Source organism: Paraburkholderia ferrariae NBRC 106233, assembly GCF_000685035.1.
Lineage (GTDB): Bacteria > Pseudomonadota > Gammaproteobacteria > Burkholderiales > Burkholderiaceae > Paraburkholderia > Paraburkholderia ferrariae.
Genome location: NZ_BAYB01000002.1, coordinates 115,344 through 172,237, shown reverse-complemented (window position 1 = coordinate 172,237; position 56,894 = coordinate 115,344). Strand labels below are relative to the sequence as shown.

The window sequence follows — 56,894 nt, the reverse complement described above, 5'->3', positions numbered from 1 at the left end:
TGGGCACGGGCGAATTGATCTATCGTTTCCTCACCGAGCGCGGCACGCAGGTGCCCTCCGCGAAAAAGCCGCGCTCTCCGTCTTCCCGCTCACGGAGCTGATCCGCCGATGAAGCCTCTCGCATCAACCACCGAATCTCCCGCCGGCGCCCCCCGCTCGTGGACCACGCGCCGCGACGAGAAAGCGCGCCGCCTCGCCGCCATTGCCGGCTGGCTCGAAGACGGCGTGCTACCCAACGAGCGCATGACCGAAGCGCTCGAACTGCTGATCCGTCCCGGCGACCGCGTGGCGCTCGAAGGCGACAACCAGAAGCAGGCCGACTTTCTCTCGCGCTCGCTCGCCAAGGCCGATCCCGGCAAGCTCAACAACATCCATCTGCTGATTTCGAGCATCAGCCGGCCCGAGCACCTCGCGCTCTTCGAGCGCGGCATCGCGCACCGCGTCGATTTCGCATTCGCGGGCCCGCAAAGCCTGCGCGTCGCGCAACTGCTCGAAGACGGTCAGCTTGAGGTGGGCGCGATTCATACGTACGTCGAACTTTATGCCCGCATGTTCGTCGACCTGATCCCGCAGGTCGCGCTGCTGTGCGCCGAAAAAGCCGACCGCCACGGCAACCTCTACACAGGACCGAACACCGAGGACACGCCCACGATTGCCGAAGCCGCCGCGTTCAGCCAGGGCATCGTGATCGTTCAGGTAAACGAAATTGTCGATGAGCTGCCGCGCGTCGATATTCCCGGCTCGTGGGTCGATGTGGTGGTGCAAGCCGACCGGCCCTTCGCGGTCGAGCCGCTCTTCACGCGCGATCCGCGCCATATCGGCGACCTGCAGGTGCTCACCGCGATGATGGTGATCAAGGGCATCTACGCGCCTTACGGCATCGCGGCGCTCAATCACGGCATTGGCTTCGACACGGCCGCCATCGAGTTGCTGCTGCCCACCTACGGCGAATCGCTGGGCCTCAAAGGCAAGATCTGCCGCAACTGGACACTCAACCCGCATCCCACGCTGATCCCCGCCATCGAGTCGGGCTGGGTGGAAAGCGTGCATTGCTTCGGCAGCGAAGTGGGCATGGAGGCGTACATCGCCGCGCGCCCCGACGTGTTCTTCACCGGCAGCGACGGCAGCCTGCGCTCGAACCGCGTGCTGTGCCAGCTTGCGGGCCAATACGCGGTCGATCTCTTCATCGGCTCGACGCTGCAGATCGACGCCGACGCGAACTCCTCCACCGTCACGCGCGGGCGCCTCGCGGGCTTCGGCGGCGCGCCGAACATGGGCCACGACCCGCGCGGCCGCCGCCATGCGAGCGAAGCGTGGCTCAAGCTGCTCAAGGACACGGGGCCGGTTTCGCGCGGCCACAAGCTCGTCGTGCAGCTTGCCGAAACCTGGAAGAAAGGCGGCGAGCCGACCTTCGTCGACGAACTCGACGCCATCGCCGTGGGCGAGAAGAGCGGCATGCCGGTCGCGCCCGTGATGATCTATGGCGACGACGTGAGCCACGTCGTGACCGAAGAAGGCATCGCCCACCTGCACCGCGCGGAAGGCATCGACGAGCGGCGCGCGGCGCTCGCCGCCGTGGCGGGCGTGACGCCGATCGGCCTGCGCGCGCAACGGCAGAAGACCGGGGAACTGCGCCGCCGCGGCATCGTGCAGTTCCCCGAGGATCTCGGCATTCGCCGCGGCGACGCCAGGCGATCGCTGCTCGCGGCGCGCAGCATCGACGATCTCGTGACGTGGTCGGGCGGTCTTTATACCCCGCCCGCACGCTTTCGCAGTTGGTGAGCACGATGGCCGCGCTCACCTTCGACACGCCGGCCAGCGGCGCAGCCGCACCGTTTGCGCACGCTCGCGCGGAATTCGATGCGGCCGCAACCGAATACCGCGCGACCTGCCCCGATGGGCAGCTCGCCCGCTTCGCGCGCGACGCGCTGATCGACGAAGCCCGGCTCACGCCCAAGCCCGGGCTCGTCGATGCGCGCGGCAGCGGCGCGCACAGCGACCTCGATCTCGATACCATGCTGCGCTCCGCGCATGCACTCGAACCCACCTTCCACGCGCTCGCGCGCGCCTCGCGCGGCGCCCTGCCCGGCGTCGCGCTGCGCACCGACCTGGCGCGCATCGGCCGTGCCGGCGAAGCCGCGATGATGCGCGCGACGCGCGGCAGCAATGCGCACCGCGGCGCGATCTGGATCGTCGGCCTGCTCGTGGCCGGCGCGGCGATCGCGCATACGCCGTTCGCGGACGCAGCGCGCGGCTGGGCGCATGCCGAACACATCTGCGAGACCGGCGCGCAGATCGCGCGCTTCGACGATCTGCTTGGCAGGCCCGCCACGCTCAGCAACGGCGAGCGCGTGCGCCAGCAGTACAACGTGGGCGGCGCGCGGCGCGAGGCACAGGAAGGCTTTCCGCACGTGATGCATGCGGGTCTGCCCGCGCTGCACGCCGCGCGCGCGAACGGACACGAGGAAGGCGCGGCACGCGTGGATGCGCTGCTCGCCATCATGGCCTCGCTCGACGACACCTGCGTGCTGCATCGCGCGGGCCTTGCCGGCCGCGAAGCAGCCCAGGCAGGCGCGCTGCGCGTGCGCGCGGCAGGCGGCATCGCCACGCCCGCGGGCCGCGCCGCGTTCGACGCGCTCGAACGCTCGCTCCTCGCCCTCAATGCTTCGCCTGGCGGTGCGGCCGATCTGCTCGCCGCCACGCTCTTCATCGACCGACTCGTTCAGCACCGCATTGGCGGAGGAACCTCATGGAACAACTGACATTCGACTACCCGGCGCAGCGCGCCGTGACGACGCGCGCGCACGTGGGCGTGGTGGGCTCGGGCGATCTCGAAGTGCTGCTGCAGCCCACCGGCGCCATGCACGCGCGCGTGACCGTGCATACGAGCGTGGATGGCTACGGCCATATCTGGAAGAGCGTGCTCGACCGCTTCTTCACGCGCTACGACGGTGCCGCCGAGATCGAGATCAACGACTTCGGCGCGACGCCGGGCGTCGTGGCGCTGCGGCTCGCGGAGGCCGTCGAGGCAGCCGACGACGCCGCGCAAGGAGCCCGGTCATGAGCGCCGTCCCGCAAGCCGTTCCCGGCGCGCTGCTGCGCGACAGCTTCATCGAACTCACCGCGCGCGAACGCGCGCGCGCCCTCCTCGACGCCGGCTCGTTCCGCGAGTTGCTCGGCCCGTTCGACCGTATCGAATCGCCGTGGCTGCCGCTGCAAGGCATCGTCTGCCAGGCCGACGACGGCGCCGTTATTGCGCGCGGCACCATCGACGGCGAGCCCGCCGTGGTCGCCGCCATCGAATCGGCCTTCCAGGGCGGCAGTATCGGCGAGGTGTCCGGCAGCAAGATCGCCGCGGCGCTCGAACTCGCGCTGGCCGACTGCGAGCGCGGCAAGATCGTGCGCCCCGTCGTGCTGTTCGAAACCGGCGGCGTGCGCCTGCAGGAAGCGAACCTCGGCCTTGCGGTCATCTCCGAGATCCAGGCCGCGATCGTTGCGCTGCGTCGCCATGTCCCCGTGGTCGGCGTGATCGCCGGCATGGTGGGATGTTTCGGCGGCATGTCGCTCGCGGCGGCACTGTGCTCGTATCTCGTCATGACGAAGCAGGGCCGGCTGGGCATGAACGGTCCCGAAGTGATCGAGCAGGAAGCCGGCATCGACGAACTCGATGCGAGCGATCGCCGCCGCGTGTGGCAGTTGATCGGCGGCGAGCAGCGTGTAAAGACCGGCTTTGCCGATGCGCTCGTGGAAGACGCCGTGGACGACGTGCGTAGTGCCGTGCGCGCGGCGTTTGCGAGCGGTGTGCCGGCGATCCACCGCAGCGAAGACGTGCAGGCGTACCTTGCGAAGCTCGCGGAGATCGACCCGGCCGCCGTCACCCCCGAAACGATGCGCGAGGTGTTTCGCGCGAGCCCCCTCGCTGTGCGCGGAGAGAGCGGAGAAAAGGCATGAACGACACGACTTCCAGCCGCGGAGCAAGCTGGCTTCGCGCGCTTGCCGGCAACGACATCGAGCCGGCCAACGGCGGCCCGATCCGCTATGCCGACGCGCCGCTCGGCGGAGAAACCGCACGCTTCATCGCCGTCGTGCCCGACCCGGAGAACCGCTTCGTGCGCGCCCGCGATAACGTGGTGGGACTCGAACAGGGCTGGCGCCTCGCGCAAGCGGTGCGCGAAACGATTGCCGCCGATGCCGGAGGCAGCACGCGCCGGCCTGTTATCGCCGTCGTCGATGTGAAGAGCCAGGCCTACGGCTATCGCGAGGAAATGCTCGGCATCCATCTGGCGTGCGCGGCCGCCGTCGATGCCTATGCGGCGGCGCGGCTCGCCGGCCATCCCGTGGTCGCGCTGATCGTGGGGCCGGCGATGTCGGGAGCATTCCTCGCGCACGGCTATCAGGCCAACCGCATCGTCGCGCTGGACGCCGCGGGCACGATGGTGCACGCCATGGGCAAGGAAGCCGCTGCGCGGGTCACGCGCCGCAGCGTGGAAGAGCTCGACGCGCTCGGCGAAACCATCGTGCCGATGTCGTATTCGCTGGCCTCCTTCGGCAAGCTCGGGCTGCTCGACGAACTGATCGAAGGCGTGAATGCCGATGCGCCGAGCGCGGAGCAGGCGGCCCGCGTGCGCGACGTGCTCGCGCGCATGGTGCGCGAGGCACGGGCCGATCCTGCGCGCAATCTCTCGCACCGGCTGGCAGGCGACGCCGCGAAGCACACGCGCGCGGCCTCGATCGAGGTACGCAAGCGCCTCGCGCAACAATGGGACGCCAGTTGATGCGCGTCTGCGCCACGCCGCCGTTCCCCATCGCGGCTGCCGATGCTGCCGGCGCCGCGTGCACCGAAAGCACACGCTGGCGCGCGCACGACTTGCTGCATATGCAGCGTCTGCCACACACGCACGAAGAACCGGACTGGGTGCGTGCCGCGTTCGCGCGTGCGCCGTGGGCCGTCGTGAGGCGTGCCCGCGGGGCAGACGGTTTCATCGCCGTGGGCGTGCGGGGCAGAGAACGCGGCCAGCGATTCGGAACGTGGCTGCATCATCAGGATATCGAATCATCCTGCTCGCCCGAAACGCTGCTGCACCGGCAACCCCAGGCGGGGCGCACCGCGCTGCCCGCACTCGCGGCGCTTGCGCTGCTGCGCGACATGCCCTCGCCTCTGCTTGACCTGACTTGGGGCCCCACCGGCAGCGCAGGCTTCGAACTCGCCACCGGGTTGCCCACGCTCTCGGCAACGAGCGATCTCGACCTGCTGATACGGCTGCCCGAGCGTTGCGAGCCGGCCGTGATTCGCGCGCTCGCCGATACGCTCGCTCATGCCGCCACGCGCGCCAGCACGCGCGTGGACGCACAGGTGGAAACGCCAGCGGGCGGCGTCGCGCTCGCGGAACTCGCAGCAGGAAAGCCGCGCGTACTCGTGCGCGCAAACGACGGTCCGCAGTTCCTCGCCGATCCGTGGCAACCCTCATGACGCTCGCCTTGATGTTTCCCGGCCAGGGCGCGCAAAGCCCAGACTTTCTGCACCGGCTGCCGCAGCACGACGCGGTTCGGCGCACGCTGGACGAAGCCTCCGCGGCGCTCGGCCTCGACGTGCTGTCACTCGACAGCGCCGATGCGCTGCGCTCCACCGTCGCGGTGCAAGTTGGCCTCGCGGTGGCCGGCGTGGCCTTCGCGCGCGCGCTCGCAGATGAGGGTCTCGTGCCGCAGTTCAGCGCCGGCCTTTCGGTGGGCGCGTATCCCGCCGCGGTAAGTTGTGGCGCCGTGACGTTCGGCGACGCCCTGCACATGGTCCGCAAACGCGCCGAACTCATGGAAGCCGCGTGGCCCAGCGGATACGGCCTCACCGCCATCTCGGGACTCAGCGAAACGCAGATCGAAACGCTCGCGCAGGTGCAGTCAAGAGAAGGCGGCGAACCCGTGTATGTGGGCAACGTGAACGCCCCGCGCCAGATCGTGGTGGCAGGCGCCGATACGGCGCTCGCGGCTTTCGCGACCCGTGCGCTCGCGGCGGGTGCACGCAAGGCACAGCGCCTCGCCGTATCCGTTCCTTCGCATTGCGAACTATTGGCCGATGCTGCCGAGGAACTCGCGGCGTGGTCTCGCGACATCGTTTTTCGCGCACCGCAAGGCCTCTATATCGACAACCGGGGCGGCCGCCCGCTCCACACCGGCGAAGCGATTCGCGCGGATCTTGCCACCAACATGCGTTACACGGTGCGCTGGTTCGACGCTCTCACGGTGATGGTGGAATCGGGTGCAACGGTGTTGGTGGAAGCGCCACCCGCACAGGTGCTCACCGACATTGCGCGCGAGCAGTTCCCGGACGTGGCGGCGCTGAGCGCCTCGAGCCTGCCGTTCGACCGGCTGGTTCCTATCGTGCGGCGGCGTCTGGACGAAGACGGATGAGTGACGCGTATATGACGTTTATGCGCATAAAATTTTATTCGACTTCCTCCCTCTCGCCACGCCCCAGCCACGCCCCTCCAACTCTCAAGAATCACCACCTATCTTCAGCCAACTTCTAGCTTCTCCGCAATTCCGGCATCACAACCCGAAACGTGAGATTCAGCCGTTCGCCGCTCACCGTCGGCTCTTTCGGCACGCGGTGACGCCATTGCGCCTGAGTCTGGCCGCGCATCACCAGCAAGCTGCCGCCCGTCAACGGGAACGAGCGCGTCACGCCGGTTGCGTTGTGCCGCAGATCGAAGCGACGCGTCGCGCCCAGGCTCACCGAGGCGATCACCGGCTCCCGGCCCAATTCCGGCTCATGGTCGGCGTGCCAGCCCATGCTGTCGGCACCCCCGCGGTAACGGTTGAGCAGCACGCTATTGAAACGCACGCCGCAGAGCGCCGATACGGCGTCGCGCAATTGCGCCACTGCGGGCGTCCACGGCTGCGGCACATTGCGGATTCCCGAATAGATATACACGGCGTCCGGCTCGCCGAGCCACGCCGTCAAGCGGGGCTGATCCACCCAGCCGCCCGGGGTGCGAATGCGCTCCTGGCGCCACGGCGCTTCGGCGGCGATGCGCTCGAAAAACGCCGCGGCCTGCTCCGGCGCGAGCCAGGCGGGATGCCATTCGACGTCGGGTTGCGGCGTGTCGTCGAAGAGATCGAACATGGGAAAAATCGACGCATACGAAATGATAGAGAGACAGCCAGTTTCGCACGGCAAGTCTCGAAGGGCACGTCATCGGCCTGCACGTGCCGCACCGCTCGCACGGCACGTGTCCGTGCTCCCTTCTCAGCGCCCGCCGGTCAGGCGAAAAGCGCGATATAGAAAACAACGGCGCCGATGAGCGCACCGACAAAGCAAAAGCCTTCGGGCGCGGCATCGGTGGTACGAGAACGCAGCCACCCGCCTGCTACGCCAAAGAGCCCCGCAATGCCGAGCGTGACGAACACCATCACGACATAGAACAGTGCGCTGCGCCCGAGATCGGAAATGTCGATGTGTCTGACGAACAGGTAAAGTGCCAGCGCCATGATCGACAACACCACGAGCGGCAGCATGACGTGACTGCCTTCGTAACCGACATGGCGACCATGATGTTCCTGGCCTGCAGGCTTGATTGCTTTCATGACCTGCCTCCCCCTGAGCCCCCCAACCACCCTACGATGCGGGCCTCGATTCGAGCATAGTCCATGGAATGGCCATGTTCAATGGACGTTTAATTAGCCCGTCGTGCACCGCAAAACCAGAATGCGACGAAGCAGGTGACGCTGTAAATCCGGGGACTTGCCCTGGTCGTGGAGACCCGAAGATGCTGCACCGCAAGCCGCGTTCTGGAAGCTGTGGCGGTGCGATGCCTTTCTGCTTGGCTAGGCTGACCGGGGTTGGCAGTTAGTTGCATTTCATGACGACATGCGCGCTAACCGCAGGCCATATAAATTGCTCGCCAATTAATCAGGAATCCAATGCAAATACTCACAACCAGATGATTCGACCGCCACTTCCGTCCCTTCACCCGGATTACTTTCAATAACATTTCAAAGAAGCAAATCAGAAGCCCTCGCACACCCATTCGACGCACCGCCACGCGCGGCTCGTTGCCCGCGCACCGGATTCGGGCAGACACGCCGGCTGTTCCGGCGACTCGATCCGCGATGTCTCGGAAACCCAACGAGAGAATTCCGGAGTCACACAAGTGACATTCGTCACGCATAGAATTCGCGCGGCCTGAAATCGTTTTCGGCATCTTCCGCCGCCGCGTTCGGGCGGTGACGACGCCGGGCCGGCCGGCGTTCGCGCCCAGGACCGCAGCGGGGACACACGGTGTTGCGGAAGCGGGCAGGAATGGCCGCCGCGGGCTTTTCGAAAGTGCAGCGTCACACACCCCTCCATAACCAGAGCAATAAATCAAACAGATGAAGATCAACAAGACCACCGCGGCGGCCCTCGTGCTCGGCACGATTGCTGGCGCAGCACACGCTCAGAGCAGCGTTACGCTCTACGGCCTCGTCGATGCCGGCATCCTGTACAACAACAACGTGAAGGGCAGCGCAGCGTGGAGCCTCTCCACCGCGACCTCCTCGCGTTGGGGCCTGCTCGGCTCGGAAGACCTGGGCGGCGGCACGAAGGCTATCTTCGACCTCGAAAACGGCTTCACGGTCAGCACCGGCGCGCTTTCGCAAGGCGGCCTGCTGTTCGGCCGCAAGGCGTTCGTCGGTATCGGCAACTCGAACTGGGGCACCGTCACGGCCGGCCGCCAGTACTCGGCCAGCAACGACGCCACGAGCCCGTTCGCCTCGGGCGCCGACTGGGCTGCTTCAGGCCTCGGCTACGGCACGCGTGCCGCCGACGTGGACAACGTCGATACGTCGAACCGCATCCAGAACTCGATCAAGTACACGAGCCCGAACATCAGCGGTGCAACGCTCGGCGTGCTGTACAGCCTCGGCGGCGTGGCAGGCAACTTCGCCCAGAATTCGGTGAAGGACGTGGGCCTCGCCTATGCGAACGGCCCCGTCAAGCTGGGTGCAAGCTATATGTTCACGAAGGATCCGTACTATGCGACCTTCGGCGACCAGGGCAACTCGTCCACCTCGGCCACCGGCACGAACAACAACATGCCGAGCCGCATCTTCGGCGGCTACGCTTCGGCAGGTTCGCAGCAGATCGTGACGGCCGGCGGATCGTACGCACTCGGCCCGGTGACGCTCGCGGCCCTGTACTCGAACACGCAGTTCCAGAACCTCGGTGAAGTGACCGCGGGCGGCAGCTACGGCACGAAGTACAACGGCGGCACGGCCACGTTCAACTCGGGCGAACTGAACGTGAAGTACCAGGTGACGCCGGCTCTGCTGGTCGCAGCCGCATACATCTACACGCACAACAGCGGCGCCGGCAGCGACGACAGCGCGCACTACAATCAGATCAACCTGGGCGTGACGTACGCCCTGTCCAAGCGCACGTCCCTCTACGCGGACGGCTTCTATGAAGCCGCGGCCGGTACGGACTCGACAGGCAAGGCAGCCGTGGCCAACTTCAGCGGCTCGACCTACTCGGCCACGAACCACGCCGTAGCCGCCATCGTCGGCATGACGCAACGCTTCTAATCGCGTTCCGGCATGGCGGCTCGCGTTCCTCGCGGAACGCGAAAGCACCACGCATGCGCCGGCCCACCCCTCGCGGGGTGGGCCGGCGCACTTGCTTTATGGCGCGTTCAGATCGTCACGCCAGGGCGCGGCGAAACGACAGCGCCCCGCGCACCGTCCAGCGGCGCAGCCACCCCGCAGAGGCGAGCGGCGGCGCGGCCGGCCAGCCGCTTTTAGGCGGATCGGGCTCCGTACGCGTGGAAACATAGACGTCCGCTCCGCTTTCGTTGTGCGGCACGTGCGCCCAGTACTCGTAAGGATGAAAGATCCGCGTGAGCGGCAAAGGCGCAGCGGCATGCGAAGCGTACGCATCGCAGTTCGCCGGTGCAGTACGACGGCCTGAGGGGATCCACGCATCGCGTGCGTGGCTGCGGTCGAACGAGGGCAGACTCTTCTTCATTTTTTATCTCCGTTAGTGATGCCGGTAACGGAGAGGCCCGCAAAACAAAAAGGCCTCGTCCGCATGTCCGGCGAGGCCTGTTGATCTCAACTTCAGCGCAATCTAACGCAAACAGGCCTCCGATGGCACACCCGCGCGGGCGCCCATAGGACGTTGCTTGACAATAGAGCCGAGGTTTCGGGTCAACATGAGTGCGAGTTTCGTTGTATTCGCATCGTTTGTCAACGTGGGCTGTGCCGTTCGAAGACGACAGCAATTCAGGAAGACTTCGCTTCGTCCGCTTTCTTCACCGCATCGAGTGCATGCAGATCGAAAGGCGTCTCGCGCAGCCGCGTGCCGGTGAGGTTGAAGACGGCATTGGCAATCGCGGGGGCGACCGATGGGCTCGACAGTTCGCCCACGCCGCCAGGTTTGGCCAGATTGCCCTGCACGATGGCGATGTCGATGTCCGGCATGTCGCTCATGCGCATGACGCGGTAGGTGTCGAAGTTGGTCTGCTGCACCCGGCCATTGCGGATATCGATGCGATCGGCGGTGGCGTGGCCGAGGCCCCACATCAGCCCGCCGTATAGCTGCTCCTCCACGCCGGCAGGCGACACGGCCAGGCCGCAATCGGCCACGCAGGTGAGCTTTTCGACCACCACCGCGCCGTCCTTGCGCGTCACGCGTGCAACCACCGCGACGTAACTGTCGTAGGCCTGGTTCGTCGCTACGCCGAGAGCCGTATCCGCGGGCAGCGGCGTGCCCCACCCCGCGCGCTTCGCGGCCTCGCTCAGCACCGCCACATGGCGCGGCCGGTCCTGCATGTGGGCAATGCGGAATGCCACGGGATCGCGGCCCGCGGCATGCGCGCTCTCGTCCATCACCGACTCCACCGCGAACACGTTCGGGATATAGCTCACCGCGCGATACCAGCCCGTCGGCACGCCGGTTTCGTGGCGCACCCAGCCGATGTCCCGATGCGGCACGGCATACGCGAACTCCCACTTCGTGATCGCCTCTGTCGTGCTGTAGTCCATACGATCCGGGCGTTCCAGATAGCCAGGCTCCCACTGCTCCGGCGACGCCGGCATCACCGCGCGCAACTGCAGCGACGCAAGCCGGCCCTGATGGTCCAGCACGGCCTTCGCGCGATGGTGGCTCGCGGCGTGATAAAAGAGCGCGCGCATCTCGTCCTCGCGGCTGTTCATGAGCTTCACGGGCTTGCCGGTCTTCAGCGCAAGCCACGTCACTTCGAACAGCCAGTACTTCGATTCGCGCGCGCCGAAGCTGCCGCCGGAAACGAGTTCGTGCAGGGTCACGCGATGCTCAGGAATGCTACCGATTACTCCAGCAGCCTCCAGCGCCGTGGAGGGCACCTGCAGTCCCCCCCAATATTCGATGCCGCCGTTTCTGGCCCACGCCGTCACGTTGACCGGTTCGAGTGGATTGGCGGACTTGTACGGCATCGAGTACGACGCCTCCACGGTCCGCGCGCCGGCTTTGGCTGCGAGCCCCGCGTCGCCGTCCTGGATCGTCGGCACCGCGCGCGCGGCCGGCTCGTCGAGCCATGCCGCCTGCCGCGCGGCGAGCGTGCTGCTGTCGAACGACTCGAAGAGACTGTCTTCCCACTCGATGTGCAGCGCGGCCTGGCCGCGATGAGCCGACCAGTAGTCGTCCGCGAGCACCGCCACGCCCGCCTGATTGCCGCCGAGCACGTCGGGGCGGGCGGGAATCGTCAGCACCTCGCGCACGCCGGGAATGGCGAGCGCCTCTTTCGCATCGACGCTGCGCACGCGTGCGTCGATCATCGGCGCACGCGTGACGACCGCGACAAGCATGCCGGGCAGCGAAACGTCGATGCTGTACGGAAACGTTCCGTTGGTCTTGGGCGCCGCGTCGCGCTTCTTGCCCAGCTTGCCGACATAGCGGAACTGCGCGGGATCTTTCAGCACCACCTCGCGCGGCGCCGGCAGCTTCGCCGCGCGCGAAGCGAGCGAGCCGTAGCTCGCGCGCCGGCCGCTTGCGGAATCGATTACCGTGCCGTTGTCGGTCGTGCAGCGGGAAGCCGGTACGTTCCACTGCTGCGCGGCGGCTTCGATCAGCATGGCGCGTGCCGTCGCGCCCGCGCGGCGCAGCCGGTCGTACTCCAGCGCGACGCTCGTGCTGCCGCCGGTAGAAAACACCTTCCAGAGCGGATGGAGGTATTGCGGGTAGAACGGATCTTCGGGCGTCACCACCTCCACGCGGAACGGATCGACGTCCAGTTCCTCCGCGACGACGGCGGCCAGCGCGGTACGCGTGCCCGTGCCGGAGTCGTGCTTGTGGACGACGAGCTTGATCGTGTCGTCGGGGAGCACCCTCACCCAGGCGTTGGGTTCGAACTCGCCGGGCTGCGGGTGCGGATCGCCGCTGCCCATCGCCATGGCGGCTTCGGCGCCTGCCGCCATCGCGTCGGGAAGCCGAAAGCCCACCGCGAGCCCCGAGGCCACCAGCGCCGACCCCTGCTTCAAAAACCGGCGGCGCGCCGTGCCATGCGCAGCAAAACGTTCGTGGCGCATTCAGGTCTCCTTCGCGACGGCAGGCACGGCGCCCAGCGTCGGGTCGCCCGACGCGGCGCGCTTGATCGCGCGGTGAATGCGGCCGTACGTACCGCAGCGGCACACGTTGCCCGACATGGTCGCGACGATGGTTTCGTCGTCGGGCGTGCCGCCGTGCGCGAGCAGCGCCGCCGCCTGCATCAGCTGCCCGGACTGGCAGTAGCCGCATTGCGGCACGTCCTCGGCGATCCACGCGAGTTGCAGCGGATGCCGGCCATCGGGCGAAAGTCCCTCGACGGTGGTGATGCGCCGTCCGTCCACCGCCACGGCCGGCAACAGGCACGAGCGCACGGCCTCGCCCTCCAGATGCACCGTACATGCGCCGCACAGCCCCTTGCCGCAGCCGAACTTCGTGCCCGTGAGCTTGAGCCGGTCGCGCAGCACCCAGAGCAGCGGCATGTCCGCCGGCACATCGTCGATCGTATGCCGGGTATCGTTCACCACAATCGTCATCACGCGCTGTCTCCCGTATCGTGCTGTTGCGACGCGCACCGCCGCGCTCGCGATCCGACTGAATTATTGAAAGCGGCCCGGCGCCGCGCCAGCGATGATTTCGTCGAATCCTTGTAAGCCGGACTAACAGCCACCGAAGCAGAGACTCACGCCGATGCTCAAGCGCTATCCTTCGATCCAGTCGATGCAGGCCTTCCTGCAGGCCGCACGAGTCGGCAGCTTTTCGAGCGCCGCGCGGCAGCTCGCGCTCACGCACAGCGCGATCAGCCAGCAAATACGCTCGATCGAGGAGTTCATCGGGCAGCCGCTCTTTGCGCGCGTGGGCGGGCGCGTCACGCTCACGGATGCGGGCACGCTCTTCGCCAATCAGCTTTCCGACGGGCTCGAGCAGATCGATCGCGCGCTCTCCTCGGTGAAGGGGCGCCCCGCAGTGCCGACGCTCACGCTCGACGTCGATCCGGAACTCATGCAGGGCTGGTTGCCTGCGCGCCTGCCCGCGCTCCTCGGCGGGCTCGAAGGCGTTTCGCTCACCGTGCTTTCCGCGCCGCGCTACGACCGCTATGCGTTTGAGCACGTCGATCTCGCGCTGCGCTACGGGTATGGGGAATGGGAGGGCGTGGACAGCACGCTCGTCTGCCGCGACCGGCTCACCGCCATGGCCTCGCCCGCGCTGCTGGCCGCCAACGGGCTATCGCTGCCGCTCGCGCCCGGGCAGGTGCTCGCGTTGCCGCTGCTCGGCTATACCAAACGTTCGTGGATACCCTGGCTGGAGGCGGCCGGCCTGCCGGGCGCGGAGCCGGACACGATCGCGGTGCTCGACAACGCCGCGGGCCTCGTCGCCGCGCTCGCATCGGGACTCGGCGCGGGGCTCGTGCGAGGGCTCCTTGCCGCCGATGCGCGCCGCGACGGCCGCATCGTGGAGCTCAACGCCGTCGAGTTGCCCACCCACTACAACCTGTACGCCATCTGGCCGCGCGAGCGCGCAGCGCGGGTGGCGCCGCTCGTCGAGATCATCGCGGAACTGGTCGCGCAGACGCTGGACTGAAGCGCGGCGATCTACGCACGTGCAGCCGCTTCGCGCACGGTGTCGAGAAAGGCGGCAAGCACCGGCGAGGTATCGTCCGCGCGGTAGCGCGCGTGCAGCGAGACTTCGAGATCGGGCGCGGCAAGCCGCACGAACACCACGCCGCCCGTGCAAATCTGCCGCGAAGAGTCCGGCAGAAGCGCCACGCCCAGCCCCACCCTCACGAGCGAGAGCAGCGTGTGCACCTCCACCACCTCGTACTCGATGTTGGGCGTAAAGCGCGCTTCGACGCAGCAGTCCTGGAAGAAACGCGCAAGCTGCGACTGCCGCAGGCCGAACGAAATGAAGCGCTCCGCGGCCAGCTCGCGCAGCGCGATCTCCTCGCGCGCCGCCAGCGGATGATCGGGCGGTAGCGCCACGACCGCCGTTTCGCGCACCACCACTTCGCTGCGAATGGCAGCGTCCTCCTGCGCGATGCGAAAGAAGCACACGTCGAGCCGCCGTTCCTTCAACGCCGCGATCTGCTGGGCAGGCGTCATCTCGTGCAGCGTCCAGCGCACCTGCGGGTGGCGGCTTGCGAAGGTGCGCAGCGCTTGCGGAATGGGCTCGACCATCGCCGAACTGATGATCCCCACCGCGAGGTTGCCCATCTCGCCGCGCCCCGCGCAGCGCGTGAGGTCGATCGCGCGCTCGAACTGCGAAAAGATCAGCGGGACCTGGTCCTTCAGTGTTTTCCCTGCCTCGGTCAGCTCGACGCGGTGTTGCGCACGAATGAAGAGCGCGGTGCCGAGCTCCTCTTCGAGCAGGCGGATCTGCTGGCTCAGCGGCGGCTGCGAAATGTGCAGGCGCGCGGCTGCGCGGCCGAAATGCAGTTCGTCGGCAAGCACGGCGAAGTACCGCAACAGGCGCAGATCCATGGCGTATCCATATCGCAAACGTATCAAGGTCGAGGTCAAAAAATATTGTACAGACCGATTCCGGCTTGTGAAACTGGGCCGCAAGCAGCAGTGCACGTCACGGTGTGTCACTCGATGCCGGCGAGGGGAAGGTGCCACATGGCGCCTTGTAAAGGGCCGCATGAATCCGACCGGATCGGTTGCGTTCATCGACGTGCCTGCCCGCGATCCGGCAACTGGGTTCCCCCAGTTCCTCACAAGGAGATCGAGTCCATGATCATCGACACCAGCTGTTATCCGACGAACCTCGTCGACCTCGCATGGCGCCACGACGGGCCGCCCTTCACCGGCGAGCGCCTCATCGAGACGATGAACGGTCCGTTCCTCGTCAACGGCAAGCCGCGCCGCATCGACAAGGCCTTCATCCAGCCCCCGCAGGGCAACACCATCTATACGTGGACCGACGGCGAGAAGTCGGGCACCGAATCGATCGACGCCTATATGGCCTACACGGTCGAAATGGTGCAGAAATACCCGGAGCGCTTCATCGGCTGCTTCGTGTACAACCCGCGCTGCGGCGTGCAGAACGGCGTCAACGCCATCGACCACTACGTGCGGCGCCTCGGCTTCAAGATGGTGCAGTTCCAGGCGAACATGCACGCCTACCGGCCGGACCGCGCGCTCGACTGGCTGCGTCCCGCGCTGCAGAAGTGCGCCGAACTGGGCGTGCTCGTCAAGCTCCATACGGGCGACGGCCCGTACAGCATCCCCACCGAGTGGGTGCCGATGATCAAGGAGTTTCCCACCGTCAATTTCATCATGGCTCATTTCGGAGTGCAAACGGGTGGCGTGTACTGCTTCGAGCCGTTCCAGCTCGCCATGGACCTGCCCAACGTGTATTGCGAATCGGGATGGTGCCTGCAGTCGCGCATCGTGGAGTTCGCCAAGGTGCTGCCGAAGCACAAGATCCTGTTCGGCTCGGACACGCCGCCGAACGAACCCGGCATGTGGCTGCGCCTGCTGGAAGTGCTCTGCTTCGATCCGCCCCAGGGGCTGAACCTGGACGAAGACACGCTCGAGGACTATCTGGGCAACAACACCGCCCGCATGATCGGCCTCGAACCCACGCCCGCGCCGCGCAGCGTCGCAGAAGCGCAAGCGCTGCTCGCCGCATGAGCGCCATGAGCCCTATGCGCCGCAAACGAGCCGCGAGCTTCCCGAGCGCCCCGACATTCCGAACCCGGAGCACCGCATGATTATCGATACGCACCTGCACCCCACGAATCTCGTGGACGAAGCCTGGCGCCACACCGGCACGCCGTTCACGGGCGAGCGCCTGCTCGAAATGATGGATGGCCCCTACATCATCAACGGCAAGCCCCGCCGCATCGACATGGGCTTCATCCAGCCGCCGCCGGGCAACACCGGCTACCGCGACGGCAACCGGCGCGGCCGCGAAGGCGTGCGCGACTATATGGCGTACATCGCCGAGCTCACGCAGAAGTACCCGGACCGCTTCATCGGCAACTTCACCTATAACCCGCGCTGGGGCCCGGAAAACGGCGCCGCGGAGCTGGAATTCCACATCCGGGAATATGGCTTCAAGATGGTGAAGCTGCACGCCAACATGCACGGCTACCGGCCCGACCGCGCGCTCGACTGGCTGCGCCCGGCCATGAAGGTCTGCGCCAAATACAACACCGTGGTGCTGATCCACACGGGCGACGGCCCGTACACGATTCCCACCATGTTCTATCCGATCATCCGCGAGTTTCCGATGGTGAACTTCATCATCGGACACTTCGGAATCCAGACGGGCGGCAACTACTCGTTCGAGGCGTTCTGGATGGCGATGGACACACCCAACGTCTATTGCGAATCGGGCTGGTGCTACCAGGCGCGCATTGTCGAATTCGCGCGCCAGTTGCCGCGCGACAAGATCGTGTTCGGCACCGATTCGCCGCCCAACGAGCCCGGCATGTGGCTGCGCGAGCTGGAGATGCTGTGCGGTCCCGCACCGCAGGGCATGGATCTCGACGAGGACGGTCTGGAAGACTACATGGGCAACAACATCGCCCGGCTGGTGGGCATCGAGCCGACGCGTCCGCCGAAAGATCAGGCGGAAGCCGAAAAACGCCTGAAGGCCACCTACGTGTGACGCCGCGGCGCCCCCAGGGCGCCGCTCACCCGACGCGGGGACCGTGCGGCATCCACGGTTCTCGCCTGCGACGGAGTGCATCATGACTGCCCGCTCTCTTTCCGAGACCCAGGACTTTCACGCGTTCGCCGCGGCCTACCGCGAGCGCTACCCCGAGGACGTGTTCGCACCCGCGCAAGCGTTGTCGGCCGATCAGGACGTCACGGCCCTCGTGGCGGCGCTCGCCGCGCGCGGGCGCCACGAAATGCTGGTTTGCGAGCGCGTAAACGGGCTCGCCACGCCGCTCGTCACCAATGTCTTCGCTTCGCGCACGCGCATCGGGCGGCTTTTCGGCGTGGAAGCGGCCGGCCTCTTCGATGCCTGGCAGCAGCGCGCGAACGCCCCGCTCGCCCCCGCTTACGTAGCGCGCGGCCCGGTGCTCGATCACGTCGACGAAGGGGACGCGGTCGATCTTGCCCGCCTGCCCATGATCCGCCACTTCGAAACGGATCGCGGCCCCTACGTCACGAATGCCGTGATCGTCGCCGAAGACCCGGTCACCGGCATCGCCAACATGAGCTATCACCGCTCGATGCCGCACGCGAAAAACGCGCTCGCAACGAGCCTGCATTCGCGCGGCCATCTCTGGCGCATGCTGCAAACCGCGAAGACGCGCGGCGACACGCTGAAGGTCGCAATGGTGATCGGCGCGCATCCGCTCTTCATGCTGGCCGCCGCCGCGCGCCTGCCCTACGGTGCCGACGAACGCGCGCTTGCAGGCGGCCTTTTCGGCGCACCGCTGGAACTCGTGCGCACGCCGCGCTACGGCATTGGCGTGCCGGCCGCAGCCGAGTTCGTGCTGGAAGGCACGATCGACGCGAGCGAGCACGCTGAAGAAGGCCCTTTCGGCGAATTCACGGGCTATTCGTCGGACCGCTCGACCAACAACGTGCTGCGCGTGGAAGCGATGATGCGGCGCGACGAGGCGTGGCTCGTCGACGTGGTGGGCGGCCCCTACGCGGAGCACCTCACGCTCGCCCGGCTGCCGCGCGAGGCCGAGATGAGCGAGAAGCTCAAGGCACGCTTTCCGTCCGTCACCGCGATTCACTACCCGAACTCGGGCACGCACTTTCACTGCTACGTGGCGTTGAACCAGGCGCGCGACGGCGAGGCGCGTCAGATCATGCTCGCGCTGCTGGGCTGGGATCCGTATCTGAAGAACGTGGTCGCCGTGGATGCCGACATCGACATCACCGACGACGCCCAGGTCCTCTGGGCCATCGCCACGCACTTCCAGCCGCATCGCGACCTGTTCGTCGTGGACGGGTTGCCGGGCAGTCCGCTCGACCCTTCATCGTCGGCGGACGGCACGACCTCGCGCATGGGTATCGACGCAACGCGCGGCTCCCGCTTCGACGGCATCCGCGCACGCGTGAGCGACGAAGCGCTGCAGCGCGCGCAACAGTGGCTGGCAACGGGCGCGGGAGCCGTGCGATGAGTGCGCGGCGCCTCGTCGTCGGCATCAGCGGGGCCTCGGGCTTCGTCTACGGGATGCGCCTGCTCGAACTGCTGCGCGGCCTCGACGTCGAAACGCACGTCGTGGTCTCGCGCGGCGCCATGCTGACGATGGCGCACGAAACCGCGTACAAGCTCGCCGACGTGGCCGCGCTCGCCGGCGCGCTCTATCGCTGCGACGATCTCGCGGCACCCATTTCGAGCGGCTCGTTTCGCACGCTCGGCATGATCGTGGCGCCCTGCTCGATGAAGACGCTCGCCGAGGTCGCAACCGGCCTCTCCTCCGGCCTGATCGCGCGCGCCGCCGACGTCACGCTCAAGGAACGCCGCCGCCTCGTGCTGCTTGCACGCGAAACGCCTTACACGCTCACGCATCTGCGCAACATGGCTGCCGTCACGGAAATGGGTGCAATTATCGCGCCTCCGGTGCCGGCCTTCTACGCGCAGCCCGCCTCGCTCGACGACATGATCGCCCACACGCTCGGGCGCGTGCTCGATCTCTTCGATCTGGACAGCCGCACCGTGCGGCGCTGGAAAGAGCACACGGAAGCAACGGATCGCACCACCTGCCTCACTCTCAACGGAGACGCACCATGACTCACATTCACACGACCCATCACGACGTCGAGAAGATCCCCGTCACCGTGCTCACCGGCTTTCTCGGTGCAGGCAAGACCACGCTGCTCAACTACATCCTGCGCGAAAAGCACGGCCGCAAGATCGCCGTAATCGAGAACGAGTTCGGCGAAGTGGGCATCGACGGCGGCCTCGTGCTCGAATCGACCGAAGAGATCTACGAGATGACCAACGGCTGCGTGTGCTGCGTGGGCGCCGTGCGCGAGGATCTGGTGCGCATCGTTCGCATGCTCGTCGAGCGACCTGAACGGCTCGATCACATCATCGTCGAAACGAGCGGACTGGCCGATCCCTACCCGGTCGCGCAAACCTTCTTTCTCGACGATCCAATTGCGAAACAGGTCACGCTCGACGCCGTGGTCACGATGGTCGATGCGAAGCATATCGGCGCTCATCTCGACGACCTCGTGCTGGACGGCAGCGACAATCAGGCCGTCGATCAGATCGTCTGTGCAGACCGCATCGTCATCAACAAGGTCGATCTCGTGGATGAAGCCGCCATTGCTTCGCTTACGCAGCGGCTGCGCAGCCTGAACGAAACCGCGGAAGTGGTGACGTCGAGCTACGCGCAGATCGATCTGGACCGGATCCTCGGCGTGGGCGCAAACGAGTTCGCGCAGATTCTGGTCGAAAGCGACGGGCTGCACGAACACGAGGAAGAGCACGACCACGGTCACGAGAGCCATGAGAGCCACGCCGGCCACGAAGACCACGGCCTTCACTCCCATGACGACCATCAGCATGACGAAACAGTTTCGTCGGTGGGCATCGAAGTGGACGCCGAAGTCGATCTCGCCACCCTGGAGTCCTGGCTTGCCGAACTGCGCGAGAGCGCTTCGGAAAAGCTCTTCCGCATGAAAGGCATTCTCGCCGTGCAGGGCCGTGCGCAGCGCTACGTATTGCAGGGCGTGCACGACGTGATCGAACTGAGCGCCGCCCAGGCATGGGGCAGCGAACCGCGCTCTTCACGCATCGTTTTCATCGGCCGCGATCTGGACCGCGCCGCGCTGACCGACCGCTTCCACGCCTGTCTCTGCACTCCCGTCGCAGCCTGACAGGCCCATCGGCCGGCATGACGCCGGCCGAAAACGACAATCAGGAGACGCCTCATGAACACCGCCTTACACCCGGTCGATCAGGTGCTGCCCAAGCGCCAGATGCTCACGCTGGGACTTCAGCACATGCTGGTGGCCTATATCGGCGCGATCGCCGTGCCGTTGATCGTTGCTTCCGCACTCAAGATGTCGCCGGCCGATACCACCGTGCTCATCAGCACGGCACTCTTCTGCTCGGGCATCTCCACCCTTTTGCAGACCGTCGGCATCTGGAAACTCGGCGTGCGGCTGCCGATCCTGCAAGGCGTGGCGTTCAGCAGCGTCGGCCCCGTGATCGCCATCGGGCTCGCGCCCGGCATCGGCTTCACCGGCGTCTGCGGCGCCGTGATCGGCGCGGGCATCTTCACCGCGTTTGCGGCGCCGCTGGTGGGCCGGTTGCGCCGCTTCTTCCCGCCCGTGGTCACGGGCTGCATCGTGACCGTGATCGGGCTACAGCTCTTTCCCGTGGCGTATCAGTGGGCAGGCGGCGGGAATGTCGGCAAGCACGAGTTCGGCTCGCTGCCTTTTCTTGGCGTCACGCTCCTTGTCGCGGTCGTGATCCTGTGCATCAACCGTTTCGGCACACCGTTCGTGCGCAACCTCGCGGTGCTCATCGGGCTCGTGGTGGGCGGCGTGCTGGCCTGTGCGCTCGGCATGGGCAACTTTGCCAACGTCGCCAACACGCCCTGGTTCACGCTGCCCGTGCCGTTCCATTTCGGCATGCCAGTGTTCTCGATCGTGCCCATTGCCACGATGGCCGTCGTGATGATCGTACAGATGGTCGAATCGATGGGCCTGTTCGTCGCCATCGGCGACATCGTGGGCAAGGACGTGAGCGAGGACGACGTGATCCGCGGCCTGCGCGCCAACGGCGTGGCCAGCGCGATTGCGGGCATGTTCGCGGCTTTCCCGTTCATCGCGTTCATGGAGAACGTGGGGCTCGTGATCCTCACCGGCGTGCGCAGCCGCTGGATCGTCGCCATCAGCGGCGTGCTGATGTGCGCCGTGGCGGTGGTGCCGAAGTTCGGCGCGATCGTGGCCTCCACGCCCTCGGCGGCGCTGGGCGGCGCGGGTATCGCGATGTTCGGCGTGGTGGTCGCGGCTGGCGTGCAGACGCTCTCGAAGGTGGATTTCGAAGGCAACCGCTACAACGTGCTGATTGTCGGCTTCACCATGGCCATGGCGCTGATTCCCGTAATGGCGCCGCGGGTGTTCGAACACATGCCTGACTGGACGCAGCCCTTCCTGCATAGCGGCGTCGTGCTGGCCTGCCTCGTCTCCGTCTTGCTCAATGCACTGCTGAACGGCGTGCAGCCCGCGGCGCGCGCGAGCGAGGACGAACACGCTCACGCCCACTGCGAGCAGATGGCGCGCGACTGAAGGCATCTGCGCACCTGTCGGCAAGCCTCCTCTCACGAGACATGATAAGGAATCCCTAACGTGAACAAGCAATCTCCGTCGCTCCTGATCCGCAATCCTGCCGCGGTCATGAGCGGTCGCGCGGAACCTGCCGCGCGTCTGGGCAAGGTCGATCTCCGTATCGAGGGCGGCCGGATCGAATCGATCGCCCCCCATCTCGCGCCGCGCCCCGGCGAACGCGTGATTGACGCGAGCGATTGTGTCGTCTATCCCGGCTGGGTCAACACGCACCACCACCTGTTCCAGAACCTGCTCAAGGCGGTGCCCTCGGGCATCAATGCCGATCTGCAGGAGTGGCTCGCCGCCGTGCCGTATCCGCGGCTCGCGCGCTTCACGCCGGAACTCGCCCGCACGGCCGCACGGCTCGGCCTCGCCGAACTGCTGCTTTCCGGCGTGACCACTTGCGCCGACCATCACTACCTGTACCACGCAAACGGTTCGACCGAAACGGGCGACCTGCTGTTCGAAGAAGCTGAATCGTTCGGCATGCGCTTCGTGCTCTGTCGCGGCGGTGCGTTGCAGGCGGCGGGCGATCACCCGGGCTTCTCGAAGACGGCATTGCAACCGGAAACGCTGGACCAGATGCTAGCCGACATCGAACGCCTCAAGTCGCGCTATCACGACGGCAGCGCTGCTTCGATGCGGCGCGTGGTGGTGGCGCCCACCACGCCCACCTTCTCGCTGCCGCCCGGCATGCTGCCCGAAGTGGCGCGCGCGGCGCGCCGCATGGGTCTGCGCCTGCATACGCATCTTTCGGAGACCAAACGTTATGTCGACTTCTGCCGCGAGCGCTATGGGCAGTTGCCGGTGGAATTCGTGGCCGACCACGAGTGGCTCGGGCCGGACGTCTGGTTCGCGCATCTCGTCCATCTCGAGCCCGTGGAAATCGCCATGCTGGCCGATACGGGCACCGGCTGCGCTCACTGCCCCGTGAGCAACGCGCGCCTCGGTAGCGGCATCGCCCGTGCTCCGCAGATGGCGGCGGCGGGCGTACCGGTTTCGCTCGCTGTCGACGGCGTGGCGTCGAACGAATCGGGAAGCATGACGAACGAAGCGCACTTTGCGTGGCTCGTGCATCGCGCGGCGCAGGGCGCCTCGGCCACCACCATCGAAGAGATCGTCCACTGGGGCAGCGCGGGCGGCGCCCGCGTGCTGGGCCTCGACGCCGTGGCCACGCTCGCGCCGGGCCAGGCCGCCGATCTCGTGCTCTACGACGTGAATGCACCGCGCTTCGAGGGTTTCCACGACCTTGCCGTCGCGCCCGTTGCGGCAGGGGAACCGGTGCGCGTGCGCTACAGCATCGTCAATGGGCGCGTGGTGGTGGAGAACGGCGAGATTCCCGGGCTCGATCTCGAAGCGCTACGCCGCGATGCGGCGCGCGGCGTGAGAGAGCTTATCGACGATTGAGGCGCTGCCTTCACGGCCCACGCGCTTTCGCAGCGCGTGGGCCCGAAGCCTTAAATACCCAGGTCGGCAATGACCTGCTCGCCAAGCGCAAAACCCGTCGATGCCCCCGTGCCGCCCGTCACCATGACGATGCGAACGTGATCCGCCGGCCGGTCAACGAGCACCCGCCGCTCGCTCGACGACACATAGCAGCCGATCCAGCGATTGACCACCTCGCGCGCGGGCAAGTCGAACACACGGTCGAATTCGTCGAGGATCAGCTCGTCGAAACGCGCCTGCGCGAACGGCGCCTGAGCGTCGCCATACACGTGGCTGTCGCCCACCACGAGCGATCCGTCCGCGGACTGCACCGCGATCAGATGAATGCCCGCGGCGCGATATTCGCTTTCCTCCACGTCGAGCTTGCGAATCAGCGCCTGTGCTTCCGGCAGCGCTGCGAAGCCCTCGTAGCGCGCGATGCTCTGGTCGGACATCACTGCCGCACCGAACGCCGGCCGGGCGTCCCGCACAGCCAGCCGCAGCATCTGCAGCGTGCAGATGCGCAAGCCGTAAGGGGCAATGCGCTCCGGAAACAGCGTGGAAAGATCGTCGCCGGGGCAAACGACCACGGCATCCGCATGAACCGGACCGCGGCTCGTTTCGACGCGGTGGCCGTCCACCGCGAGCACCGCCGTGTTCCAGTGAAACACCACGCCGTGCCGTTGCGCGAGCCACGCGGCGATCTTCGGCAGCGCCTCGGCCGATTCCACGCGCAGTTCGTGCGGGCTATAAAGAATTTCCGTGACCTTGTCGAGCCGCAACGCCGGAACGATGGCAGCAGCCTCGTCGCGCGAGATCAGCTTGCAGCCCTCGGCCATGTCGGTCGAGAGAAAGGCGTGCAGCACGTCGGCAGCCTCGCGGCGCCGCGCGGGAATCACCACGCCACGGTGCTGGACGGCAATACCGGCTTCCCGAGCGACTTCCTGCCAGACCTCCCGGCTGCGCATGGCGCGAGCCCAGTGGTCGCCGGCCTCCTGCCCCGTCACCGTGACGAAGCCGAAATTGCGAATCGAAGCGCCGGTGGCCCGCGCGCTGCGGTCCAGCACCGCGACACGCTTGCCCTTGCGCGCCGCGGCCAGCGCGACGGCAAGACCTACGATGCCGCCCCCGACTACCGCGATATCGAAACGCTCACTCATGCCTGCCTCCGGAAAGCAGGCGTGGCGGACAGACTAAGGCAGCGAGGGAGGAAGAAAACAAGGGCAATGCTGGACGGCAAGGCGCCGCTGTAAGTCAGAGTAAGCATGGAATACAGGTTCGAGATGGCTTTCCAGCCCGCACTATACCCGGTCCAGAAGACACCCATATGGCAGTGTCCACACGTATCCGGCTTCATTCGATCCTCTATCTCCACTCCCCGATAAATCAGTATTCCGAACAATTTATTGAACGCGCTCCAGGCAAGATAACTTACACCCTGTACACACAAGCACCCAAGGCATGCGCCCCCATCAGCGAAAACGGCTGGCAATATGCTCCGGAATATTCTCCGGCGTGACAACCACCACAGACGAGGACGGCGACACCGCCGCCGCCGGCAGCAGCTTGTGAAAGCTCATCACACGCTGGCAGGCCGAACGCATATCCTGGCGCAAGTCGTGATGCAGCACCGCCTGAATCCTCCCTTCGCGCAGCAGTCGCACGTTGTCCCGGTCCAGATCGTGGCCGATGAAGCACACCGGGTGCCGCCGCCCGCCTAGCGCCCGCAGGATCGCGGGATTGCCGCCGCCCATCGAATACACGGCGGCGATATCGGCATGCTTCGCCAATACACTGCGCACCCGCGCCTCGGTGGCCGCGTCCAGTCCATGCCCGCCACTCGCATCGATCAACGCAAGCTGGGGAAAGCGCTGGCGCAGTGCGCGCCGAAAGCCGATCTCGCGTTCCTCCTCGCCGCGAAAGCGCTCGTCGCTCAGGGTAATCAACACGCTGCCGCGCCGTTTTCCGAGCCATTGGCCCACGAGCCACGCCGCCGTGGCACCCGCCACGCGATTGTCCAGACCCGCGTAGGCGAGACGGCCGGACAACGAGATATCCGTAAAGATCGTCACCACCGGAATACCGCGCCGTTGCAGTTCGCCGATCGCATCGGCAATCCCGGGCACGTCGCGCGCCTTCAGGAAGATGCCGTGGCTGCCGCGCCGGCCTATCGCGTGCAGCGTCTCGACCACCTCTTCGGTCGTCATCGTCTCGCGCATCAGAAAACGCGGCCGGAACACGGCCGGATGCAGGCCCGGCAACTCCGCTTCGAGCGCTTCGCGCACTTCGTCCGCAAACCTCGACGGCGCTTCCACCACCACATCGACAATGAGCTTGCGCCCCGCCGTAGCCAGTTGCAGTTCCTGCTTCTCGAGTTCCCGAATGGCCTGCTCGACCCGCTTGCGCGTGTGCTCGCGCACGTGCGCGCGCCCGTTGAGCACGCGATCGACCGTAGCCAGGCCCACGCCGGCCTGCAACGCGATCTCCTTCACGAGAAACCGGCGAGCCACGTTCGCCACCTCGGTCTTGATGTGTTTTTGATGGCTTTATGATAGCCCGATCCCGACTTCGGCCGCTATGCTGGATCCAGAAACGCAAGGAGACGCGATGGATCGCAACGACGAGCAGTGGGGACAAGGCAGCAAGGTCTGGTACGCCGAACGCGAATGTTCGCTGGAGGCATTTTCGGAGCAGGTCGAGCGCCGCGAGAATGCGCCACTGGCATTTGCGGACGACGTCTGCGAAAGCATTCCCGTGTACGACTGCCGAAAACTGGCGCACGCGGTGGCCGATGCCAGGCAGCAGCGCGCGGCCCTCCAGGGCGAGTGGGTCCGTGTGCTGCGCGACGGCGCGGGCGTGCTGGTGCTCAAGCAGGCATTCACGGACACCACGCCCATCGACGAAGCGACCGCGGTGTTCGAATCCATCATCCGCAGCGAACGGGCAAGCGGGGCCGGTGCAGGCGACCACTTCGCGCAAGCCGGCGCCAACGACCGCATCTGGAACGCGCAGGAAAAGCTCTGCGTGCAGGCACCCGAAGTCTTCGCACGTTACTTCGCCAACCCCATGCTCGCCGCAGCGGCGCAGGCGTGGCTCGGGCCCGCCTGGCAGATGACCTCGCAGGTCAACGTCGTGAGGCCGGGCGGCGCGGCGCAACTCGCGCACCGCGACTACCACCTGGGCTTCCAGACCGTGGAAGAAGCGCAGCGCTATCCGGCCCACGTGCATCGCATGTCGGCGTTTCTCACGCTGCAGGGTGCCGTCGCGCACAGCGACATGCCGGTGGAAAGCGGCCCGACCAAGCTCCTGCCGTACTCGCAGCGCTATGCCGAGGGCTACCTCGCATGGCGCCGGCCGGAGTTTCGCGAGTACTTCGAAGCGCATTGCGTGCAATTGCCGCTCGCGAAGGGCGACGCGCTGTTTTTCAATCCCGCGCTGTTTCATGCCGCCGGCGCAAACCGCACGCATCCCGTCACGGGCGTTCAGCGCATGGCCAATCTGCTGCAGGTGTCGTCCGCGTTCGGACGTGCGATGGAGACGCTGGACCGGCGGCGCATGTGCGAGGCGGTGTTCCCCGTATTGAAGGCAAGCCATGCCGCTCGCCGGATGAGTGCCTGCGAGATCGATGCGGTCATCGCCTCGTGTGCCGAAGGCTATCCCTTCCCCACCAACCTCGACCGCGATCCGCCCTCAGGCGGACTCGCGCCGCGAAGCCAGCAAACCCTCCTGCGCCAGGCAATCGACGAAGACTGGGCGGACACCGCGCTTCGCGACGCCTTGCAGAATTACGACTGGCGACGCAGGACCACCCGGGATTTTACTTAGCATTACTGAAGTAATCTCGATGTCGCTCCATGAGCGACTGAACCTTGCCGGCGTCGTCCGCCGTCACCGGATTGAAAATCACGAGGTGAAGATCGGAGCGGCCATCGACCGAGAAAACCGAAATTTCGAGCGTAAGGAGCCCCAGTTCCGGATGGCGCAGGCGCTTGACAGGCTCGCCGCGCGGGCTCTCCACGAGGTTGTCCCGCCACATGGCCTCGAACTCCGGACTCTCGCGGCAAAGCTCTTCGACGAGCGGCTCCACCGCCTCCCCCGCCCCGGCCCGCGCGGCGTCCATCCTGAATGCGCCCAGTGTGAAGCGCGCCGTCTTCTCCCAGTCGTAATGCATGATGCGGGCGCGCGGGTCGAGAAAGAGAAAGCGCAGCACATTGTGCGACGCATGCAGCACCGACCCGAAGCCCAGCAGCAACGCCGTCGAAGCCCGGTTCCAGCCCACGATGTCCCACGTGGCCGTCCTGATGATGGCGGGACCGGGATCGAGCGCATCGAGCACCCGCTGGTGCCGCGGCTCGACACCGTCGTGCTTGCGGTAGCGCACCTCCGGCGGCCGGCCGAGCCCCAGCAGGAAGAGATGCTCGCGCTCCACTTCGCTCAGCATCAGCGCGTGCGCAAGCCGGTCGAGCGCGTCGGCCGAGGGCGCTCCGCCGCGCCCCTGCTCGAGGCAGGTGTACCAGGTCGGGCTGATGTTGGCGAGCTGCGCCACTTCCTCGCGCCGCAAGCCGCGCGTGCGGCGGCGCTGGGAGGAAAAGCCCAGGGAGGCGGGATCGAGCCGCGCGCGGCGCTCGCGCAGATAGGTGCCAAGCAGGTTTTCAGAAGCCAGAGGGGCGCTCATCCTGTTAGTGCTCTTACTACCATAACCTCACTACTTTACCCGGACGCCTGGCGCCGCGATACTTCGACTCCGTCGCACCCCCAGGACGCGAGCAATGCATCGCAATCACCGGCCCGGTTGATGAAAGGAAATTGTTGGCATGGTTGACCGGTATCGGCAACCCGCACCACGCTCGCGGGCCGGCAGCCGGGCTTCGCGATGCAGTGCGCGCCTGTTGCCCGGTCAGTGCAAACGGCGGGGCCTCACGCCTTTTTCGTCCCCCGGCCAGGTTCGGCCCGCATGACCGCCCCAGATTCTGCGCACAAATATGAAAAGCGCTAGGATGGGCTCCCATCGGCCCCGAACTGACTGCAAACGTCGAACGGCTCCCCATGCCGGATCGTAAGGACAAGTAAGGTGAGCGTCCTGCATCGTCGATGCGCGCACCGCCCTCCTGGTAAGTGGGAAGTCACGACAGGCGAGGCCGCGCAATTGCCGGGGCATACGTACAAAATCCCGGCTCCGATGCCGTTTGTGCAAAAACCCTGAACAGTTCGTTGTCCTGCTTTCCTGACATGACACGCGGGCGGGAAGGCAGGACAAGGCTCCTTCGATCGGGGGCGGCCGCGACAGAATCGTGGCGATGCCCCATGGCGGCGCACCACCCGGAGTCGCCCAGGCTGCCCCGTTCGAAGCCCGCACCTCTATAACAGGTTAGTGAATGAACACATCCGGTAGCGTAAGGTCATCCCCGGAGCGCGCAGGTCTGCGCGCCCTGCGATACGGCTCCATGGTCGCGGCGGCGCTCGTCGCGGCAGGCTGCGCGGTCGGGCCGGACTACCAGAAACCCGCGGTCCAGATTCCGGCCACGTTCAAGGAAGGGGTGGACTGGCAACGGGCCGAAGCCAATCCGCAGGCCTCCTTGTCCAGCACCTGGTGGCTCGACTATCACGACGACAAGCTCACCGACCTGATCGACCAGTCGCTCAAGGCCAACCAGTCGATTGCCCAGGCCGAAGCGGCCTACCGGCTTGCGCGCGCCACCGTCGAGGCCAATACGGCAAGCCTCTTCCCGACCATCACGGCGGGCGCCTCGGGCGCGCGCTCGGGCTACGGCAGCGGCGCCGCCGCCGCGGCAACGAACTCCACCAGCACCGCCGTGCCGGGCGTCAACAACTCCGTGGGCGTGAACGCGGCGGCAAGCTGGGAGATCGACCTGTGGGGGCAAATACGGCGCGAGATCGAATCGAGCAAGGCCAGCGCGCAGTCCAGCGACGCCCAGCTCGCCGGCGAGCGCCTCTCCATTGCCGCGAGCGTTGCCGTCGATTACTTCGAACTGCGCCAGGCCGACGTGGACATCGACCTGCTCAAGCAGCAGCAGCAGATCGACGCGCGCATCCTGGACATGACGCGCGAAAGCTACAAGCAAGGCATCTCCTCGGCCGACGACGTGCTCAACGCGCAGGACAACCTCGAACTCGTGATCGCGGAACTGCAGACCACGCAGATCACGCGCGAGCAGGACGAACACGCGATCGCGGTGCTGATCGGCGTGCCGCCCGGCGGGTTTTCGATCGAAGCCGATCCGCATTACGCGTTCGCCACGCCGGCCGTGCCGCTCGCGCTGCCCTCGCAACTGCTCGAACGCCGCTACGACGTGGTGAGCGCCGAGCGCACGGCGGCCTCGGCCAACGCGAAGATCGGCGTGGCCGAAGCGGCCTTCTTCCCCACGCTGACCCTTTCGGCCGAAGGCGGCTTCCAGCACAACATGCTCGCCAATCTCTTCTCGGTGCCCAACCGCTTCTGGACGCTCGGCCCGGATCTCGCGGCGACGATCTTCGACGGCGGCGCGCGCACGGCGGCCGTGCACGAAGCGCGGGCGACTTACGACGAAGACGTCGCAAGCTATCGGCAAACCGTGCTGAGCGCGTTCCAGAGCGTGGAGGACAGTCTCTCGTCGTGGAATCACCTCCAGCAGCAAGCGGACTCCTACACGAATATCTACCAGCGCAACCGGCAGTTGTTCGACAGCGAGCACGCGCAGTACACCATCGGCACCGCCAGCGAACAGGACCTGCTCAACCAGCAGCTCACGCTGCTCACGGCCCGGCAGAACCTGTCCGATACGCATGCGCTCCTGACCGAAAGCAGCGTCACGCTGATCAAGAACCTCGGCGGCGGCTGGCAGTGGGACGACACAAAAGAGCACGCAGTCGATGCGGTAGCGTCGGCCGGCGCCTCCGCTTCAGCCACGTCGGCCACCTCGGCCCCTCCGGTGCGGTGAAGCGTGCGCAGATCCCACGCCTCCTCCGCCCGTCCTTTGCAGGCTTTTTCCCTTTCCACGATCATGCAAGCATGGTGTCCTATGACGTTACTGCCTGTGCGCGCGTCGCTGCTGTCCATCGGTTTCATTGCCCTCGCGGCCTGTAGCAAAAGCGAGCCTCCAGCCCCGCCGCCGCCTCAGGTGAGCGTCGTGAAGGCGGAGCCGCAGAACGTGCCGCTGCAGCGCGACCTGGTGGGCCGGCTCTCGGCCTACTACAGCGCCAACGTGACGGCGCGCGTGTCCGGCGTGCTGGTGAAGCGCGCCTATACGGAAGGCGCCACCGTGAAGGCAGGACAGACGCTCTTCGAAATCGATCCGGCTTACTATCAGTCGGTACTCAATAACGATCTCGCAACGCTGGCCGAAGACCAGGCCACCTACGTGAACGACCGCATCACCGCCGGACGCTATCACAAGCTGCTGCCGGTGGGCTCGGTCTCGCAACAGACCGTGGACAACGCCGATGCGGCCGAACGCAGCGCCGAAGCCAAGGTCAAGGCGGACCAGGCCGCGGTGGACGGCGCGCGCCTGAACCTCGGCTATACCAAGGTCACGTCGCCCATTGCCGGCATCGCCGGACAGCAGCAGGTGACGGTAGGCGCCGTGGTGGGCTCCAGCACGGCCGACGCCGGCTCGGGCGGCACGCTCCTCACGACCGTGCAGCAGATCGATCCGCTCTACGTGAACTTCACGATCAGCGCCGCCGATCTCGTTACGCTGAAGCAGGCGCAGAGCAAGGGCAACATTGCGCTCGCGCCGCAAAACGCCACCAGCGTGCAGGTTACGTTGCCCAACGGCACCCCGTACGACCAGCAGGGCACGCTCGACTTCTCGGATGTCACCGTGAACCCGGCCACCGGCGCGGTCAATCTGCGTGCGCTGATTCCCAATGCGCAGCATCAGCTGCTGCCCGGCATGTACGTGTCGCTGATGGTCGATCTGGGCCAGCGCAACGGCGCCTTCCTGATTCCGCAGCAGGCCATCCAGCGCGACACCGTGGGCGCCTTTGCGCTGGTGGTGGACGCGAACGGCAAGGTCGCGCGCAAGGACGTCACCACGAGCGAGAGCTACCAGAACAACTGGATCATCACGAGCGGACTCGCCGAGGGCGACCAGGTGATCGTGACCGGACTGCAGAGCGTGCACGAGGGCGTGTCCGTGAAGGCAAGTCCGTGGCAGCAAGGCGCAAGCGGGGCCCAGGCGGCCACCGCCCCGGCATCGGGCGCCCAGGCCGTTGCCGACAAGTCGTAAGGAGTCCGCCTCATGCCACGTTTCTTTATCGACCGCCCGGTTTTTGCCTGGGTGATCCCTATTCTGATCTGCCTGATTGGCGTGATTTCGCTATCGCGCATGGGGATCGACTCGTACCCGGATATCGCGCCGCCGCAGGTGACGGTGACGGCGACCTATCCGGGCGCCAACGCCGCCACCATGGAATCGACGGTCACGCAGGTGATCGAGCAGCAGCTCACCGGCATCGACAACCTGCTGTACTTCAGCTCGACCTCGAACAGCAACGGCACGGCCACCATCACGCTGAGCTTCGCCACGGGCACCGACCCCGACATTGCCGAAGTCCAGGTGCAGAACAAGGTCCAGCTCGCGCAGCCGCTCCTGCCCGCCGAAGTGACGCAACAGGGTGTGGTGGTCGCCAAGGCGAGCCCGGACATCCTGATGTTCATCGGCTTGCAGTCGGATAACCCCGCCATCGACGCGGACCGCCTCTCCGACCTCGTCGCCTCGCAGATCCAGCCGGTGATCGCGCGGATCAACGGGGTGGGCAACACCTTCATGCTCGGCTCGGAATACGCCATCCGCATCTGGCTCGATCCGGACAAGCTGCAGGGCTATGGCCTTTCCACCACCCAGGTGCTCAACGCCGTGAACGCGCAGAATGCGCAGTTCGCCACCGGCGCCGTGGGCGCGGACCCGGCGGTGAAGGGGCAGGTGTTCACGGCCACGGTGTCCGGCGACACGCTGTTTTCTTCGCTGGAGCAGTTCAAGAACATCATTCTCGTCACGACCAACGACGGTACGGTCGTGCACCTGAGCGACGTTGCGCGCATCACCTTCGGCGCGCAGAGCTACGGTTCTTCGGCGGCGTACAACGGCAAGGCGGCGGGCGGCATGGGCGTGTACCTGCTGCCGGGCTCCAACGCGCTTGCCGTGGCCAATGCGGTGAAGGCCGAAATGGCGGTGCTCGCGAAAGACCTGCCTTCCGGCGTCACGTGGAACGTGCCTTACGACACGACGCCGTTCATCACGGCGTCGATCACGGACGTGGTGCGCACGCTGGTCGAGGCCATCATCCTCGTTTTCTTCGTGATGCTGATCTTCCTGCAGAACATCCGCGCGACGATCATCCCCACGCTCGTCATTCCGGTGGCGCTGCTCGGTACGTTCATCGGCCTGAAGGCCTTGCACTTCTCGCTCAACCAGTTGACGCTCTTCGGCATGGTGCTCGCAATCGGCATCGTGGTGGACGATGCGATCGTGGTGATCGAGAACGTCGAGCGCATCATGTCCGAGGAGAAGCTCAGTCCGAAGAAAGCCACGCGCAAGGCGATGGGGCAGATCACGGGCGCCATTGTCGCCATTACGGTGGTGCTGGCCGCGGTGTTCGTGCCCTCCGCGTTCCAGCCGGGCGCCACCGGCATCATCTATGCGCAGTTCGCCATGACCATCGCCATTTCGATGGGCTTCTCGGCGTTCCTCGCGATGTCGTTCACGCCCTCGCTGTGCGCGACCATCCTCAAGCCCGATCACCACGGCGACTCGCATTTCGTGTTCCGCTGGTTCAACAAGGGCTTTAACCGCATCAGCAACACGTACTTCGGCCAGGTGGGCCGCGCGGTGCGCCATGCGCCGCGCTGGATGATGCTGTTCGTGCTCCTCGCCGCACTGGCCGGGTTCCTCTACGCGCGCATGCCGACCTCGTTCGTCCCCGACGAAGACCAGGGCTTCATGCTCGCGCTCGTCAACCTGCCTTCCGGTTCGACGCTGGAGCGCAACAGCAACGTGATGGCGGAGATCGGCGACAAGCTCTCGCACAGCCCGATCGGCAAGGACATCGTGGGGGTCTTCGACGTCAAGGGCTTCAGCTTCGTCGGCAACAGCGAAAACGTCGGCATGGTCTTCATCAAGCTGGCCGACTGGGGCAAGCGCTCGAAGTCGGCCATGCAGTTGATCCCGCAGGCCAACCAGATCCTGCACAGCATTAACGACGCGCAGATCTTCGTGGTGAACCTGCCGACCATCCGCGGGCTGAGCCAGTTCGGCGGCGTGGACATGTTCCTGCAGGCGCGCGCCGGACAATCGCGGGCCCAGCTCGGGCAGGCCGAAATGAAGCTGCTGGCCGAAGCGGGCAAGAGCCCCGAGCTTTACGGCGTCCGCCCGAACTCGCTGCCAGCGGCGCCGCAGTTGCAGGTGACGGTGGACCGCGTGCAGGCGGCGTCGATGGGGCTCTCGCTCACCGACGTCTACAACTCGCTGCAAATGCAGCTCGCGCCGTACTACATCGACCAGTTCACCTACGGCGGCCGCGTGAAGCGCGTGTATCTGCAAGCCGATGCGCCCTACCGCATGGGGCTCGACGCGCTCCAGCACATCTACACGCCGTCCAACGTCAGCAGCAGTTCGTCGGGCACGACCGCCTCCGGCAGCACGAGCACGAGCACGGCGGTCAATGCCAGCGGCTACGAGACGCCGGCCAACCCCTCGGTCAGCAACGCCGCGATCAGCCCGTACAACATGGTGCCGCTCTCGAGTGTCGTGAAGGCGAACTGGAGCGTCGGGCCGCAGGCGCTGCCGCGCTATAACGGCTACTCGGCCATCGAGATCGTCGGCAACTCGGCGCCCGGCTATTCCACCGGCCAGGCAATGCAGGTGATCACGAACATCATCAACAAGTCGCTGCCGCCGGGTTTCGCGGCGGACTGGACTGGTCAGTCCTACCAGGAAATTCTTGCGGGGAATGCAGCAACCCTGCTGATGATTCTCTCGGTGGTGGTGGTGTTCCTCTGTCTCGCCGCGCTCTACGAGAGCTGGTCGATTCCGGTGGCGGTGCTGCTGGTGGTGCCGCTGGGCCTCCTCGGCATGGTGACGTTCTGCCGCCTGAGCGGCGTGCCTAACGACATCTACTTCAAGATCGGCATGGTCACGGTGATCGGGCTGGCCGCGAAGAACGCGATCCTGATCGTCGAATTCGCGGTGGAAGGCCAGGCGAACGGCATGACACTCTTCGAGGCCACGGTGCAGGCTGCGAAGCTGCGGCTGCGCCCGATCCTGATGACCTCGATGGCGTTCATCCTGGGGGTGCTGCCGCTGGTGCTCTCCACGGGCGCCGGCGCCTCGTCGCGGCACGAGATCGGCACGGGCGTGATCGGCGGCATGATGTTCGCCACGTTCTTCGGCCTCCTGCTGATTCCGGTGTTCTACGTCACGGTGCGACGCGCGCTGGGCGACAAGCTCGACGAAGTCTCGCGCAAGATCCATCATGCGGGCGACGACGACGAGGACGACGAACCCAGCGCGGGACCCGCACCGGCCCCGAAACCCAGCGAATAACCGATACGTCCCGGTCTCGAACGGCAGCACGCGTGCTACGCGTGCTGCCGTTTTTCTTTGTGGCTGAAGGGGCTAATTGCTTCGAGGGAGCAAGCCAGGCGGCCCGGCACGCGCGATGCGCAGCAGGGGTAGGCGAACAGGCAACCCAGACAGGAGACCGATATGCCCCGTCCCCCCCGCAACTCAGCACAAGCCCAGCGAGCCGAAATGGCCACCCGCAAGCCCGCGATGGTGCCGGGCCCGGCCGCCGGCCCGGACCCGCTGGCCCGCGCAAGCCGCCGCATCATGACCGTCGAGATGGCCGGCACGGTATCGAGCGGCACAAGCGTCGATGCCGACGGCAAGACCAGCGAGGCGAGGCGCGATGCGTCCCCGCTCCAGGACAACGTGGTCACGTCCAACGCCACGCCGGAAAATCACGTGCCCGTGCCGTCTGAGGGTCTGGGCGGGTTCGATAGCCGCGTGGTCGGCGCGCTGCCGCCCATCGGCACCCGGAGCGGCTTTCACGTGCAGATAGAGGGCTACGTGAGCGTGCCGGGCTACAACGGCGAACACCGTACGGAACGCGTATTCAGCATCGCGCCCGACGACGACTGATCGCGCATTGCCAAGCGCGGCGCTCTAGTTGGCGGGTATCGTGACCACCGGCGCCTTCGCGCTCGTATCCGATTCGGCGAGCGCCATCAGATTCTGCAGCACCGTGAACGCATATTTCGAATCGAAGTCGTCGCGTTCGACCCAATACTGCGTGCCGTCGTAGTCCACCGCAACGTAGGCATGATTGCCCGCCTTCGCCCCAGCATGGACGATGATGGTGGGCCGCGTTTCGCCGCCGATCAGGCCCACGGTCGGCTTGGTCGCACCGCTGCTGACGTCCGCATCCGGCACCTGCACCTGCGCGCCAAGATCGGTAAGGATGCCGAGCACCGAACGCGTCACCATGGGAATGCGATCGCCGCGCTGCGCGGAAGGGCCGTACACCACTTCATAAGTCCGCGTCTTGGCCGAGAGATGCAAAAGCGCACGCACGCGTGCGAGGTCGGCCGCGACTTCGGGCGGCTTGGCCCCTTCCGTCGCCCCGATTGCAAAATACACGCTGCTCTTGCCCTTCTCGTTGCGAGACTCCACATTGAGTTCGCCGGCCAGTTGCAGGCGCCGCAGCGCCTGCAGAAGTTCGAAGAAGCCCGACGCCCCGGCAGCGTTCTCGCCGCCGAGCGCGCTGCCGTTCTGCAAGCCGCCGATCGACTGGGCCGTCATGCGCAGCAACAAGTCGATCGGTATCCCGCCTTCGGCGAGCGGCAACACGAGTTCCGGCGCGAGCGGGCGAATGTAGGCCGTGGCATAGGCTTCGCCTGTGGTTGGCGCGAAGGTGAAGGTGGGGTGGTTGCCGTACGACACCGTGCCGGTGGCAAGGGCATAGTTCGGTTCGGACCCCGAACCGAGATTGCCCGTTGCGCCCGCTGTGGAATCGAACTGATAGGCCGCGATGATCGAGCTGACCGTGAGAAATGCGGGCGCATCGCCATAACGCAGCCCGACGATCGTAGCCAGGATTTCGCGCTTCTTGGCGTCGCCGAGCGCTCGCGAATAGTCCACCTGATCGGCTCGCAGCCGCGTGGGGCCGATATGCACGCAGGCACTGGCCAGACAGGCGGCGCCCAGAACGGAGAGGACGGTGGCTTTTGAAACCATGATGGTCGGGCAGGTTGCGCATGGGAGTTGGACTGGCCGCGGCACAGCAAAATGCGTGCCCCGGCTCTCCCGTCGCACGGCAAAGCCTGCCTACATCGGCATATGCCCGCGCACTGCGGCGCTCTGCGCTTCCTTGCGACGGTAATAGCGCCCCAGCATGCCGCCCGCCGTCGAGCCGTGCAGCAGCACGGAGATCGCAATCGCGTCGAGCGCCGCCGGCAGCACGGGCCGCAGCGCGTTCCCGGCCAGCGCGATGCCCCACACGGCGTAGTAGAACGCGCCCACGCCGCGTATGCCCATCCATGCCATCAGGCAGCGCTGCTGCCGGTCGGCCTGCGCGCCTGTCATGGCAATCAGCACGGAGAGCGGCCGCACCACGAACACCAGCACGAGCGCAAACAGTGCCGTACGCGCATCGAGCATGTCGCGCCAATGCGCGGAGATCACGCAGCCGATGACGAGCAGCACCGAAAACTCGGCGAAGTGCTCGATCTCCAGCGTGAAGCCCGTCATGCTCTCGGCGAGCAGTGCGTGGGCGCGCTCAGGATCTTTCGCGACCTCGGCGCGCTCGCCCAGTTGCACCGTCTCCAGCGCCTCGGCGGGGCGGCGCTCGCCGGTCGCGCGCAACTCTTCGTGACGCAGCGCAACCCCTGCCGCGAACACGGCCACGAACGCGTACGCGTGCAGCAGCAACGCAACGCCATAGGTCACCGACATGAGCCCGATCGCGATGAAGCCATCCAGCCCCACGGCTTCGCCATAACGGGTACGCAGATGGAGCACGACCCGCACGCAGAGCGTGGCGAGCAGCGCGCCGATCAGCAGCGCCCCGACGAAACCCCATACCAGCGAGAGCACGAACGTTGCGGCGCTCTGCGTGCCCGGCACGCGCAAACCGCACAGCGCGAGACCGAGCAAAGCGAACGGCAACGCGGCGCCGTCGTTGAGACCGCCCTCGCCGGAGAGGGCGAAGCGCACCGGTTCCGCGTCGCCGGCTTCGCGCACGCGCAGTTCGTTGGCGAGCACGGGATCGGTAGGCGCGAGCGTGGCAGCGAGAAAGAGCGCGACGCCAGGCGCCGCGCCCATCGCCCTGCCGAACGCGAACATCAACGCCACGCTCAGTACCATGGAGAGCACGCCGAGCCGCAAGGGCAGCCGCCACAAGCGGTCGCGCAGCCGCACGCGCAAATGCATGCCGACCGAGAACAACGAAACGACGAGCCCCGCTTCGGCGAGCACGGCGAGTGTGCTCGCGTGCTGTACGAGATCGATATGCACGAGCCCCAGCATGCCCGGCCCCACGATCACGCCCACCACGAGATAGATCATCGCGCCCGTGAGCGGCAGCCGGGCGATGGGCCCGCGCGCGAGGGCCATGAACATCAGCAGCACGCCGACCAGCAAGAACCACGACGCTTCTTCCGCCATCGGCTGGCTTTCCCTCCTCCTCTTGCCATCGAATGACACGGCGCTGCCTGGCTGCGCGTGCCTGGACCGAATGCTGACGCAACGCCCGTACCTACCGTACCGCCCCGCTGGAGCGAACGCATGAGGTTCGGAGCAGGCACGGTTTCTGCGCATCCATTCGCGGTCCTGATTGACCGCGCCCTGGCGGTCAGGAGGTATGTCATGAAGGCTCCCACCTCTCCTCCCGCCGGCTTGAGCGATACCCGGCGGCAACGCGTTATCGTCTGGGTTACGCTCTTTGCGGCGCCGCTCATCTGGGTCTCGTACATGCTGCTGTGCGTGAACCTCGTTTCGACGGCCTGTGCGGGCGGTATCGCGCAACACCACGCGCTGAAGTGGGAGACGGTGGAGCGGCTCGTGACTGTCGCCTCCGTGGTGGCCTTCGTCGTCTGCCTTGCACTGGCGGTTGCTACGGGGCGCGCATGGCGCCAGATCGTTTCGCTTGCGCCGGCCAAACGCGATCCGATCCGCTTCGTGGCGTGGTGCAGCGTGACCGCCGCTGTGGCGTTCACGGCGGGTCTCGCGTTCACCACGAGCGTGCTGGTGGCCATGCCGATCGACAGGCTTTGCGGGCCTTTTCAATAAGGAAGTGCCAGGGGGTGTGGCTAAAATGGGAGGGAATGGCAGAGCGTGCGCAGACTGATGAGGCAACGACGAATGGTGGGCCGGACTGGAGTCTAGGCTGCCGGATGAACGGCCGGGACGTCGTCGATGCCGAGCACGTCGAGCGCCGCCGCGCGGCATTCAGCATTCGCGCAGAACAGCGCAATGATGTCGCCGGATGCGGCGAGCGCGACAATGCGGCGAAGAATGGCGCCGGCCTGGGCCGGAGCATCGATCGCCGCAGCGTGGATATGGCCTCCGTTGGACAGGTCGCTCAGGTCGATGTCGTCGCGATAAAGCGAATAGTCGCGCAGCACGACGACCAGTTCTTTCCCCTCGATCGTGCAGGTAAAGCGATCCGGGTTCGGTCCCGGAATCTGATCGCATTCGGATTCCATATTGGCCTCGGTCTCGGGGGCAGTGTCGCCGGGGAAGATAGACGTGGCTCATGCAGCCGCGAGAACGAAGATAGCACAACGTAATCTCCCCGCGGTTATCGCCTGCGCGATATACACGCCCCATTCCAGGCACGTTCCCGGCACGTTCCCGACGTATGACCCGCCGCCATATCGCTCCGGATAATGGCTATTCGCGACAGGGACCGGCGCTTTAACCGGCTTCCGGAAATTGTCTTCTCGACAACGGCGGTGACTTCCCGTCGCTCTCATTCAAGGCTTTTCTCAAGAACCAGAGCCCGTTTTCTGGAAAGAATGCCAGGCGCGCGCTATCATGCAGCATTGCGCACGATGCCCTCGGCAACCACCAGCCGTATAATATCGGCATTGCTTCGCAGTCCAGGCTTCTGCATCAAGCGTGAATCCTTCCAGTGCCGCCCATCCGGGGAGGCGAATTCAACCTGTGTTATCCTGGCGGCATACGACTTGCACCTGCCAGCTTGATGGCTGCGTGCCAAGCGGAGACAACCGGGATGGATGAAAGAAAGCGAGAAAGTATTGTGGCCTATCTGCAGCGCAGAATGGCCGAATTCGGTATCACTCCCGAAGCCGTCGCGGCTTCAATCGCTCAGGACCAGCTCCGCTTAAGCGCGGTGAGGTATCGAGACGCCTCCGGCAACACCTGGGACGGCGAAGGCACGGCCCCGCAGTGGGTTATTCAGGCAACCAGTGCCGGGCAATCGCTTGAACACTTCTCGGTGCGCCGCGTGGGCGTGGAAGAGACGCAATCCAGTAAACAAGCGAGTGTGGATTGGCGCGACGACCCCTTCGCCGGCACCAGGCTGGCCACTTTCAAAGGCGAGCGTCTTCAGGCTCCTTGAACGCCATCCGCTGCGAATTCGACGGTAACGGTTGAAATACAGGCCGCATCGATAGCTGCCGGGTGACCTGCTGCGTCTCCCCTGTCGATTTTCTCCCTATTTTTCTCCCTACTTTTCTCCATAGGACAGCCGGAGAACATGACCGCCGACCAGGACGGGCACCTTGAACTCGAGCGGAACCCGCCATTGACGGCGCCGGAGTACGCCGTGGCTAAAGTCGACGGCTGGATTCCTTCATTGCGAGAACTTTATCAGGTCAACGCTTGTCAGCGTAACCTTATAGACCATCGAACTGCTCAGAATATAGTCGGCTGCCTGGTCCTCATAGGCGTTGTTTCCGGCCATGCCGTCCACGGGAACAACCACACGAAAACCTCGCAGCGCCGCGGATACGGCGGTAAATAAAACGCCGTTGTGCGAAGCCACGCCGACTGGAATGACCGTCTTGATGCCATGTTCCTCCAGCAGGTGCTGGAGACCCGTATCGCGCCCGGCGAGACTGAATTTGTCGACAAAAGCTGTCACGACCGGCTCGCTTGCCACGGGTGCCAGTTCGGGAACGTAGTCCGAAATCTTCGGATCGGGGAACGTTGCCGGAGAGGGACTCGGAAATAGCGTGTACACGACGAACACGCCTTTCCGCCTCGCCTCCTCTAAAAGCTTCTGGATATTCGGGACGATCGCGACGCACCGCGGACGCTTCTGCGGATTGCACGTCTGCCTAATCATATCGATCAACAGCAGTGCAGTCGTTTTGGGATCGAGCGTCACCGGCACGACCTGCGGAGCGGGTGGCGGCTTGACATGGTCCCATTCGTCGATCACGCCCTGCGCGTGTGCCGTCAACGCAACGGCAAACGCCGCGACCGCAACCGTCAGTTGACGTAGAGGGTGAATATTGCGCATAGCGTTTCCTCCATCAAAGTGCCGGCGCCGTATGCTCCCGTGCTCGCGCGGCAATCTCATGTCATTAGCCGCCCGGCCGGGCAAGCTCGTCACGCCGTGGACAATCGGCCCCGGCATTTCGATGCCGTAAGACGCGATGTCCAGGCTTCATACAGCAGAAACGGCGACTTCCCGCGACGAACGCGAGGAGGCAATGAGCGCTCCGAGTCCCAGCACCGCAAGGCAAACGATAGGCACGATCATGGGACCAAAAGCGGTGCCCGTGAGCTTGCCTGCGAGCGGCATGAGGTTCTGGCTGAAGAAGCCGCCCAGATTGCCTATCGAGTTGATCGCGGCGACGCTGGCGGCCGCGCGCGCGCCGGTGAAATAGCGCGGAGGCATGGACCAGAAGCACGGATACAGCAAAGGAATGCAGGCACCGCCAAATACCAGCGCCACGAAGCGAAGCGGGGTGGTCGGCAAAACGAGGCTCAGCACGAAACACAGTGCGCCAAGCGCTGCGACGATCGCAATCGTACGCACGATGCTCCTCGCGCGGCGCAACCTGCCCGGCAGCCAAAGCAGCAGCAGTACCGCGAACGCCCACGGCAGCATGCTTAACAGACCGTTCGTTTTGCTCGACACACCGAACGATTTGACGAGGGTCGGCAGCCAGTACGTGACTCCGTAGAGCGAAGTCGACATCAACATGTAGGTTGCGGCAAACAGCATCACGCGTGGATCAAGCAGCGCCTTCCACGGCTGGGAGTGCGTTGCGTGTTCGGGCGTCTCGCGTTCGAGCGCGATCGCCACCACTTCCTTTTCACGCTCGCTCAGAAAACGCGCCTCCCGGAACGAAGCCGGAAGCAAGCGGAATACGGTCAGGGCAACCAGCACCGCCGGCAGGCCTGTCGCGATGAACACCCATTGCCAGCCTGCAAAACCCAGCACGCCGTTCAGACTCAGCAGCCAGCCACCCACGAGCGAGCCCAGCATGTTGGCGAGGGCGCTGCCGAGCGTGAAAACGCCGAGCACCCGGGCGCGGTAGCTCTGCGGAAACCACAGCGTCAGATAGTAGATCACCCCGGGGTAGAAACCGGCTTCGGCGATGCCGAGCGCCAGTCGAAGTCCGCAAAACCCCTGCATGGAAGTGGTAAACGCCATGAGGATCGTGATCACACCCCACGTGAGCATGATTCGCGCAAGCCATACGCGCGCGCCGAAGCGATGCAGCGCGAGCGTGCTTGGCACCTCGAACACCAGATAGCTGATGAAGAAGAGCGAGGAAGCCAGTCCGAACGCCGTCTCCGTCATGTTCAGACTATGTACCATCTGCAATTTCGCGAACCCGACATTTTGCCGATCGATGAACGAAATCAGAAACATGATGACGAGGATCGGCAGCAGTCTGCGTGCAATCTTCGACATGACATCCCGTTCTTCCGCATCCGGCCGCTCCGGTGCTGATCCGTAATTCTTCACTATGGACTCCTTAAAAATCATTTTTTAACCACATTCGGCAAATCGATGGGCATGGACCGCGGGCCAACCGCGATCTATGCAGCGTGTGAAGAGCGAAACCCTGCCAGCGCGGGCCAGAACATCTCGTTCCAGACGCGCGGTTTCGTCTTGATTGTGCCGACGATGTACAGAAAATCGACGTATTCCATCAGTTGCTCGGGCCACACGGAAAATCGCGTCTGCGGCTCGGCGAGCATGCGGATCACACTATCCTCGGACAGACGCAGCGCCGACGACGCGACATAGATGCCCGCGGCAGAGCGGCGCTCCTGATCGATAAACCGGTTCGCTTCATCGAGCGCACCGAGAAACGCATGGGCTAACGCAGGCTCGGTCTCCACCAGGTGCCTTGGGGCATACACGACATCGAGCGTCAGGGGACCGAGAACGTCAATCGAATCGGTGACGCGGTGAATACCCGGGTCCTGCAGCTCTACCGTCGAGAAGGGCGGCGATGTGAAATGCGCGGTGATGCCCTGCTCCCGCCCAACGAGCGCGCGCAACGCCTGCGGATGAGGCAGAGCAACCGTGATCGCATCGAGTCGCGCGAAGTGTTGCTGGCCGAGCATCCGGCCCGCGATCATCTGCAGCACGACGGCCGACAGCGACGTGCGGATACCCGGCACCGCGATGCGATCCGACGCAGTGAAATCGTCCAGCGAGGTGATTCGTTGCTGGTTGGTATTCAGCGATAGCGACGTGGTGGATAGCCCGCTGATGCCGATCACCTCGACATTGGGGATGCCCCGTGCTCTCGCCCACAACTCAATGAATCCGGGCGCGCCTACGGCCGCAAAATCGAGTGTGCCGGCCATCATGGCGTCGTCCACGGAGTTGCCGCCATCGAGCAGCACCCAGTCGACGGTTACGTTGCCCAACCCCTGCTGGCTGGCGTATCGCTCGAACAGCCGCAGTTTCTCCATGACGAGCAGTGGCAGATAGAGCAGACCGTATCCTTTGGAGATGCGTACTGTTCTCATGGCGGCGAACGCCCACCGCGGAGCACATGCCGCAGCCAGGCCGGCGGCGATCAACGCCCGCCGCCTCGCGCACGTCGTCCCGACGCCGCTTGCCTCCTCCCGCATCTTGCCGTCCGTCGTTGTTCTGGTAATCATATCGATGCAACCTGTTCCACGGTTAGCAAGATTACCGGCCAAGTCTGAGAAAATGCTGACACCGGCCCCCCGGGGAAACCCGCAAAAGCAGTCCATACGCGATTACAGGAGCGTCCGTCATGCGCATTCTGGTGGTAGAAGACGATGCGCAGATCGGTGCAGCAATCCGGAGCCGCCTCGAAAGGCAGGGGCACGCCGTGCATCTGGAAGTCAACGGCGTCGCGGCCAATGCCCTGCTGAACATCGAGCGTTTCGACGTGATCGTCCTTGACGTGATGCTCCCCTCGATGGACGGCTTTGCGATCCTGCGCAACCTGCGTACCGGCGGCTCCGCGACGCCCGTCCTGATGCTGACCGCACGCTCCGCCATCGACGACCGGGTAAGCGGCCTGAGCCTCGGCGCCGACGATTATCTCGTCAAGCCATTCGATTATCGCGAACTGGAAGCCCGTGTGCAGGCGCTGCTGCGCCGCAACAACGGTCACGCGGACAATGTCCTCAGTCTGGGAGGGCTGGCCATTGACCGCAGCAATCGCCTGGCTGAACTCGACGGTAAGCCGCTGGCGCTCTCACGCCGCGAGTTTGCGTTGCTCGAGATTCTCGCCGCACGGCCCAGACGTATTTTTTCGAAGGAGGAGTTGCTGAACCAGCTGTTCAGCCTGGGGAACGAACCGAGTGCGAATGCCGTCGAGCAATATGTGACCCGCGTGCGCAGGAAACTGCAGGGCAGCTCCGTAGAGATCCGCACGGCGCACGGCATAGGATATCAAATTGTCCCACTTTGACTGGTTCCGCAAGACACTTCTCGGCCGCACGCTGCTCTTCATCGCACTCGTCGTCGCCTCGGGTGCGGCGGCACTTGCCGTAATCGCACGCTATTACGCGGGCGTCGCTGCCGAGCGCGCCTATGACCAATTACTTGCCGGCGCAGTCATTCAGGTGGCGGAGGATCTCTACGTGCAGGGCGGCGTCCTCGCGCTCAACCCGCCGGTGGCCGCACTGTCGTCGCTTTCGCGCTATGACCTCGTCTATTACCGCGTGCTGGACTCGCGCGGCGTCGTGGTGGCAGGCTATGGCGACCTTCCGGTTCCGGCGAACGTTGCCGCCGCACGGCAGGGACCGGAGTTCGCCAACGGCACTTTCCAGCACGAGCGCATCCGCACCGCCACCATCGCGCGATATCTTCCCGAGCAGCAGACCGGGGGCTGGGCTCTGGTCACGGTCGCCCAGACGACGCACGCACGGCAGCAACTGACGAACGACATGAGCTTCAAGGTCTGGACGCTCATCCTTGTCATGACCTTGCTTGCGCTCGGCGCGAGCGGTCTCGCGATCCAGCGCGGGCTGCGGCCGCTCGCCCGCGTCGAGACCGTGATCGCGGCGCGCGACCCGGCCGATCTGCGACCTGTGGAGCACGAAACGCCGCGCGAAATCGACGCCATTGTCGGTGCCATCAACGGCCTGATCGGGCGGCTCGCGGAGCGAATGACATCCATGCAACGCTTCATTGCCGACGCCGCACATCAAATGCGTACGCCGCTTGCGCGGCTCGACGCGCAGATCGAACTGCTCAGCGGCGAAACCCGTCCCGAACGATTCACCGAGCGCCTCGACGCCGTGCGCGCGACCTGTGCGGATGTGGGCCGGCTCACCGGCCAGTTGCTGAGCCATGCCATGGTGATACACCGCACCGAAGCGGTACCGCTCCAGCCCGTCGATCTGGTCCGGCTCGCGCGCGAAGGACTTGGCCGCGCGATCCCCCTTGCGGGAGACCACGATGTCGAGGTGTCGTTCGACAGCGAACTGGCGCAGGCCTGGATTGCGGGAGATCCCATCAGCCTGCAGGAAGCCCTCTCCAATGTGCTGCACAACGCCCTCCTGCACGGCCACGCAGACCGGATCGCCGTCAACGTCGAAACGTCGCCGCACGCTCTCACGATAAAGATCAGGGACAACGGTCAAGGCATCCCGCGCGAGCTTTGGGAAGCCGCTTTGCGTCCTTTCGAGCGGTTTTCCCTCGACGGAAAGGCACAACCTTCTGGCTCGGGACTCGGGCTCGCGATCGTGCAGGCGGTGATGACGGCGCATCGCGGCGACGTCGGGTTCGATCTTCCAGCCACCGGCGGTTTCGTCGTTACGCTGACGTTTCCTCAGCCGGACTCTCCCGTCGTGCCCGCAGTCGGCCAACGGCCATAAAAGCCGGTGCCGGCGCTGCGTCAAGACTGCGGTCGCAGGCCCTGCGGCCCGGTCGAAAAGCAGTCGTCGCAATCCTACGCATGCGTTCGCAGGATTTCCGGGAGCGACTGCTGTCTCCTGATGATGTTGATCAGGCCGAGCAGCGCGGGATGGGTATACCGCCGACTACTGTAGTAAATGTGAAAAGGATCTTCGCTTTGCGCATGCTCTTCGAGCACAACCCGCAACTCCTGGCGGCGCAGTTCTTCCAGAATCCGGGCCTCAAGCAGGTACGCTATGCCCATCCCGGCCTTGCAGGCACTGATGGTGGTCGCGGTGTCGTTGATCGTGATCGCGCCCGGTACCCGAAGACGCGCGGTCTCGCCCTGAACGTTCACCTCCCACCGGTAACTCGAGTTGTCGCCAAGCAGAAGCTGCAGGCAGGTATGCGAATCGAGGTCCTTGATGTCCCGCGGAATGGCATGCCTGTCCAGATAGGCGGGCGACGCCGCCATTACCCATCGCTGCGCACCGGTGAGCGGGACGGCGATCATGTCTTCGGGGACGTGGTGCCCGTAGCGAATCCCCGCATCGTAACCCTCGGCGATGATGTCGATGGGACGATCGTCGACAACGACCGTGAGTTGAACGTCCGGGTATCGGCTTGCAAATTCCGGTAATGCAGGTGCCACAAGCAGGTGGGCCGCATCCGCAAACACGTTGAGGCGCACCGATCCGAGCCGCGCGGTACCCGGAGCCTCGAAACTCGCCAGCGCCGCCCCGATCTGGTTGAAACCCTCCTCCAGCCGCGCGGCCAGATCCAATCCCGCCGCGGTGGGCGAAACCGACCGGCTTGTCCGGTTCAAAAGCTTCGTGCCAAGGCGATCTTCCAGGCGGCGCATCGCATGGCTGATGGCCGAGGGCGTCTGTCCCGCATCGATCGCCGCAAGCCTGAAGCTTCGCCTCCTGACGACGGCCAGGAATAACTTCAGGTCCGCAAAATCAACCCGGTCATTGCTTGCCATGATGAACCCGATTCATTGTCTGAGTGAATTGAGTTCATTCTAAACCGTGTAATCATTTCTCCAGGCTGTACGGATGCCGGGGGTCCCCGCTTCCGGTTTCCCTCTTCCCGGAGAATGCAATGCAGCGTGTCGAATATCCCCTGATCGGCGACCTCAAGGACACGAAAGTGCTCGTAACCGGGGCATCGACCGGAATCGGAGCAGCAGTGGTACGGGCGTTTGCCGCACAGGGCGCCCAGGTCGTCGCGCATTTCCATCAGAGCGAAGCGGCGGCGCAAGCGCTGCGCGCGGAATCGCCAGATCGCATCCATCTCGTCCAGGGCGACGTCGGCGAGCCCGGCGGCGCAGCACGGGTCGTCGTCGCAGCAGCCGAAATGCTGGGAGGACTGGACGGCCTCATCAATAATGCCGGCGGCATGCTGGGACGGATAGCGTCGACAGACGCTTCGGCCACCCACTTCGATCAGGTGGTCAGCCTGAACGCAAGATCCGTCTGGGAGGCAACAGCGGCTGCCCATCCGTTTCTCAAGGCATCCCGGGGGTACGTCATCAATACTTCGTCGGTTGCCGCACGAACCGGCGGCGGGGCCGGCGCGGTACTGTACGCCGCGTCGAAAAGCTTCGTCAGCAGCCTGACCCGCGGCCAGGCAAAAGAATTCGTCCACGACGGCATCAGGGTGAACGCGGTTGCGCCGGGGCTCATCCAGACACCGTTCCACGACAAATACACGCCGCCGGAGATCCGCGCCGCGCAAACGGCCTCGGTGCCGATGGGGCGGGAAGGCCTGCCGGAAGAATGCGCGGGGGCGTTCCTGTTCCTCGCGTCGGCCGCCATGTCGGGGTATGTCACAGGACAGGTCATCGAAGTCAACGGCGGACAACTCATGCCATGAAAGGAGGTACCAGAATGAAGACGCGAAAATTCGGGAGCACAGGGAGAGACGTCTCCGAAATTGGTTTTGGCGCATGGGCCATCGGTGGCTCATGGGGCAATGTCGACGAGCGCGATGCGAAATCGGCCCTGCATGCAGCCCTTGACGGCGGGGTAACCTTCATCGACACCGCCGACGTCTACGGCGACGGCCGATCGGAGCGGATCATCGCGGAGGTCCTCAAGGAGCGATCGGGTTCGGAGCCCCGGCCTTTCGTCGCGACGAAAGCCGGCCGCCGGCTGGACCCTCATCTGGCGAAAGGCTATACCGCTGAGAACCTCGGTGCTTTTATCGACAGATCGCTCAGGAATCTCGACGTGGACTGCCTCGATCTCGTCCAGCTTCACTGCCCGCCGACGGAGGTCTATTACCAGCCTGAAGTCTTTGCCGCCATGGACCGCATGGTCGCAGCGGGAAAAATCCGCAATTACGGCGTGTCGGTCGAGAAAGTCGAGGAGGGTCTGAAAGCCATCGAATACCCCGGCGTGAAGTCGGTGCAGATCATCTACAACGTGTTCAGGCAAAGACCCGCGCGTTTCATCGGGGAATGTCACCAGCGCGGGATCGGTGTCATTGTCCGTGTGCCGCTCGCATCAGGGCTGCTTACAGGCAAAATGACACGGACCACGACATTTGCCGCCGACGATCATCGTCTTTTCAACCGTAATGGCGAGGCATTTGACAAGGGCGAGACCTTTGCAGGCGTTCCCTACGAACTCGCGCTCGAGGCTGTCGACGAAATCAGAGACCTCGTGCCCGATAACGCGACGATGGCCCAGTTCGCGCTACGCTGGATTCTCATGAACGAAGGGGTGTCCACTGTCATCCCCGGCGCGAGAAACGCTGCTCAGGCGAAGGCAAACAGTGCAGCCAGTGAACTGCCGCCTTTGACTGACTACGCCATGGCCGTGCTGAGTGCCCTGTACCAGGAAAAGATCGCGCCCCACGTTCATCATTACTGGTAACGCAATCGACGAATAAAGGCCCTGCGTTGCCCGCGAGGCCGGGTCCGCGGAGCCGATCGAGTCCCATGGCGCCGCGCGATCCGGTCGGGCGCCCCTGGAACGACCGCCGGCTCCGCTGCGCCGCTAACCTTAACCGCCGAAGCGGCGCAGCAGGTCAAGCGTCACCGGCAGGTGAAAGTCGTGAACATCGGGCACGGCGCAGCGTTGCCGGCGACACATCTCGGTCGTCAATTCCAGTGCCCGCGTCCGCGTATCGATGAGCAGACGCAACGCTTCCTGCACGAGCGATGTCTCGAGGGATGAGAGACGAAATGGATGCCCGGCATCGTCGGACGACAATCCAGACGCAACGATTTCGATTTGCGGTTCTTCCATGCAGTCCACCTCCACTTTCCGGACACACAGCCGACGCGTCATCCCTTACATGATCGCGCCTCGCAACCAGGGAACAAACTCGCGATCGCCGATCCCGTTTTCTTCGCTGCACGTACGCCTTCCCGATGCCGCTTCGAGAATGAACCGGAAGAGTTCCGTGCCTGCGTCCTCGATGCTGAGACTACCGTCGACGATCTCGCCAGCGTTGAAGTCCATGTCCGGGCGCATGCGCTGGAAGAGTTCGGTGTTGGTCGCGACCTTGATCGTCGGTACCGGCTTCGAACCAAATACCGAGCCGCGCCCCGTCGTGAAACAGATGAGGTTCGCTCCGCCCGCGATCTGCCCCGTGGCCGACACCGGATCGTAGCCCGGCGTATCCATGAATACGAGGCCGCGCTCGGATACCGGCTCCGCGTAGTCGTAGACCGCGTTCAGTACGGTGCCGCCGCCCTTCGCCACCGCTCCCAGCGACTTTTCGAGAATCGTGGTAATGCCACCCGCCTTGTTTCCCGGCGACGGATTGTTGTTCATTTCGCCGCCGCTTTCCGCCGTATAACGCTCCCACCATCGCAGCCGGTCGAGTAGACGCTCCGCCACGCCATCCGATACCGCACGTGCCGTCAGCAGGTGCTCCGCCCCATAGATCTCCGGCGTCTCCGAGAGAATCGCGGTTCCGCCATTGCGCACGATCAGATCGACGGCCGCGCCGAGTGCCGGATTGGCGCTGATCCCCGAGTATCCATCTGAACCGCCGCACTGCAGCCCGATTGTCAGCCGCGCCACAGGAACTGTGGTGCGCACGGCACGATCCGCCAGTTCGAGCAGTTCGCGTACGATCGCGGCGCCCTGCGTCACCGCCTCGCGGACGCCGCCTGCGTCCTGAATGACGAGCGTTCTGACCGTCCCTTCGCGGCGTGCTCCCGCCGATGCGACGAGATCTTCGACCTGGTTGACCTCGCACCCCAGTCCGACGAACAGCACGGCCGCGAAATTGGGATTGCGTGCATAGCCGGCCAGTGTCCGGCGCAATAGTGCGATTCCCTCGCCGTTAGCCGACAGCCCGCATCCGCTCTGATGGGTGATCGCGACGACACCGTCCACGTTCCTGAAGGCATCGATCGCCGGCCCCCTGAACGCATCCGCTATCGCATGGCATACACTGGCCGAACAGTTCACGCTCGCGATCACGCCGATGTAATTGCGCGTTCCGACCTGACCGTCCGGCCGCACGAATCCCTGAAACGTGTCGGAACGGTCCGTCCCTGCATCCCGAAGCGTCCTTTCCCGACCCGGCTGCCAGCTCCCGTGACGTTCAGGCATGCCGACGTTGTGAACGTGAACGTGTTCGCCCGCCGCGATATCGCATAGTGCAACGCCGATCGTCTGCCGATACTTCGTCACGAACGCGCCGCGGGCGATGTTCCGCATCGCCACCTTGTGACCGGCAGGCACGGGCGTCGAGACCCGAACCTGCAGCCCATGCGTATCGATCTGCGTGCCGGCATCGAGTGCGCAAAGCGCAACGGCAACGTTGTCTTCACGGTGAAGCATCAGAACCGTCTCCCCGTTCATGATGCGTGTCTCCCTTCGACGGCGTCCAGGCGGTTGTGCGCGGCCAGCATGCTTCGCAAACGCGGCTGTGCGGCGGCAAGCGACAACGAGTCCGCGAGTTCGATCAGCGGCTGTATTCGCCGTCCGACCTTTTCTCCGTGATTGGTCGCGATGTCCGCGATACGATGAGCCAGCCAGGGATTGAGCAGCCGGTCGCGCACACTTTCGATGTAGCGCTCCGCCGTGCTGCGCAGACCCCACGCGTCGAACACCGGCAAGACCTCCTCGTGCCAGATTCCCTCGATACCGTCCCGAAGCCGCGGATCGCTCATCGCCTCCAGTACCGTTTCGTTCGACGGGCGACGCTCGTTGATCCACTGATCGGCGAGCCAGCTGTGACCGAGATTGAGAAAGAAGAGCTTCAGACGCTCATGGGTGCGCAGGTCGTCGGTCACGACAATCTGCTCGTGCACGCATGGCAGCACCATGCCCGCACGCCGCTCGATGGCCCATAGCGCATAAGGTTCGGCGATCGCGCCTACCGGGTCGATCGGCTCGGACACGATCCGGTCGACCAGTGAGTTCACCCAGGCACAGCGATGCTGCAGATACCCGATGAACGTCGCCGGCATTCCCCATCGCCGCGCCACGCCGAGCACGATATCGCGAAGCGTGTTGCCATTGTTTTCGACAAGTTCGCAGGGATAGATCGACACCCCATCGTCAGGACGCACCTGCCAGCGCGCATGCAGGAGGACGAGCAGCTTCGCCGGAAAGCTGTGCGGCACCTGTTCGTCTCCGGCAAGCAAGTCCGCCGAATCCCGGTCGTCGAGCCGGTAGCCGGCATCGCCCGTGTTCGAGACAATGACCTGCACTTCCTCGATCGTCACGCGACGAATGTCGGCCCAGTCGAGATCGGCGACCCACGCCTTCTGGACGGCATGGCAATCGACGACGCGATCGACCGCCGCACTGCCTTGCCTGCCCCGAATGCGGACCGGATAACTGCGGGTATGCGCAAGCGCGGCAATACGCGCCCGGCTCGACGGATTGCCCGTGGTCTGCACGACGCCGATTCCGCCAATCGCGTCGCCGCGCTCGAGAGCCTGCGATACGAAAAAGGCGACATGGGCCAGCAGAAACCGGCTGGTGCCGAACTGAAGAATGGGTGTGCTCATGCTGCCTGTCCTGATTGCCTCGCCATGTCCTTCAACATTCGACCAACGCCTTGACCACGGTCTGCCCGGGTTCCAGCAAGCGCGGAAATGCGTCGGGTACCTCAGCAAGGCGCATGCGGTGCGTATTCAACGCCTGGTCGGGAATGCGGCCCGCACGCATCGCCTCCAGCACGGTTTCGAAATCGGCGGCGGTCGCGTTGCGGCTTGCAAGCAACGTGGTCTCGCGCTTATGAAATTCCGGATCGGAGAATGTCACCTGACCCGGCACGATCGAGATGAGGGTGTATTTACCGCCATGCGCGACGAAGGCAAAGCCGCGGTTCATGGCGTCGATGTTTCCGGTCGCGTCGAAAACCACATCGAAAAACTCGCCATCCGTGAGCGAGGCGAGTTGCGCCGCGTCGTCCGGGCCCACCGCGACCGTTGCCTCGACACTCAGCTGCGATCTGCAGAATTCAAGCCGGTCCGCGCGCGTGTCCAGACAAACGACCGTGGCGCCGCGCAGCCCGGCAAAGATCATCGCAGCCATGCCAATCGGGCCGGCCCCCACCACCAGCACCCGCTGGCCGGGCGACACATCGGCGCGCCGCACGGCATGTGCGCCGATGGCAAGAAATTCGAGCATGGCCGCCTGATCGAGCGACACGCCTTGCGCCTTGTGCACGAACTGCGCAGGCACGCTGAGATACTCGGTCAGTGCGCCATCGCGATGCACGCCCAGCACCTGGATGTTGACGCAGCAGTTCGTCTTGCCTTGACGGCACGCGACGCAGTGTCCGCACGACAGATAGGGCATGACGTAGACGCCGTCGCCCGCCGCGAACCCCGAGTCGGCGTCCGCCTCGACGACCACGGCGGACAGTTCATGACCCATTACGCGCGGGTATTCGAGGTAAGGCTGACTGCCGGTAAAAATGTGAAGGTCGGTACCGCAAATCCCGACACGGCTGACCCGCATCAGTACTTCGCCGTCGCCCCGCACGGGTAAATCGCGCTCCTCGGCGCGCAGTACCCCGGGCGATTCGCAGATCACGCTAAGCATGTTGATATCCTCTCGATCAGGTCAGGTAGGGTGACCGGGTGTGCCAATCCGGTAAAAACGGCACGCGTTACCACCAAAAATATCGGCGAGCGCAGCAGATCCCAACCCGCTCTCGCAGTCCGCCTCGCATGCGGCCAGCCACTCGCCGTAGCGCGTGCAACCGGCAGCAAGACGAAGCACGGGCCAGTCGCTACCCCACATCAGCCGTTGTCGACCGAACAGATCCGCGAGGACACGGACATAAGGCCGGCTACGCGCGCGCAACGCGCTACCCTCAGCCAACGCGCCGGCCTCGGTCCACAGGCCGGAGAGCTTGCAATGCACGTTTGGCAGGCTCGCGAGCCGAACCATCTTTGGCAGCCATGACGGCAATTCGTCCAGCGCGATATTCGGCTTTGCTCCATGATCGATGACGATCGGCAGATCGGGATAACGCAGCGCGAATGCATGCAGCGAATCGAGATGGCGCGGCATCACCAGGGCGTCGAAGCTCAGCTGGTGCGCGAGCATCGCCCCGACCGCGACATCCAGCGCGGGATCGTCGATCCACGTGTCGTCAGACAGGTCCTGAAGCATCGGGCGCAGGCCGCGAGCCTTCGGGTGGGCCGCAAATCGCGCGACACTATCCGCCGCATCCGCCGCCTTGAGGTCCACCCAGCCGACGACAGCCCACACAGACCCGGTCCGCTCCGAAAGGTCAAGCAGATAGCGCGTGTCTTCGTCGTTGGGCAACGACTGCACAAGCACGGTCCCGTCGATACGGCCTGCGTCGAGTTCCGGCGCAAGATCTTCAGGGCCGAAGTCGCGATGGATCGCGGCCAGGTCGCGTGGCGGCCAGTAACCGGCACGTGCTGCGATGCGCCAGTAGTGCTGGTGTGCGTCGACGCGCGGCGTCATGGACGACTCCCGGGGACAGGCGCATTGGGAGCGATCAGTCCTTCCTGGCCGAGCGCATTCCACAAGTCCGCAGGCACGGGTTGTTCGAGCCACGCCATGTTCTGCTGCAACTGGGAAACGCTGCGCGCACCGATCACGCAGGAAACGACCGCGTCATGCGCGAATGGAAACTGCAGCGCCGCTGCCGGTAGCGGAACGTCGAAGCGCTCGCATAAGGCGGAAAGGCGACGCACCTTCTCGATGACTTCGGCTGGCGCTTCCGTGTAGTTGAACTTGCCGTTGCCGGCGAGTACGCCGGAATTGAATACCCCGCCCACGACGACGCCCGTGCCAAGGCGGGCGCAGCGATCGAGCAGCGGCTCCAGCGCACCCTGTTCGAGCAGGGTGTACCGGCCGGCCAGCAGAACGACGTCGAGCGGCGCTTCGTTCAATGCATCGACGGCGACTTCCCACTCGTTGACGCCAAGGCCGACGGCGCGTACTTCGCCGCCTGCGCGCAGCTCATCGAGCGCGCGAAACCCGCCGCCGGCCGTGAGCTGGCTCCAGTAGTGCGCATGTCGATCGCCGTGCGTCAGGCTGCCGATGTCATGGACATACAGGACATCGACGCGCGCGAGGCCGAGGCGCTGCTGGCTGTCTTCGTACGAGCGCATGATGCCCTCGTAGCTGTAGTCGAACACGGGGCGAAAAGGTAAGGGTTCGGCCCAGCCATCCTCGCCGGCGCGGACGCCGGCATCCGGGCGCATCAGGCGACCCGCTTTCGTGCTCAGCGTAAAAGCGTCGCGCGGGCGCGCCGCGAGTGCCTGCCCCACCCGCCGCTCGGAGAGCGTATAGCCGTAATACGGCGCCGTATCGAAGTAGCGCAGGCCCGCGGACCACGCCGCGTCGACCAGTGCGCGGGCATCGGTGGCCGGCATGGCATGGTAGAGCCCGCCAAGCTGGGAGCAGCCGAGGCCGAGCCGGGTCAGTTCCAGGCCACTGCGCGACAAGGCGCGTTTTTCGGAAGCGTTCATAAACCAGGGGAGCAGGTGTCAGGGGAATACCATGGGGGGCCTCTGCGACGAAACCCAATGCCTTCGTCGCAGATCGGCACGCCATTAGTAGAGGACGTTCTTCGCCTCCTGGGAGTCGAGATTCGATTTGTCGACCATGACGACGCCGGTGTCGACGAGCTTCGCAACGGGCTTGTGCTCGATGACGCCGACCACCGTCTGGATGCCCTTGTTCCCCATCTGCCACGATCCCTGAACGGCGATCGCCTGGATGGTGCCGTCGCGAACGAAGTTCTGCAGGTCTTCGTTGCCGTCGAATCCGATCGCCACCAGCTTGCCCGCCTTGCCTGCCTGCTTCAGCGCGCGCCCCATGCCCACCGCGGTAGGCTCGTTCGCGCCGAAGATGCCTTTCAGATCGGGATTCGCGGACAGCACGTCGGTCGTCTGGTTCAGCGCCGTCGCCATCTGCGACTGCGAGTAGTAAGGCCCGACGATCTGCAGCTTCGAATGGGCCGCAATGTATTTACGGAAGCCGCCTACGCGGCTCACTTCCGATCCGGCGCCGGGCACGTACGACATGACGGCAATCTTGCCCGTCTGTCCCACGCGATCGATCAATGCCTTGGCGCACAGTTCGCCCGCCTTCTCGTTGTCGGTCGAGAGGAACGACTGGTAGTACGGCTTGCCCGCGTCCGAGATTGCCGAGTCGATCAGCACCACTGGAATATGGGCTTCCCAGGCTTTCTTGATGGCAGGCACGAGAGCGTCGGGGTCGGACGGCGCCAGCACGATACCCGCCACGTGCCGGTTGACCGCGTTCTCGACCATGTTCACCTCGTCGGCGATGTCCGACTCGGCGGCCGGCCCCTGGAAGGTCATCGTATAGCCCTTCGTTTCGCCAAGCGCCGCGTTCGCGCCTTTCTGCACGTTTTGCCAGTAGTTCGAATTAACTGTCTTGACGATCACGGCGATCTCGCCGCCTGCAGCATAAGCGCCGGTACTGAACGCTGCACACAACATCGCCGATACCGTCAGCAGGGAAAGCTTCCGCATGTCTCGCTCCTTTCTCTTGTGGTTGAACTACGTGTGATCGTTGAACTACGTGTGATTACCGCTTGCGGTGGCGCAACTGGTCGATCCAGACAGTGCCGAGAATGACGACGCCGATGATGATCTGCTGGATGAAACTCGATACGCCGTTCATGTTGAGTCCGTTGCGCAGGACCCCGATGACGAACGACCCGATTGCGGTGCCCGAAATCGTCCCTACACCGCCCATCAGCGAAGTGCCGCCGATCACGGAGCTGGCGATCGCATCGAGCTCGTACATGACGCCTTCGTTGGGTTGTCCGGTGACGAGCCGGGACATCAGCACGCAACCCGTCACGCCGGCCATGGCTCCGGAAAGGACGTACGTGAAGAGCGTGACGCCCTGCACGTTCACGCCGGAAAGCCGCGCGGCTTCCGCGTTCGAGCCCACCGCGTAGATGTGGCGGCCGAGCGAGGTCTTCGACAGCAACACGGAGACTGCGACGAACAGGACGATCATGATGATGACCGGATACGGGATACCCGGAAACGTCGTGTCGGGAAATCCGTCCGCGCCGATGTGGGAGATGCGGAAAAGTGACCCGTTTCCGAGTGCGCCAAACGCGTCGCCGAGATCCGAAACCGGGCGTGCACCCGTGATCTGCAGCGCCAGGCCCCGCGCAACGAGCATCATGCCCAGCGTCGCAATGAACGGCGGCAACCGCATGCGCGTCACGCAGATGCCATTGACGGTCCCGCAAAGCGCGCCGACCACCACCCCGCACAGCATGGCGACCGGCACGGGCGCGCCGGCCTTTGCCAGCAGGGCTGCGGAGACCCCCGCAAGGGCCAGCACGGAACCGACCGACAGGTCGATGCCGCCGGTGATGATGACGCACGTGGCCGCGACACCCAGGTAGGCGATGGACGTCACCTGCAGGCAGACGGTCATCAGGTTGTCCACCGAGAAAAATGCCGAACTCGCGACCGAGAACGCAATCACGAGCACGACCAGGCTGCCAAGTGCCGCGAACTTCTGGATAAGATCGCGGCGCCGTTGCCGGGCGGTCTGCCTCGCGGCCTGGGTCGAATCTGATGTCATTTCAAGCATGGGTGCGCCCCGAAGCGTAGTGCATGATTTCCTCCTGACTGGTATGCCCGGTTTCGAGAACCGCGGTCATGCGTCCTTCGTGAAAGACCGCAATCCGGTCCGTCATGCCGAGCAGTTCGGGCAACTCGGAACTGATCAGCACAACGCCCACGCCGTCTGCGGCCAGCCGGTCCATCAACCCGTAAATGGCGAATTTCGCCCCGACGTCGATACCGCGTGTCGGCTCGTCGAAGAACAGGATCTTCGAGCCGCGATAAAGCCACTTGCCGATCACGACCTTTTGCTGGTTGCCGCCGGAAAGGTTGCGCACGATCTGGTTGACCGATGGCGTCCGGATTGCCAGCT

Annotated in this window: 53 protein-coding genes (2 of these 53 cut by a window edge); 28 read left to right on the top strand and 25 right to left on the bottom strand. The window is 65.1% G+C overall.

Going from position 1 to position 56,894, the window contains the following annotated elements:
- The 8 genes in view from BFE01S_RS36940 to mdcH are tightly spaced (at most 7 nt apart) and all read left to right on the top strand, a layout consistent with a single transcriptional unit that may run on beyond the window.
- Positions 1-101, top strand: the 3' portion of a protein-coding gene (locus BFE01S_RS36940) for a GntR family transcriptional regulator (RefSeq protein WP_042336957.1). The gene continues 670 nt to the left of window position 1, outside the view; only the last 101 of its 771 coding nucleotides appear in the window; its start codon lies off the left edge, out of view; it ends in the stop codon at positions 99-101.
- A 7-nt stretch (positions 102-108) separates the two neighbouring features.
- Positions 109-1,782, top strand: coding sequence for a malonate decarboxylase subunit alpha (gene mdcA / locus BFE01S_RS01070; RefSeq protein WP_028223993.1), 1,674 nt, complete (start codon positions 109-111; stop codon positions 1,780-1,782).
- 5 nt (positions 1,783-1,787) lie between these two features.
- Positions 1,788-2,762, top strand: coding sequence for a triphosphoribosyl-dephospho-CoA synthase (locus BFE01S_RS36935; protein ID WP_084169479.1), 975 nt, complete (start codon positions 1,788-1,790; stop codon positions 2,760-2,762).
- Complete coding sequence (locus BFE01S_RS01060) at positions 2,750-3,064, top strand: malonate decarboxylase subunit delta (RefSeq protein WP_028223992.1); 315 nt, start codon at positions 2,750-2,752, stop codon at positions 3,062-3,064. Before BFE01S_RS36935 ends, BFE01S_RS01060 begins: the two co-directional genes overlap by 13 nt.
- Positions 3,061-3,951: a biotin-independent malonate decarboxylase subunit beta gene (locus tag BFE01S_RS36930; RefSeq protein WP_042336955.1), complete on the top strand. Its 891-nt coding sequence runs from the start codon at positions 3,061-3,063 to the stop codon at positions 3,949-3,951. The genes BFE01S_RS01060 and BFE01S_RS36930 overlap by 4 nt, the downstream gene beginning before the upstream one ends.
- Positions 3,948-4,775: a biotin-independent malonate decarboxylase subunit gamma gene (mdcE, locus tag BFE01S_RS01050; protein ID WP_028223991.1), complete on the top strand. Its 828-nt coding sequence runs from the start codon at positions 3,948-3,950 to the stop codon at positions 4,773-4,775. The genes BFE01S_RS36930 and mdcE overlap by 4 nt, the downstream gene beginning before the upstream one ends.
- Entirely contained in the window at positions 4,760-5,470 is a 711-nt protein-coding gene (locus BFE01S_RS01045; protein WP_322787803.1) for a malonate decarboxylase holo-ACP synthase, read from the top strand. The genes mdcE and BFE01S_RS01045 overlap by 16 nt, the downstream gene beginning before the upstream one ends.
- Positions 5,467-6,405: a malonate decarboxylase subunit epsilon gene (gene mdcH, locus BFE01S_RS01040; RefSeq protein WP_042336954.1), complete on the top strand. Its 939-nt coding sequence runs from the start codon at positions 5,467-5,469 to the stop codon at positions 6,403-6,405. The genes BFE01S_RS01045 and mdcH overlap by 4 nt, the downstream gene beginning before the upstream one ends.
- Positions 6,406-6,520: 115 nt before the next feature.
- On the opposite strand, the gene BFE01S_RS01035 is transcribed toward mdcH, so the two are convergent.
- Both BFE01S_RS01035 and BFE01S_RS01030 read right to left on the bottom strand, forming a co-directional pair.
- Entirely contained in the window at positions 6,521-7,120 is a 600-nt protein-coding gene (locus BFE01S_RS01035; protein ID WP_028223988.1) for an alpha-ketoglutarate-dependent dioxygenase AlkB family protein, read from the bottom strand.
- A gap of 137 nt (positions 7,121-7,257) precedes the next feature.
- Entirely contained in the window at positions 7,258-7,581 is a 324-nt protein-coding gene (locus tag BFE01S_RS01030) for a hypothetical protein (protein ID WP_028223987.1), read from the bottom strand.
- Between the two features lie 786 nt (positions 7,582-8,367).
- On the opposite strand from BFE01S_RS01030, the gene BFE01S_RS01025 reads away from it, so the two are divergent.
- Positions 8,368-9,558: a porin gene (locus tag BFE01S_RS01025; RefSeq protein WP_156966859.1), complete on the top strand. Its 1,191-nt coding sequence runs from the start codon at positions 8,368-8,370 to the stop codon at positions 9,556-9,558.
- 115 nt (positions 9,559-9,673) lie between these two features.
- Here the strand turns inward: BFE01S_RS01025 and BFE01S_RS01020 are convergent, their stop codons facing one another.
- From BFE01S_RS01020 to BFE01S_RS01010, 3 genes are all read right to left on the bottom strand, one after another.
- Positions 9,674-9,997, bottom strand: a complete 324-nt coding sequence (locus BFE01S_RS01020) for a hypothetical protein (protein WP_028223985.1) — start codon at positions 9,995-9,997, stop codon at positions 9,674-9,676.
- A gap of 257 nt (positions 9,998-10,254) precedes the next feature.
- The gene (locus BFE01S_RS01015; RefSeq protein ID WP_028223984.1) at positions 10,255-12,537 is read right to left on the bottom strand and encodes a xanthine dehydrogenase family protein molybdopterin-binding subunit; all 2,283 of its coding nucleotides are present in this window, start codon (positions 12,535-12,537) and stop codon (positions 10,255-10,257) included.
- Positions 12,538-13,032 carry a (2Fe-2S)-binding protein gene (locus BFE01S_RS01010; RefSeq protein ID WP_028223983.1) on the bottom strand — a complete coding sequence of 165 codons (495 nt, stop codon included), beginning with the start codon at positions 13,030-13,032 and terminating at the stop codon, positions 12,538-12,540. It lies immediately after the preceding gene.
- Between the two features lie 151 nt (positions 13,033-13,183).
- Here BFE01S_RS01010 and BFE01S_RS01005 point away from each other — a divergent pair, with 151 nt between their 5' ends.
- Positions 13,184-14,074 carry a LysR substrate-binding domain-containing protein gene (locus BFE01S_RS01005; RefSeq protein WP_028223982.1) on the top strand — a complete coding sequence of 297 codons (891 nt, stop codon included), beginning with the start codon at positions 13,184-13,186 and terminating at the stop codon, positions 14,072-14,074.
- Between the two features lie 11 nt (positions 14,075-14,085).
- Here the strand turns inward: BFE01S_RS01005 and BFE01S_RS01000 are convergent, their stop codons facing one another.
- Positions 14,086-14,970, bottom strand: a complete 885-nt coding sequence (locus tag BFE01S_RS01000) for a LysR substrate-binding domain-containing protein (RefSeq protein WP_028223981.1) — start codon at positions 14,968-14,970, stop codon at positions 14,086-14,088.
- A gap of 252 nt (positions 14,971-15,222) precedes the next feature.
- Between BFE01S_RS01000 and BFE01S_RS00995 the strand changes: the two genes are divergently transcribed.
- From BFE01S_RS00995 to BFE01S_RS00965, 7 genes are all read left to right on the top strand, one after another.
- Positions 15,223-16,125: an amidohydrolase family protein gene (locus BFE01S_RS00995; RefSeq protein WP_028223980.1), complete on the top strand. Its 903-nt coding sequence runs from the start codon at positions 15,223-15,225 to the stop codon at positions 16,123-16,125.
- 76 nt (positions 16,126-16,201) lie between these two features.
- On the top strand, positions 16,202-17,107 hold the full coding sequence (locus BFE01S_RS00990; protein ID WP_028223979.1) for an amidohydrolase family protein: 906 nt from the start codon (positions 16,202-16,204) through the stop codon (positions 17,105-17,107).
- An 82-nt stretch (positions 17,108-17,189) separates the two neighbouring features.
- Entirely contained in the window at positions 17,190-18,584 is a 1,395-nt protein-coding gene (locus tag BFE01S_RS00985; protein WP_028223978.1) for a UbiD family decarboxylase, read from the top strand.
- The gene (locus tag BFE01S_RS36925; protein WP_042336953.1) at positions 18,581-19,198 is read left to right on the top strand and encodes a UbiX family flavin prenyltransferase; all 618 of its coding nucleotides are present in this window, start codon (positions 18,581-18,583) and stop codon (positions 19,196-19,198) included. The genes BFE01S_RS00985 and BFE01S_RS36925 overlap by 4 nt, the downstream gene beginning before the upstream one ends.
- On the top strand, positions 19,195-20,292 hold the full coding sequence (locus BFE01S_RS00975) for a CobW family GTP-binding protein (RefSeq protein ID WP_028223977.1): 1,098 nt from the start codon (positions 19,195-19,197) through the stop codon (positions 20,290-20,292). The genes BFE01S_RS36925 and BFE01S_RS00975 overlap by 4 nt, the downstream gene beginning before the upstream one ends.
- Before the next feature lie 54 nt (positions 20,293-20,346).
- Entirely contained in the window at positions 20,347-21,711 is a 1,365-nt protein-coding gene (locus BFE01S_RS00970) for a nucleobase:cation symporter-2 family protein (RefSeq protein ID WP_028223976.1), read from the top strand.
- A 60-nt stretch (positions 21,712-21,771) separates the two neighbouring features.
- Positions 21,772-23,157, top strand: coding sequence for an amidohydrolase family protein (locus tag BFE01S_RS00965; protein WP_028223975.1), 1,386 nt, complete (start codon positions 21,772-21,774; stop codon positions 23,155-23,157).
- A gap of 50 nt (positions 23,158-23,207) precedes the next feature.
- Here BFE01S_RS00965 and BFE01S_RS00960 read toward each other — a convergent pair whose 3' ends face one another.
- Complete coding sequence (locus BFE01S_RS00960; protein WP_028223974.1) at positions 23,208-24,335, bottom strand: TIGR03364 family FAD-dependent oxidoreductase; 1,128 nt, start codon at positions 24,333-24,335, stop codon at positions 23,208-23,210.
- Between the two features lie 312 nt (positions 24,336-24,647).
- Complete coding sequence (locus tag BFE01S_RS00950; protein WP_028223973.1) at positions 24,648-25,685, bottom strand: LacI family DNA-binding transcriptional regulator; 1,038 nt, start codon at positions 25,683-25,685, stop codon at positions 24,648-24,650.
- 97 nt (positions 25,686-25,782) lie between these two features.
- Between BFE01S_RS00950 and BFE01S_RS00945 the strand changes: the two genes are divergently transcribed.
- Positions 25,783-27,000 carry a phytanoyl-CoA dioxygenase family protein gene (locus BFE01S_RS00945; RefSeq protein WP_028223972.1) on the top strand — a complete coding sequence of 406 codons (1,218 nt, stop codon included), beginning with the start codon at positions 25,783-25,785 and terminating at the stop codon, positions 26,998-27,000.
- On the opposite strand, the gene BFE01S_RS36920 is transcribed toward BFE01S_RS00945, so the two are convergent.
- The gene (locus BFE01S_RS36920; protein ID WP_042336952.1) at positions 26,993-27,850 is read right to left on the bottom strand and encodes a helix-turn-helix transcriptional regulator; all 858 of its coding nucleotides are present in this window, start codon (positions 27,848-27,850) and stop codon (positions 26,993-26,995) included. The genes BFE01S_RS00945 and BFE01S_RS36920 overlap by 8 nt on opposite strands.
- Before the next feature lie 700 nt (positions 27,851-28,550).
- Between BFE01S_RS36920 and BFE01S_RS00935 the strand changes: the two genes are divergently transcribed.
- From BFE01S_RS00935 to BFE01S_RS36910, 4 genes are all read left to right on the top strand, one after another.
- Entirely contained in the window at positions 28,551-30,113 is a 1,563-nt protein-coding gene (locus tag BFE01S_RS00935) for an efflux transporter outer membrane subunit (RefSeq protein ID WP_028223971.1), read from the top strand.
- A gap of 81 nt (positions 30,114-30,194) precedes the next feature.
- Entirely contained in the window at positions 30,195-31,403 is a 1,209-nt protein-coding gene (locus tag BFE01S_RS00930; RefSeq protein WP_028223970.1) for an efflux RND transporter periplasmic adaptor subunit, read from the top strand.
- A gap of 12 nt (positions 31,404-31,415) precedes the next feature.
- The gene (locus BFE01S_RS36915; protein ID WP_042336951.1) at positions 31,416-34,718 is read left to right on the top strand and encodes an efflux RND transporter permease subunit; all 3,303 of its coding nucleotides are present in this window, start codon (positions 31,416-31,418) and stop codon (positions 34,716-34,718) included.
- Positions 34,719-34,880: 162 nt separating this feature from the next.
- Entirely contained in the window at positions 34,881-35,315 is a 435-nt protein-coding gene (locus BFE01S_RS36910) for a DUF3005 domain-containing protein (protein ID WP_084169418.1), read from the top strand.
- Positions 35,316-35,339: 24 nt separating this feature from the next.
- On the opposite strand, the gene BFE01S_RS00915 is transcribed toward BFE01S_RS36910, so the two are convergent.
- Both BFE01S_RS00915 and BFE01S_RS00910 read right to left on the bottom strand, forming a co-directional pair.
- A complete protein-coding gene (locus BFE01S_RS00915) occupies positions 35,340-36,410 on the bottom strand; it encodes a hypothetical protein (RefSeq protein ID WP_028223969.1) in 1,071 nt (356 codons plus the stop codon).
- Positions 36,411-36,500: 90 nt separating this feature from the next.
- Complete coding sequence (locus tag BFE01S_RS00910; RefSeq protein ID WP_028223968.1) at positions 36,501-37,838, bottom strand: cation:proton antiporter domain-containing protein; 1,338 nt, start codon at positions 37,836-37,838, stop codon at positions 36,501-36,503.
- Positions 37,839-38,039: 201 nt separating this feature from the next.
- Between BFE01S_RS00910 and BFE01S_RS00905 the strand changes: the two genes are divergently transcribed.
- A complete protein-coding gene (locus tag BFE01S_RS00905) occupies positions 38,040-38,462 on the top strand; it encodes a hypothetical protein (RefSeq protein WP_156966858.1) in 423 nt (140 codons plus the stop codon).
- A gap of 92 nt (positions 38,463-38,554) precedes the next feature.
- Here BFE01S_RS00905 and BFE01S_RS36905 read toward each other — a convergent pair whose 3' ends face one another.
- Complete coding sequence (locus tag BFE01S_RS36905; RefSeq protein ID WP_042336950.1) at positions 38,555-38,878, bottom strand: hypothetical protein; 324 nt, start codon at positions 38,876-38,878, stop codon at positions 38,555-38,557.
- A gap of 530 nt (positions 38,879-39,408) precedes the next feature.
- Here BFE01S_RS36905 and BFE01S_RS00895 point away from each other — a divergent pair.
- Entirely contained in the window at positions 39,409-39,756 is a 348-nt protein-coding gene (locus BFE01S_RS00895) for an H-NS family nucleoid-associated regulatory protein (protein WP_028223966.1), read from the top strand.
- A gap of 234 nt (positions 39,757-39,990) precedes the next feature.
- Here the strand turns inward: BFE01S_RS00895 and BFE01S_RS00890 are convergent, their stop codons facing one another.
- The 3 genes from BFE01S_RS00890 to BFE01S_RS00880 all read right to left on the bottom strand — a co-directional run bounded on the left by BFE01S_RS00890 (position 39,991) and on the right by BFE01S_RS00880 (position 43,277).
- Positions 39,991-40,662 carry a cysteine hydrolase family protein gene (locus tag BFE01S_RS00890; RefSeq protein WP_042336949.1) on the bottom strand — a complete coding sequence of 224 codons (672 nt, stop codon included), beginning with the start codon at positions 40,660-40,662 and terminating at the stop codon, positions 39,991-39,993.
- A gap of 147 nt (positions 40,663-40,809) precedes the next feature.
- Positions 40,810-42,069, bottom strand: coding sequence for an MFS transporter (locus BFE01S_RS00885; protein ID WP_042336948.1), 1,260 nt, complete (start codon positions 42,067-42,069; stop codon positions 40,810-40,812).
- A 128-nt stretch (positions 42,070-42,197) separates the two neighbouring features.
- Positions 42,198-43,277 carry an ABC transporter substrate-binding protein gene (locus tag BFE01S_RS00880; protein ID WP_407668167.1) on the bottom strand — a complete coding sequence of 360 codons (1,080 nt, stop codon included), beginning with the start codon at positions 43,275-43,277 and terminating at the stop codon, positions 42,198-42,200.
- A 119-nt stretch (positions 43,278-43,396) separates the two neighbouring features.
- Between BFE01S_RS00880 and BFE01S_RS00875 the strand changes: the two genes are divergently transcribed.
- Together BFE01S_RS00875 and BFE01S_RS00870 are read left to right on the top strand one after the other, a co-directional pair.
- A complete protein-coding gene (locus BFE01S_RS00875; protein WP_028223962.1) occupies positions 43,397-44,062 on the top strand; it encodes a response regulator transcription factor in 666 nt (221 codons plus the stop codon).
- A complete protein-coding gene (locus BFE01S_RS00870; RefSeq protein WP_042336947.1) occupies positions 44,049-45,473 on the top strand; it encodes a sensor histidine kinase in 1,425 nt (474 codons plus the stop codon). The genes BFE01S_RS00875 and BFE01S_RS00870 overlap by 14 nt, the downstream gene beginning before the upstream one ends.
- Before the next feature lie 74 nt (positions 45,474-45,547).
- On the opposite strand, the gene BFE01S_RS00865 is transcribed toward BFE01S_RS00870, so the two are convergent.
- Positions 45,548-46,477, bottom strand: a complete 930-nt coding sequence (locus BFE01S_RS00865) for a LysR family transcriptional regulator (protein ID WP_028223960.1) — start codon at positions 46,475-46,477, stop codon at positions 45,548-45,550.
- Between the two features lie 119 nt (positions 46,478-46,596).
- On the opposite strand from BFE01S_RS00865, the gene BFE01S_RS00860 reads away from it, so the two are divergent.
- Positions 46,597-47,370 (top strand): SDR family NAD(P)-dependent oxidoreductase, encoded by a 774-nt coding sequence (locus tag BFE01S_RS00860; RefSeq protein ID WP_042336946.1) that lies wholly within the window; start codon positions 46,597-46,599, stop codon positions 47,368-47,370.
- A 14-nt stretch (positions 47,371-47,384) separates the two neighbouring features.
- A complete protein-coding gene (locus BFE01S_RS00855) occupies positions 47,385-48,374 on the top strand; it encodes an aldo/keto reductase (RefSeq protein WP_028223958.1) in 990 nt (329 codons plus the stop codon).
- Positions 48,375-48,503: 129 nt separating this feature from the next.
- Here BFE01S_RS00855 and BFE01S_RS36900 read toward each other — a convergent pair whose 3' ends face one another.
- The 9 genes from BFE01S_RS36900 to BFE01S_RS00810 all read right to left on the bottom strand — a co-directional run.
- Positions 48,504-48,749: a hypothetical protein gene (locus BFE01S_RS36900; RefSeq protein WP_245620998.1), complete on the bottom strand. Its 246-nt coding sequence runs from the start codon at positions 48,747-48,749 to the stop codon at positions 48,504-48,506.
- Positions 48,750-48,794: 45 nt separating this feature from the next.
- The gene (locus BFE01S_RS00845) at positions 48,795-50,321 is read right to left on the bottom strand and encodes a UxaA family hydrolase (RefSeq protein ID WP_028223957.1); all 1,527 of its coding nucleotides are present in this window, start codon (positions 50,319-50,321) and stop codon (positions 48,795-48,797) included.
- Positions 50,318-51,478: a mannitol dehydrogenase family protein gene (locus BFE01S_RS00840; RefSeq protein ID WP_028223956.1), complete on the bottom strand. Its 1,161-nt coding sequence runs from the start codon at positions 51,476-51,478 to the stop codon at positions 50,318-50,320. Before BFE01S_RS00840 ends, BFE01S_RS00845 begins: the two co-directional genes overlap by 4 nt.
- A 31-nt stretch (positions 51,479-51,509) precedes the next feature.
- Entirely contained in the window at positions 51,510-52,520 is a 1,011-nt protein-coding gene (locus BFE01S_RS00835) for a zinc-binding alcohol dehydrogenase family protein (protein ID WP_028223955.1), read from the bottom strand.
- A gap of 21 nt (positions 52,521-52,541) precedes the next feature.
- Complete coding sequence (locus tag BFE01S_RS00830; RefSeq protein ID WP_028223954.1) at positions 52,542-53,417, bottom strand: amidohydrolase family protein; 876 nt, start codon at positions 53,415-53,417, stop codon at positions 52,542-52,544.
- The gene (locus BFE01S_RS00825) at positions 53,414-54,430 is read right to left on the bottom strand and encodes an aldo/keto reductase (RefSeq protein ID WP_028223953.1); all 1,017 of its coding nucleotides are present in this window, start codon (positions 54,428-54,430) and stop codon (positions 53,414-53,416) included. Before BFE01S_RS00825 ends, BFE01S_RS00830 begins: the two co-directional genes overlap by 4 nt.
- A gap of 84 nt (positions 54,431-54,514) precedes the next feature.
- Positions 54,515-55,462 carry an ABC transporter substrate-binding protein gene (locus tag BFE01S_RS00820; protein WP_028223952.1) on the bottom strand — a complete coding sequence of 316 codons (948 nt, stop codon included), beginning with the start codon at positions 55,460-55,462 and terminating at the stop codon, positions 54,515-54,517.
- Positions 55,463-55,517: 55 nt separating this feature from the next.
- Positions 55,518-56,549, bottom strand: a complete 1,032-nt coding sequence (locus tag BFE01S_RS00815) for an ABC transporter permease (protein WP_028223951.1) — start codon at positions 56,547-56,549, stop codon at positions 55,518-55,520.
- Positions 56,542-56,894, bottom strand: the 3' end of a protein-coding gene (locus tag BFE01S_RS00810; protein WP_028223950.1) for a sugar ABC transporter ATP-binding protein. It continues 1,198 nt past the right edge of the window; 353 of the gene's 1,551 nt are visible here — the last part of the coding sequence; its start codon lies beyond the right edge, outside the window — the gene reads right to left on this strand; the stop codon is at positions 56,542-56,544. Before BFE01S_RS00810 ends, BFE01S_RS00815 begins: the two co-directional genes overlap by 8 nt.

Coding starts and splice junctions, on each gene's coding strand:
- BFE01S_RS01020 (WP_028223985.1), bottom strand. CDS start 9,997: ATGAAGAAGAGTCTGCCCTCGTTCGACCGCAGCCACGCACGCGATGCG.
- BFE01S_RS36905 (WP_042336950.1), bottom strand. CDS start 38,878: ATGGAATCCGAATGCGATCAGATTCCGGGACCGAACCCGGATCGCTTT.
- BFE01S_RS00990 (WP_028223979.1), top strand. CDS start 16,202: ATGATTATCGATACGCACCTGCACCCCACGAATCTCGTGGACGAAGCC.
- BFE01S_RS00845 (WP_028223957.1), bottom strand. CDS start 50,321: ATGAACGGGGAGACGGTTCTGATGCTTCACCGTGAAGACAACGTTGCC.
- BFE01S_RS36930 (WP_042336955.1), top strand. CDS start 3,061: ATGAGCGCCGTCCCGCAAGCCGTTCCCGGCGCGCTGCTGCGCGACAGC.
- mdcA (WP_028223993.1), top strand. CDS start 109: ATGAAGCCTCTCGCATCAACCACCGAATCTCCCGCCGGCGCCCCCCGC.
- BFE01S_RS01005 (WP_028223982.1), top strand. CDS start 13,184: ATGCTCAAGCGCTATCCTTCGATCCAGTCGATGCAGGCCTTCCTGCAG.
- BFE01S_RS00820 (WP_028223952.1), bottom strand. CDS start 55,462: ATGCGGAAGCTTTCCCTGCTGACGGTATCGGCGATGTTGTGTGCAGCG.
- BFE01S_RS00835 (WP_028223955.1), bottom strand. CDS start 52,520: ATGCTTAGCGTGATCTGCGAATCGCCCGGGGTACTGCGCGCCGAGGAG.
- BFE01S_RS00875 (WP_028223962.1), top strand. CDS start 43,397: ATGCGCATTCTGGTGGTAGAAGACGATGCGCAGATCGGTGCAGCAATC.
- BFE01S_RS00865 (WP_028223960.1), bottom strand. CDS start 46,477: ATGGCAAGCAATGACCGGGTTGATTTTGCGGACCTGAAGTTATTCCTG.
- BFE01S_RS00905 (WP_156966858.1), top strand. CDS start 38,040: ATGAAGGCTCCCACCTCTCCTCCCGCCGGCTTGAGCGATACCCGGCGG.
- BFE01S_RS00945 (WP_028223972.1), top strand. CDS start 25,783: ATGGATCGCAACGACGAGCAGTGGGGACAAGGCAGCAAGGTCTGGTAC.
- BFE01S_RS01035 (WP_028223988.1), bottom strand. CDS start 7,120: ATGTTCGATCTCTTCGACGACACGCCGCAACCCGACGTCGAATGGCAT.
- BFE01S_RS36925 (WP_042336953.1), top strand. CDS start 18,581: ATGAGTGCGCGGCGCCTCGTCGTCGGCATCAGCGGGGCCTCGGGCTTC.
- BFE01S_RS00830 (WP_028223954.1), bottom strand. CDS start 53,417: ATGACGCCGCGCGTCGACGCACACCAGCACTACTGGCGCATCGCAGCA.
- BFE01S_RS00935 (WP_028223971.1), top strand. CDS start 28,551: ATGAACACATCCGGTAGCGTAAGGTCATCCCCGGAGCGCGCAGGTCTG.
- BFE01S_RS00975 (WP_028223977.1), top strand. CDS start 19,195: ATGACTCACATTCACACGACCCATCACGACGTCGAGAAGATCCCCGTC.
- BFE01S_RS00930 (WP_028223970.1), top strand. CDS start 30,195: ATGACGTTACTGCCTGTGCGCGCGTCGCTGCTGTCCATCGGTTTCATT.
- BFE01S_RS01025 (WP_156966859.1), top strand. CDS start 8,368: ATGAAGATCAACAAGACCACCGCGGCGGCCCTCGTGCTCGGCACGATT.
- BFE01S_RS00995 (WP_028223980.1), top strand. CDS start 15,223: ATGATCATCGACACCAGCTGTTATCCGACGAACCTCGTCGACCTCGCA.
- BFE01S_RS00855 (WP_028223958.1), top strand. CDS start 47,385: ATGAAGACGCGAAAATTCGGGAGCACAGGGAGAGACGTCTCCGAAATT.
- mdcH (WP_042336954.1), top strand. CDS start 5,467: ATGACGCTCGCCTTGATGTTTCCCGGCCAGGGCGCGCAAAGCCCAGAC.
- BFE01S_RS00815 (WP_028223951.1), bottom strand. CDS start 56,549: ATGCTTGAAATGACATCAGATTCGACCCAGGCCGCGAGGCAGACCGCC.
- BFE01S_RS00960 (WP_028223974.1), bottom strand. CDS start 24,335: ATGAGTGAGCGTTTCGATATCGCGGTAGTCGGGGGCGGCATCGTAGGT.
- BFE01S_RS01045 (WP_322787803.1), top strand. CDS start 4,760: ATGGGACGCCAGTTGATGCGCGTCTGCGCCACGCCGCCGTTCCCCATC.
- BFE01S_RS00885 (WP_042336948.1), bottom strand. CDS start 42,069: ATGTCGAAGATTGCACGCAGACTGCTGCCGATCCTCGTCATCATGTTT.
- BFE01S_RS00970 (WP_028223976.1), top strand. CDS start 20,347: ATGAACACCGCCTTACACCCGGTCGATCAGGTGCTGCCCAAGCGCCAG.
- BFE01S_RS00840 (WP_028223956.1), bottom strand. CDS start 51,478: ATGAGCACACCCATTCTTCAGTTCGGCACCAGCCGGTTTCTGCTGGCC.
- BFE01S_RS01015 (WP_028223984.1), bottom strand. CDS start 12,537: ATGCGCCACGAACGTTTTGCTGCGCATGGCACGGCGCGCCGCCGGTTT.
- BFE01S_RS00880 (WP_407668167.1), bottom strand. CDS start 43,277: ATGATTACCAGAACAACGACGGACGGCAAGATGCGGGAGGAGGCAAGC.
- BFE01S_RS00890 (WP_042336949.1), bottom strand. CDS start 40,662: ATGCGCAATATTCACCCTCTACGTCAACTGACGGTTGCGGTCGCGGCG.
- BFE01S_RS00895 (WP_028223966.1), top strand. CDS start 39,409: ATGGATGAAAGAAAGCGAGAAAGTATTGTGGCCTATCTGCAGCGCAGA.
- BFE01S_RS36935 (WP_084169479.1), top strand. CDS start 1,788: ATGGCCGCGCTCACCTTCGACACGCCGGCCAGCGGCGCAGCCGCACCG.
- mdcE (WP_028223991.1), top strand. CDS start 3,948: ATGAACGACACGACTTCCAGCCGCGGAGCAAGCTGGCTTCGCGCGCTT.
- BFE01S_RS01060 (WP_028223992.1), top strand. CDS start 2,750: ATGGAACAACTGACATTCGACTACCCGGCGCAGCGCGCCGTGACGACG.
- BFE01S_RS00985 (WP_028223978.1), top strand. CDS start 17,190: ATGACTGCCCGCTCTCTTTCCGAGACCCAGGACTTTCACGCGTTCGCC.
- BFE01S_RS00915 (WP_028223969.1), bottom strand. CDS start 36,410: ATGGTTTCAAAAGCCACCGTCCTCTCCGTTCTGGGCGCCGCCTGTCTG.
- BFE01S_RS00860 (WP_042336946.1), top strand. CDS start 46,597: ATGCAGCGTGTCGAATATCCCCTGATCGGCGACCTCAAGGACACGAAA.
- BFE01S_RS00825 (WP_028223953.1), bottom strand. CDS start 54,430: ATGAACGCTTCCGAAAAACGCGCCTTGTCGCGCAGTGGCCTGGAACTG.
- BFE01S_RS36910 (WP_084169418.1), top strand. CDS start 34,881: ATGCCCCGTCCCCCCCGCAACTCAGCACAAGCCCAGCGAGCCGAAATG.
- BFE01S_RS36915 (WP_042336951.1), top strand. CDS start 31,416: ATGCCACGTTTCTTTATCGACCGCCCGGTTTTTGCCTGGGTGATCCCT.
- BFE01S_RS01000 (WP_028223981.1), bottom strand. CDS start 14,970: ATGGATCTGCGCCTGTTGCGGTACTTCGCCGTGCTTGCCGACGAACTG.
- BFE01S_RS01030 (WP_028223987.1), bottom strand. CDS start 7,581: ATGAAAGCAATCAAGCCTGCAGGCCAGGAACATCATGGTCGCCATGTC.
- BFE01S_RS36900 (WP_245620998.1), bottom strand. CDS start 48,749: ATGGAAGAACCGCAAATCGAAATCGTTGCGTCTGGATTGTCGTCCGAC.
- BFE01S_RS00910 (WP_028223968.1), bottom strand. CDS start 37,838: ATGGCGGAAGAAGCGTCGTGGTTCTTGCTGGTCGGCGTGCTGCTGATG.
- BFE01S_RS36920 (WP_042336952.1), bottom strand. CDS start 27,850: ATGAGCGCCCCTCTGGCTTCTGAAAACCTGCTTGGCACCTATCTGCGC.